47 protein-coding genes and 1 pseudogene (2 of these 48 cut by a window edge) are annotated in these 57,671 nt (G+C 42.1%); 44 read left to right on the forward strand and 4 right to left on the reverse strand.

Annotated elements, in window-relative coordinates; all coding sequences use genetic code 11:
• The 13 genes and pseudogenes from thiI to ACZQK9_RS01380 form a co-directional block, all read left to right on the forward strand.
• Nucleotides 1-1,136, forward strand: partial view of a tRNA uracil 4-sulfurtransferase ThiI gene (thiI, locus tag ACZQK9_RS01320; RefSeq protein ID WP_178016636.1) — the 3' portion only. Its footprint begins 46 nt before the window's first position; the window shows 1,136 of its 1,182 coding nt (coding positions 47-1,182); the start codon falls outside the window, past its left edge; it ends in the stop codon at nucleotides 1,134-1,136.
• A 37-nt stretch (nucleotides 1,137-1,173) separates the two neighbouring features.
• A complete protein-coding gene (locus tag ACZQK9_RS01325; protein ID WP_483269372.1) occupies nucleotides 1,174-2,067 on the forward strand; it encodes a DMT family transporter in 894 nt (297 codons plus the stop codon).
• Between the two features lie 28 nt (nucleotides 2,068-2,095).
• Nucleotides 2,096-3,001 (forward strand): radical SAM protein, encoded by a 906-nt coding sequence (locus ACZQK9_RS01330; RefSeq protein ID WP_483269373.1) that lies wholly within the window; start codon nucleotides 2,096-2,098, stop codon nucleotides 2,999-3,001.
• Nucleotides 3,002-3,014: 13 nt separating this feature from the next.
• Nucleotides 3,015-5,156 carry a Tex family protein gene (locus tag ACZQK9_RS01335; RefSeq protein WP_216506856.1) on the forward strand — a complete coding sequence of 714 codons (2,142 nt, stop codon included), beginning with the start codon at nucleotides 3,015-3,017 and terminating at the stop codon, nucleotides 5,154-5,156.
• A 148-nt stretch (nucleotides 5,157-5,304) separates the two neighbouring features.
• Entirely contained in the window at nucleotides 5,305-5,490 is a 186-nt protein-coding gene (rpmB, locus tag ACZQK9_RS01340) for a 50S ribosomal protein L28 (RefSeq protein ID WP_117780688.1), read from the forward strand.
• A 248-nt stretch (nucleotides 5,491-5,738) separates the two neighbouring features.
• Nucleotides 5,739-6,098: an Asp23/Gls24 family envelope stress response protein gene (locus ACZQK9_RS01345; protein ID WP_177970527.1), complete on the forward strand. Its 360-nt coding sequence runs from the start codon at nucleotides 5,739-5,741 to the stop codon at nucleotides 6,096-6,098.
• A 37-nt stretch (nucleotides 6,099-6,135) separates the two neighbouring features.
• The gene (locus ACZQK9_RS01350; RefSeq protein WP_483269374.1) at nucleotides 6,136-7,815 is read left to right on the forward strand and encodes a DAK2 domain-containing protein; all 1,680 of its coding nucleotides are present in this window, start codon (nucleotides 6,136-6,138) and stop codon (nucleotides 7,813-7,815) included.
• 164 nt (nucleotides 7,816-7,979) lie between these two features.
• Nucleotides 7,980-9,992, forward strand: coding sequence for an ATP-dependent DNA helicase RecG (gene recG, locus ACZQK9_RS01355; RefSeq protein ID WP_483269375.1), 2,013 nt, complete (start codon nucleotides 7,980-7,982; stop codon nucleotides 9,990-9,992).
• A 144-nt stretch (nucleotides 9,993-10,136) separates the two neighbouring features.
• Nucleotides 10,137-10,616 (forward strand): hypothetical protein, encoded by a 480-nt coding sequence (locus ACZQK9_RS01360; RefSeq protein ID WP_483269376.1) that lies wholly within the window; start codon nucleotides 10,137-10,139, stop codon nucleotides 10,614-10,616.
• 29 nt (nucleotides 10,617-10,645) lie between these two features.
• Nucleotides 10,646-12,211: a cellulase family glycosylhydrolase gene (locus tag ACZQK9_RS01365; protein ID WP_483269377.1), complete on the forward strand. Its 1,566-nt coding sequence runs from the start codon at nucleotides 10,646-10,648 to the stop codon at nucleotides 12,209-12,211.
• A 41-nt stretch (nucleotides 12,212-12,252) separates the two neighbouring features.
• Nucleotides 12,253-12,828: pseudogene (rsmD, locus tag ACZQK9_RS01370) on the forward strand (16S rRNA (guanine(966)-N(2))-methyltransferase RsmD); the annotation flags it as partial.
• Entirely contained in the window at nucleotides 12,825-13,322 is a 498-nt protein-coding gene (gene coaD, locus ACZQK9_RS01375; protein ID WP_483269378.1) for a pantetheine-phosphate adenylyltransferase, read from the forward strand. The pseudogene rsmD and the gene coaD, both read left to right, overlap by 4 nt.
• 13 nt (nucleotides 13,323-13,335) lie before the next feature.
• A complete protein-coding gene (locus tag ACZQK9_RS01380; RefSeq protein WP_483269379.1) occupies nucleotides 13,336-14,109 on the forward strand; it encodes a F0F1 ATP synthase subunit B family protein in 774 nt (257 codons plus the stop codon).
• Here the strand turns inward: ACZQK9_RS01380 and ACZQK9_RS01385 are convergent.
• Nucleotides 14,098-15,066, reverse strand: coding sequence for a hypothetical protein (locus ACZQK9_RS01385; protein ID WP_483269380.1), 969 nt, complete (start codon nucleotides 15,064-15,066; stop codon nucleotides 14,098-14,100). The genes ACZQK9_RS01380 and ACZQK9_RS01385 overlap by 12 nt on opposite strands.
• A 99-nt stretch (nucleotides 15,067-15,165) precedes the next feature.
• Nucleotides 15,166-16,401: a tRNA(Met) cytidine acetate ligase gene (locus ACZQK9_RS01390; RefSeq protein ID WP_483269381.1), complete on the reverse strand. Its 1,236-nt coding sequence runs from the start codon at nucleotides 16,399-16,401 to the stop codon at nucleotides 15,166-15,168.
• A 158-nt stretch (nucleotides 16,402-16,559) separates the two neighbouring features.
• Here ACZQK9_RS01390 and ACZQK9_RS01395 point away from each other — a divergent pair, with 158 nt between their 5' ends.
• The 4 genes from ACZQK9_RS01395 (at nucleotide 16,560) to ACZQK9_RS01410 (ending at nucleotide 20,230) form a co-directional block, all read left to right on the forward strand.
• Entirely contained in the window at nucleotides 16,560-17,498 is a 939-nt protein-coding gene (locus ACZQK9_RS01395; protein WP_483269382.1) for a DMT family transporter, read from the forward strand.
• A 75-nt stretch (nucleotides 17,499-17,573) separates the two neighbouring features.
• On the forward strand, nucleotides 17,574-18,446 hold the full coding sequence (locus tag ACZQK9_RS01400; protein ID WP_483269383.1) for a DUF3737 family protein: 873 nt from the start codon (nucleotides 17,574-17,576) through the stop codon (nucleotides 18,444-18,446).
• A gap of 96 nt (nucleotides 18,447-18,542) precedes the next feature.
• On the forward strand, nucleotides 18,543-19,694 hold the full coding sequence (locus ACZQK9_RS01405) for a MalY/PatB family protein (protein WP_483269517.1): 1,152 nt from the start codon (nucleotides 18,543-18,545) through the stop codon (nucleotides 19,692-19,694).
• A gap of 74 nt (nucleotides 19,695-19,768) precedes the next feature.
• Nucleotides 19,769-20,230, forward strand: coding sequence for an NUDIX hydrolase (locus ACZQK9_RS01410; RefSeq protein WP_483269384.1), 462 nt, complete (start codon nucleotides 19,769-19,771; stop codon nucleotides 20,228-20,230).
• A 73-nt stretch (nucleotides 20,231-20,303) separates the two neighbouring features.
• Here ACZQK9_RS01410 and ACZQK9_RS01415 read toward each other — a convergent pair whose 3' ends face one another.
• Complete coding sequence (locus ACZQK9_RS01415) at nucleotides 20,304-21,632, reverse strand: MATE family efflux transporter (protein WP_483269385.1); 1,329 nt, start codon at nucleotides 21,630-21,632, stop codon at nucleotides 20,304-20,306.
• 380 nt (nucleotides 21,633-22,012) lie between these two features.
• Here ACZQK9_RS01415 and ACZQK9_RS01420 point away from each other — a divergent pair, with 380 nt between their 5' ends.
• The 24 genes from ACZQK9_RS01420 to ACZQK9_RS01535 all read left to right on the forward strand — a co-directional run bounded on the left by ACZQK9_RS01420 (nucleotide 22,013) and on the right by ACZQK9_RS01535 (nucleotide 53,652).
• On the forward strand, nucleotides 22,013-23,053 hold the full coding sequence (locus ACZQK9_RS01420; protein WP_483269386.1) for a helix-turn-helix transcriptional regulator: 1,041 nt from the start codon (nucleotides 22,013-22,015) through the stop codon (nucleotides 23,051-23,053).
• Between the two features lie 53 nt (nucleotides 23,054-23,106).
• Entirely contained in the window at nucleotides 23,107-23,517 is a 411-nt protein-coding gene (locus ACZQK9_RS01425) for a peptide deformylase (protein WP_117780679.1), read from the forward strand.
• 142 nt (nucleotides 23,518-23,659) lie between these two features.
• Nucleotides 23,660-24,163 (forward strand): hypothetical protein, encoded by a 504-nt coding sequence (locus tag ACZQK9_RS01430; protein ID WP_483269387.1) that lies wholly within the window; start codon nucleotides 23,660-23,662, stop codon nucleotides 24,161-24,163.
• A gap of 77 nt (nucleotides 24,164-24,240) precedes the next feature.
• Complete coding sequence (locus ACZQK9_RS01435) at nucleotides 24,241-24,762, forward strand: SprT-like domain-containing protein (RefSeq protein WP_195540769.1); 522 nt, start codon at nucleotides 24,241-24,243, stop codon at nucleotides 24,760-24,762.
• Nucleotides 24,763-24,906: 144 nt separating this feature from the next.
• A complete protein-coding gene (locus ACZQK9_RS01440; RefSeq protein ID WP_216506836.1) occupies nucleotides 24,907-25,500 on the forward strand; it encodes a class I SAM-dependent methyltransferase in 594 nt (197 codons plus the stop codon).
• A gap of 414 nt (nucleotides 25,501-25,914) precedes the next feature.
• Entirely contained in the window at nucleotides 25,915-26,790 is an 876-nt protein-coding gene (locus ACZQK9_RS01445; protein ID WP_216506834.1) for a DUF4007 family protein, read from the forward strand.
• 10 nt (nucleotides 26,791-26,800) lie between these two features.
• Nucleotides 26,801-30,358, forward strand: a complete 3,558-nt coding sequence (locus ACZQK9_RS01450; RefSeq protein ID WP_216506831.1) for a DUF6079 family protein — start codon at nucleotides 26,801-26,803, stop codon at nucleotides 30,356-30,358.
• Nucleotides 30,359-30,370: 12 nt separating this feature from the next.
• Complete coding sequence (locus ACZQK9_RS01455; protein WP_216506830.1) at nucleotides 30,371-31,972, forward strand: phosphoadenosine phosphosulfate reductase domain-containing protein; 1,602 nt, start codon at nucleotides 30,371-30,373, stop codon at nucleotides 31,970-31,972.
• Nucleotides 31,969-33,096 carry an aminotransferase class V-fold PLP-dependent enzyme gene (locus ACZQK9_RS01460; protein WP_483269388.1) on the forward strand — a complete coding sequence of 376 codons (1,128 nt, stop codon included), beginning with the start codon at nucleotides 31,969-31,971 and terminating at the stop codon, nucleotides 33,094-33,096. Before ACZQK9_RS01455 ends, ACZQK9_RS01460 begins: the two co-directional genes overlap by 4 nt.
• A complete protein-coding gene (locus tag ACZQK9_RS01465) occupies nucleotides 33,097-33,285 on the forward strand; it encodes a putative Se/S carrier protein (RefSeq protein ID WP_216506828.1) in 189 nt (62 codons plus the stop codon).
• Between the two features lie 28 nt (nucleotides 33,286-33,313).
• Nucleotides 33,314-35,473, forward strand: coding sequence for a DEAD/DEAH box helicase family protein (locus ACZQK9_RS01470; protein ID WP_483269389.1), 2,160 nt, complete (start codon nucleotides 33,314-33,316; stop codon nucleotides 35,471-35,473).
• Entirely contained in the window at nucleotides 35,451-35,618 is a 168-nt protein-coding gene (locus ACZQK9_RS01475; protein WP_216506826.1) for a hypothetical protein, read from the forward strand. The genes ACZQK9_RS01470 and ACZQK9_RS01475 overlap by 23 nt, the downstream gene beginning before the upstream one ends.
• Nucleotides 35,615-37,612 (forward strand): AAA family ATPase, encoded by a 1,998-nt coding sequence (locus ACZQK9_RS01480; protein WP_216506824.1) that lies wholly within the window; start codon nucleotides 35,615-35,617, stop codon nucleotides 37,610-37,612. The genes ACZQK9_RS01475 and ACZQK9_RS01480 overlap by 4 nt, the downstream gene beginning before the upstream one ends.
• Before the next feature lie 12 nt (nucleotides 37,613-37,624).
• Entirely contained in the window at nucleotides 37,625-38,179 is a 555-nt protein-coding gene (locus tag ACZQK9_RS01485) for a hypothetical protein (RefSeq protein ID WP_216506822.1), read from the forward strand.
• 12 nt (nucleotides 38,180-38,191) lie between these two features.
• Nucleotides 38,192-39,211 (forward strand): hypothetical protein, encoded by a 1,020-nt coding sequence (locus ACZQK9_RS01490; RefSeq protein ID WP_216506820.1) that lies wholly within the window; start codon nucleotides 38,192-38,194, stop codon nucleotides 39,209-39,211.
• Nucleotides 39,212-40,216 carry an HNH endonuclease signature motif containing protein gene (locus ACZQK9_RS01495; RefSeq protein ID WP_216506818.1) on the forward strand — a complete coding sequence of 335 codons (1,005 nt, stop codon included), beginning with the start codon at nucleotides 39,212-39,214 and terminating at the stop codon, nucleotides 40,214-40,216.
• Nucleotides 40,217-40,668: 452 nt separating this feature from the next.
• Nucleotides 40,669-42,411: an ATP-binding protein gene (locus tag ACZQK9_RS01500; protein WP_216506815.1), complete on the forward strand. Its 1,743-nt coding sequence runs from the start codon at nucleotides 40,669-40,671 to the stop codon at nucleotides 42,409-42,411.
• Between the two features lie 3 nt (nucleotides 42,412-42,414).
• Nucleotides 42,415-42,861: a GIY-YIG nuclease family protein gene (locus ACZQK9_RS01505; RefSeq protein WP_483269390.1), complete on the forward strand. Its 447-nt coding sequence runs from the start codon at nucleotides 42,415-42,417 to the stop codon at nucleotides 42,859-42,861.
• A 185-nt stretch (nucleotides 42,862-43,046) separates the two neighbouring features.
• Nucleotides 43,047-43,796, forward strand: coding sequence for a CpXC domain-containing protein (locus ACZQK9_RS01510; RefSeq protein WP_216506812.1), 750 nt, complete (start codon nucleotides 43,047-43,049; stop codon nucleotides 43,794-43,796).
• Nucleotides 43,732-44,124, forward strand: a complete 393-nt coding sequence (locus ACZQK9_RS01515; protein WP_118545055.1) for a pyridoxamine 5'-phosphate oxidase family protein — start codon at nucleotides 43,732-43,734, stop codon at nucleotides 44,122-44,124. The genes ACZQK9_RS01510 and ACZQK9_RS01515 overlap by 65 nt, the downstream gene beginning before the upstream one ends.
• A gap of 17 nt (nucleotides 44,125-44,141) precedes the next feature.
• Entirely contained in the window at nucleotides 44,142-44,555 is a 414-nt protein-coding gene (locus ACZQK9_RS01520) for a hypothetical protein (RefSeq protein ID WP_483269391.1), read from the forward strand.
• A 62-nt stretch (nucleotides 44,556-44,617) separates the two neighbouring features.
• Nucleotides 44,618-50,053: a DUF4132 domain-containing protein gene (locus ACZQK9_RS01525; protein WP_483269392.1), complete on the forward strand. Its 5,436-nt coding sequence runs from the start codon at nucleotides 44,618-44,620 to the stop codon at nucleotides 50,051-50,053.
• Between the two features lie 253 nt (nucleotides 50,054-50,306).
• Complete coding sequence (locus tag ACZQK9_RS01530) at nucleotides 50,307-50,765, forward strand: Hsp20/alpha crystallin family protein (protein ID WP_195540754.1); 459 nt, start codon at nucleotides 50,307-50,309, stop codon at nucleotides 50,763-50,765.
• Nucleotides 50,766-51,231: 466 nt separating this feature from the next.
• Entirely contained in the window at nucleotides 51,232-53,652 is a 2,421-nt protein-coding gene (locus ACZQK9_RS01535; RefSeq protein ID WP_483269393.1) for a glycoside hydrolase family 94 protein, read from the forward strand.
• Nucleotides 53,653-53,655: 3 nt separating this feature from the next.
• Here the strand turns inward: ACZQK9_RS01535 and ACZQK9_RS01540 are convergent, their stop codons facing one another.
• On the reverse strand, nucleotides 53,656-54,402 hold the full coding sequence (locus ACZQK9_RS01540) for a helix-turn-helix domain-containing protein (RefSeq protein WP_483269394.1): 747 nt from the start codon (nucleotides 54,400-54,402) through the stop codon (nucleotides 53,656-53,658).
• A gap of 311 nt (nucleotides 54,403-54,713) precedes the next feature.
• Here ACZQK9_RS01540 and recA point away from each other — a divergent pair, with 311 nt between their 5' ends.
• The 3 genes from recA to rny all read left to right on the forward strand — a co-directional run.
• Entirely contained in the window at nucleotides 54,714-55,742 is a 1,029-nt protein-coding gene (gene recA, locus ACZQK9_RS01545; RefSeq protein WP_483269395.1) for a recombinase RecA, read from the forward strand.
• A complete protein-coding gene (locus tag ACZQK9_RS01550) occupies nucleotides 55,711-56,205 on the forward strand; it encodes a regulatory protein RecX (RefSeq protein WP_483269396.1) in 495 nt (164 codons plus the stop codon). The genes recA and ACZQK9_RS01550 overlap by 32 nt, the downstream gene beginning before the upstream one ends.
• Nucleotides 56,206-56,334: 129 nt before the next feature.
• Nucleotides 56,335-57,671, forward strand: the 5' portion of a protein-coding gene (rny, locus tag ACZQK9_RS01555) for a ribonuclease Y (protein ID WP_021986050.1). The gene runs 226 nt beyond the window's last position; 1,337 of the gene's 1,563 nt are visible here — the first part of the coding sequence; its start codon is at nucleotides 56,335-56,337; its stop codon lies off the right edge, out of view.

Here is a 57,671-nt window from a genome sequence, read left to right on the forward strand (position 1 = left end):
AGGGAAAGAACCGGTACGTCTTCGAGGAAATCATGTGCAAGCGTATGCGTGCACGTTTAAAACCGCTTGGAAAGTTTGAAGTGCGCCGGGAATATGGACGTATTTTTGTGGAAGCATTTTCGGACTATGATTACGAGGATGTCATGAAGGTGCTCACAACGATCTTTGGTATTGTCGGCGTCTGCCCGGTCAAGGTCGTGGAGGAGTTAAGCTATGAGGCAATCTCTGCGGCAGTGGTTGCACATGTGGCAGAGGAGTATCATGACAAGCATTTTACATTCAAGGTAAATGCAAGAAGAAATAATAAGACATTTCCAAAGACTTCGATGGAGTTAAACTGCGATCTTGGAGCCGATCTGTTAGATGCTTATCCAGATATGACGGTCGACATTCATAAGCCGGATGTATTTATCAATGTGGAAGTGAGAAATGTCACATATATTTATTCCCAGATCATTCCGGGACCGGGCGGACTTCCGGTCGGCACGAATGGAAAGGGCATGACGCTTCTTTCCGGTGGTATCGACAGCCCGGTTGCGGCATATATGATCGCCAAGCGTGGTGTGGAGATTGAAGCGGTGTATTTTCATGCACCACCATTTACAAGCGAGCAGGCGCGGACGAAGGTAATTGATCTTGCGAAGATTGTGTCGAAGTATTCAGGCGTGATCAAACTCCATGTGGTACCGTTTACCGATGTGCAGCTTGCTATCTACGACAATTGTCCACATGATGAACTGACGATCATCATGAAGCGGATTATGTATCAGATTGCGCAGGAGATTGCATTGAAAGAAGACTGCCAGTGTCTGATTACCGGAGAGAGTATCGGACAGGTATCGAGCCAGACGACACAGAGTCTGCTTGTGATTGACAGTGCAATCGACAAGCTTCCGGTATTCCGCCCATGTATTGGTATGGATAAGCAGGAAATCATTGATATCTCAGAAAAGATCGGAACGTATGAGACTTCCATTCTTCCATATGAGGATTGCTGTACAACCTTTGTGGCACAGCATCCAGTGACAAAGCCGAAGATGGAACAGATTTTAGAGTCTGAGAAGGCACTTGTCGGAAAGGTCGAGAGTCTGATTGCAAAGGCAATCGAAGATGTAGAAATTGTATATTGCCGTTAATATTGTAAGTGGATGAATAAGACAGGAAGTGAGCAACGTGGAAAAAAGTAAAAAGGGAATTGTCTGCATTGTGTTATCTGCATTTTGCTTTTCTCTTATGAGCTTATTTATCCGGTTAGCCGGAGATGTGCCGACGATGCAGAAATGCTTCTTCCGGAATCTGGTGGCGATGCTTATAGCAATCACTGCGTTAGTAAAGGCACATCAGCCGTTTCGGATTGGAAAGGGTAATCTGAAGTATCTGCTGTGCCGTGCCATCGGTGGCACGTGTGGATTGATCTGTAATTTTTATGCGATTGACCACATTTCGATATCAGATGCTTCGATGCTTAATAAATTATCCCCGTTTTTTGCAATTATCTGTTCGTTCTTCGTGCTGAAGGAGGTAGCAAGTAAGCTGGACTGGGTGACGGTGGCAGCTGCATTTGTCGGAATGCTGCTTGTGGTAAAACCGACGATGAGTATGGAAGTTGTTCCGGCGCTGATCGGTGCACTCGGAGGATTTGGTGCGGGTTTTGCGTATACGTTTGTGAGAAAGCTTGGACAACGTGGAGAAAATAGTATGATTATCGTATTGTTTTTCTCCGCCTTTTCCTGTGTTGTGACACTGCCGTTTTTTGTATTTCATTATCAGCCCATGAGTGGACTTCAGTGGCTGTTTCTGATTTGTACAGGAGTTTCGGCAGCGGGAGGCCAGATTTTTATCACAAAGGCATATTCCTATGCGCCGGCAAAAGAGATTTCGGTCTATGATTTCTCTATCGTGCTTTTTACCGCGCTATGGGGATTTTTATTCTTAGACCAGATTCCTGATTATCTGAGCGTGATTGGGTATGTGGTGATCATTGGAACGTCTGTGGTGAAGTGGTATATTACGATTGAACGGCCACACAGACAGGAAATGCACAGAGAACATGAGAGAAACGGTTAATAGTATAGATAACAGTCAGAGGAAGAATATGAACGAAGCAACGGAGCTGTCAGCCTGCACACTTTGCCCGCGGAATTGTAAGAAAAACCGTGCAGACGGCGAGATTGGTGTCTGTGGAGAGTCTGCAGCCATGCGGATCGGACGGGCGGCACTGCATATGTGGGAGGAACCGTGTATTTCCGGAGAGAAAGGCTCCGGTGCGGTATTTTTTACCGGATGCCCGCTTCACTGCGTGTATTGTCAGAATTATGCAATCTCGGATGGTGGCACAGGAAAACCGATTACGGTGGAGATGCTTGTGCAGATATTTTATGATTTAGAAGCACAGGGCGCAGCGAATATCAATCTTGTGACTGCCGATCATTTTATCCCGCAGGTGGCGCAAGCGATCCGGCAGGCAAAGGAGCAGGGCTTTTCCTTGCCATTTATCTATAATACAAGCAGTTATGTGCAGGTGGAAGCCCTGCGCATGTTAGATGGGCTGGTGGATGTCTATCTGCCGGACATGAAATATATGGATGCGGATACGGCAGCGAGGTATTCCCATGCACCGGATTATCCGGAGGTAGCGAAGGCTGCGATTGCAGAGATGGTGCGCCAGTGTGGCAAAGTCGTCTTTGGTACTGAGGATGCGTATATCCTGCGGGGCGTAATCGTACGCCATATGTTACTGCCAAAGCATCTGTTAGAAGCAGAGAAGATTGTACGATATCTTTATGAGACATATGGAAATCATATCTACATCAGTATGATGAGTCAATATACGCCGGTTGGTGATATCGGAGCAAGGTTTCCGGAGCTTGCTGATAAAGTCCGTCGGAAATCGTATCGCAAGCTGCTCGATTATGCAGTGAACTTAGGTGTGGAGCAGGCGTTTTATCAAGAGGGAGAAGTGGCAAAGGAAAGCTTCATCCCCGAATTTTATAAGGAATAACAGGAGAGACAACATGGATATATTACAGGTAATCGCAGATGAATTGCAGATTAAGAAAGGGCAGGTAGAAAAGTCGGTTGAACTGATTGACGAGGGTGCAACGATTCCGTTTATCGCCAGATACCGGAAGGAAGTGACAGGCTCCTTAAATGATGAGCAGTTACGTGCGTTGTCCGAGCGGCTTGTGTATCTGCGTAACTTAGAGGAGAAGAAAGCGTCTGTGCTTGCAACAATCGAAGAGCAGGGTAAGCTGACGGAGGAATTGAAAAAGCAGATCGAGGCAGCCATGACAATGGTGGCATTAGAGGATCTGTATCGACCATATCGTCCGAAGCGCCGGACAAGAGCGACAATCGCCAAGGAGAAGGGCTTAGAGCCACTTGCAGAGATTTTACGTGCACAGGAGACGAAAAAAACGATTGAGGAAGAGGCATCAGCCTTTGTCGATGCAGAAAAGGGCGTGGAAAGCGTGCAGGATGCCATCGACGGAGCCAAGGATATTCTTGCAGAGGTCTATGCAGATGATGCCGATTACCGGACGAAGCTTCGTGTGATGACGAAGGAGAGCGGAAGTCTTATAGCAAAGGCAAAGGATGAGGAAGCAGATTCGGTCTATGAAATGTATTATGATTTCTCAGAGCCAATCAAAAAGCTGGTTGGACACCGGATTTTAGCAATCAACCGCGGGGAGGCAGAGAAGTTTTTGACGGTGAAGATAGAGGCACCGAGACAGGATATTCTGCTCTGGCTTGTAAAGCGGATTATTAAGAATATGAAACATGACAGTGCAAGCTATCTCTATGAAGCAATCACAGACAGCTATGATCGTCTGATTGCGCCATCCATCGAACGTGAGATACGAAATGAACTGACTGAGAAGGCAGAGGAGGGCGCAATCGGTGTATTCGGCAAGAACCTCCATCAGCTTCTGATGCAGCCACCGATCTCCGGGCAGGTTGTGCTTGGCTGGGATCCAGGATTTGCACATGGAAGCAAGCTTGCTGTCGTCGACGAGACCGGCAAGGTACTTGATACGGTCATCATCTATCCGACGAAGGGACAGAAAAACTATGATGCGGCAAAGCAGGTATTGAAGAAGCTGATTGCAAAATATCATGTAACACTCATTTCCCTGGGAAATGGTACTGCCAGCCGGGAATCTGAGGCGATGATCGTCGAGCTGATGAAAGAACTGAATGTGGACTTAAAATATGTCATCACAGATGAGGCAGGTGCATCCATCTATTCAGCCAGCAAGGAAGCAACGGAGGAATTTCCGGATTTTGATGAGTGGCAGAGAAGTGCGGCAAGTATCGCAAGAAGAATCCAGGATCCGTTAGCAGAGCTTGTAAAGATTGATCCGAAATCCATTGGTGTCGGACAGTATCAGCATGATATGAACCAGAAGAATCTTGGCAATGCGCTCAACATTGTAGTCGAGGATTGTGTAAACTCGGTTGGAATTGATCTGAATACAGCCAGTCCGGCGTTGCTTTCGTATGTGTCCGGTATCAATAAGACACTGGCAAAATCTATCGTGTCATACCGGGAAGAAAACGGTAGCTTCAAGAACCGGAAGGAGCTTCTCAAAGTGCCGAAGCTTGGACCAAAGGCATACGAACAGTGTGCAGGCTTCCTGCGTATCCATGGCGGAAGCGAGGCGTTAGATGCGACGAGCGTTCATCCGGAAAGCTATGAGGCAACCAAGGCTTTGATGGAGAAAATCGGTGTATCGGAGGATGATATCAAGCATGGTGGCATGAAGGGTATCAGCAAGAAGACAAAGGATACGAAGAGGCTTGCAGAAGAACTTGGAATCGGGGAACCGACACTTGTGGACATTGTAAAAGAGCTTGAAAAGCCGGGCAGAGATCCACGAGAGGAGATGCCAAAGCCGATTCTTCGAAGTGATGTGCTTGAGATGAAGGATTTAAAGCCGGGTATGGAGTTAAAAGGAACGGTACGAAATGTCATCGACTTTGGTGCATTCGTCGATATCGGTGTACATCAGGACGGACTTGTGCATATTTCCCGGATGTCAGACAAGTACATCAAGCATCCGCTGGAGGTCGTGTCGGTCGGAGATATCGTGGATGTGACGGTGATGAGTGTGGATCTTGACAAGCACCGGATCCAGTTATCTATGATAAAATAGGGCAAAAAGAAACTTTTTCAAAAAAAATCAAAAAATATGAAAATTTTTCTTGCATATTGAAAAGTTATTTGGTAAAATAGCCTATGTTGTGAGCCCGCAAAGAGAATTATGCAGGCAGGGCTTAATATTTGTCAAGGAGGTGCTAACGGTGGCAAAGTGTAGTATTTGTGAAAAAGGAGCTCATTTCGGTAACAATGTGAGCCATTCTCATAGAAGATCAAACAGAATGTGGAAATCAAACATCAAGTCTGTGAAGGCAGTAGTTAACGGTACTCCTAAGAAGATTTATGTTTGCACACAGTGCTTGAAGTCTGGTAAGGTTGAGAGAGCCTAAGCAGATGGTAAAAAAACAGCATATTGATATGCTGTTTTTTTTTATGTTATGGCGACGAGGAAAATGCACGCATTTATGCGGTGCATTTGACGACCGCTAATCAGAGACAAGATGCGCAGATATGACAAATTTATGGAATTGCATAGCAGGTAAAAGTTGCTAAATCCTTTTAAAAAGGGTATAATAGCGCTATATGACTTTAAACAGCCGGAATCAGTCCGGCTTATCACGGAAACGGAGGTAAACGCATGAAGGGTTATTTATCGAATGAAAACGGTGAAATCATTATAGAAAATGAAGTAATTGCCCAGTATGCCGGACATGCCGCGTTGGAGTGCTTCGGTATCGTTGGTATGGCAACCATCAGTATGAAGGATGGAATTGCAAAGCTTTTGAAGGGTGACAGTATCAGCAAGGGTGTCAATGTAGTGATTGGTGAAAACAACGAGCTGTCTATTGATTTTCATATTATCGTGGCATATGGTGTCAGCATTTCGACGGTATGCGATAATCTGATCAGTACCGTTCAGTATTCTATTGAGGAAATGACAGGCATGAAGGTGAAGGCAATCAACATCTATGTTGAAGGCGTTCGTGTGATAGATTAATGATTAATAACACATATAGATCAGGAGGACAGACAAAGTGGCTACAAAGGTAATTGATGCCCAGTTGTTACAGAAAGCATTTATTGCTGGAGCATACAACTTAGAGAAAAATAAAGACTATATCAATGAATTGAATGTATTCCCGGTACCGGATGGCGATACAGGCTCCAATATGTCGCTTACGATCATGGCGGCTGCCAGAGAGGTAAGTGCACTTGAGAATCCGTCTATGGATGAGCTATCCAAGACAATTTCAAGCGGATCCCTGCGTGGCGCAAGAGGAAATTCCGGCGTTATCTTATCGCAGCTTCTGCGAGGTTTCTGCAAGGAAATCAAGGGAAAGAAGCAGATTACAGTATCGGTACTTGCAGATGGTTTCGTACGTGCCGTAGAGACGGCATATAAGGCAGTTATGAAGCCGAAGGAAGGTACAATCCTGACTGTGGCAAAGGGCGTTGCAGAGAAGGCTGTGGAGCTTTCTGAGATGGATATGGATTTCGAGACACTGGGACAGGAGATTCTCGATCATGGTAATGAGGTATTAAAGCAGACGCCAGAGCTGCTTCCGGTTCTGAAAGAAGCAGGTGTCGTTGATTCCGGTGGACAGGGACTGATGGAGTTTCTGACTGGCGCTTACAATGGTCTGACAGGAAAAGCAGAGATTAGCAAGCCGGCAACATCCGGCGGTGTGGCAAAGGCGCAGACGATGTCTTCCGAAGAGATTGATACATCCCATATCAAATATGGTTACTGCACAGAGTTTATCATTATGCTTGAGAAGGAATACAATGCAGAGACGGAAGCGAAGTTCAAGGAGTTCTTAACCTCGATCGGTGATTCGCTTGTTGTTGTATCCGATGATGAGATCGTGAAGGTACACGTGCATACGAACCATCCGGGACTTGCCTTTGAAAAAGGTCTGGAGTATGGTTCCCTTACAAGCATGAAGGTCGACAATATGCGTGAGGAGCATAAAGAAAAGGTCATCCACGAGCAGGATCGCAAGAAGGCTGCCGAGCAGGAAGCTGCGAAGGAAGCAAAGAAGGATGAGCCGAAGAAGCCGTTTGGTTTTGTTGCAGTGTCTGTTGGAGAAGGCTTAAATGATATCTTCCGGGATCTCGGCGTGGATCATATCATCGAAGGTGGACAGACAATGAATCCAAGTACGGAGGATGTCTTAGATGCAATCTCTAAGGTAAATGCAGAAACCGTATTTGTATTCCCAAACAATAAGAATATTATCTTAGCAGCCAATCAGGCAGCAGAGATTGAAGAAGAGAAGAAGGTTATTGTCATTCCGACGAAGACGATTCCGCAGGGAATCAGTGCGCTTATCTCCTTTGATGAGTCAGCAAACGCAGAGGCAAATCAGGCTGGCATGGAGGATGCAATTACCGCAGTGAAGAGTGGACAGGTTACCTATGCAGTGCGTGATACGTCGATCGATGGCAAGGAGATCAAAACCGGCGATTATATGGGTATTGATGATGTTGGTATCCAGGCGGTCGGACAGAACATCACAGAGGTTGTGAAGGATCTGATCGGTGCGATGGCAGATGAGGATTCTGAGCTTCTGAGCATCTATTACGGAAGTGATGTCGAGGAGGAAAAAGCAGATGCACTGGTAGAAGCTGTACAGGCTGCATATCCGGACTTTGAAGTAGAAACCCATGCAGGCGGACAGCCAATCTATTATTATATTTTGTCATTGGAATAAACGAATAAAGGGAATTGCCGGATTGCAATTCCGGGGATAAATCCTGACAGAACGAGCGTGTTTTGTCAGGATTTTTCTATGGGAAGAGTAGAAATATATTTGCAGTTTCGTTATAATGAATATAGTTATTTGAGCAAAAACAAATAGAAGATTGAAAGAAAAGTATGAGAAAAGAAGACAGTATAAAGACAATTAAAGGCATTGGAGAGAAAACGACGGAAAGCTTTGCACGGCTTGGAATCTTCACAATCGATGATCTGCTTCATACGTATCCGCGTAATTATCTAAGCTACGAGGAGCCGGTATACATTCGGGATGCGGCGGTTGGAGAACGACACGCGATCCGGGCGATGATCACCTCCTATGTGACGGTTAAACAGGTGCGGAGCTTAAAGCTTACGATCCTGACGGTCAGTGACGGCGATATGACGATGCATATGACATGGTTCAACCAGCCATTTTTAAGAAATGTGTTCCACAAGGGTGATTCATATATTTTCGTTGGAACAGTCAAAGTAAAAAATGGCATGCGTGTTATGGAGCAGGCAGAATATTATAAGCTTCCGGTGTATACCGGAATGCAGCAGGAGATGCAGCCGGTCTATCCGCTTACGAGTGGGCTTTCGAATAAAACCTTTCAGAAAGCCATCATGGCAACACGCGAGCTGATCTGCCAGATGGAAGATTATGTGCCGGAGAAAGTGCGGACAGAGCATAGTCTGATGGAACTATCAGAAGCGTATGAGAACATTCATTTCCCGATGAATCAGGAAGTCTTGAAAAATGCGATCCGCAGGCTTGCCTTTGATGAGTTTTATCAGTTCCTCTATGACATGGCATCCATGAAGAAGACGACGCAGCTGCAGGAGAATCTGCATAAGATCGTGCAGGGAAAGGCAGTCGCGGATTACATATCAGAGCTTCCATTTTCGCTTACGAAAGGACAGCAGCAGGCAATCGAGGATATCCTCGCTGATATGGGAGGAGATGGTGTGATGAACCGGCTGATCCAGGGGGATGTCGGTTCGGGAAAGACGGTCGTTGCTGCGGCATCGCTGCTTGCCTGTGCAAAGGCAGGGTATCAGGGGGCGCTCATGGCACCGACCGAGGTGCTTGCGAGACAACATTACGAGGAACTGTCAGAGCAGTTTGCGAAGTATGATATCTGTACGGCGTGTCTCGTCGGTTCGACACCATTAAAGGAGAAACGAAGAATCTATGAAGCGATAAAGCAGGGTGGAGTTGATATTGTGATCGGTACACACGCGCTGCTGGAAGATAAGGTGGAATTCAAAGATCTGGCATTGGTTGTGACGGATGAACAGCATCGCTTCGGTGTGAACCAGCGAAAGAAATTATCGGACAAGGGCTATGGCGTGCATACACTTGTCATGTCTGCAACACCGATTCCACGAACGTTAGCTATCATTTTATATGCAGATATGGATATCTCGATTATCAAAGAGCTTCCGAAGGGCAGAAAGCCAATTAAAAACTGTGTGGTTGGCACGAATTACCGGCAGACAGCGTATCAGTTTATCGCCGGGCAGATCGCCGAGCACAGTCAGGTCTATGTTGTCTGTCCGATGGTGGAAGAAAGCGAGACGCTTGATGTGACGAATGTCACGGAATATGTGGATACGATGCGGGCGAACCTGCCTGCCGGCACGCGGATTGAGATGCTGCACGGGCAGATGCGGGCAGAAGAGAAAAATGAGATTATGAAACGGTTTTCCGATGGGGAGATTGACGTGCTTGTATCGACAACGGTTATCGAGGTCGGTGTCAATAACCCGAACGCAACCGTCATGATGGTGGAAAATGCAGAGCGGTTCGGTCTGGCACAGCTGCACCAGCTGCGGGGCAGAGTCGGACGAGGAAAGAAGCAGTCATATTGTATCTTTATCAATGGAAAGGAATCGGAGGAGTCGATGGAACGTCTGCGCGTATTGGAGAATTCCAATGATGGATTCTTTATCGCGAGCGAAGATCTGAAGTTACGCGGCCCGGGTGATTTCTTCGGAATCCGGCAGAGTGGCGATGCATTGTTTGAGCTTGCGGATATCTATAATCATGCGGATATGTTGCAGCTTGCACAGGATATACTGAAAGAATATGGTAAGACGATACAGCCGGTCCGCAGAAACCGTGGTGGAATCTCTGAGACTGTGCTGTAGAAATCCGGATGTAGATGCTGTTATGAATGCAAAATTATGCAAAAACACGCAAAAACGCTGATATTGCTTAGAAAACGGTTGCCGAACAGGGCAAAAAAGCATATAATAGGCACGTGTTTGATTAAATAAGATAAGAGGAATGACATGAAAGTAAAAGTAGGGTATATTACACGTTGGAGAAGAGCCATCTTCTTCACTTTGGTAGGATGTATTGTAGTATTTGGACTGGTATCTACCATATGTTCGAAGCTTATCGAAGCAGCGCTTGTCTCGAATATGGTAAGCGTTGCGGCATTGCTTCTGTGTATTATTGTATTTGTGCTCGTATTAAGCGACAAATGGGAGCGGTTCGAAGGCGAAGGGATTGCGGCAATTGAGGATGGAACACTGACGTATCATGATAAGAAACGTCATATCGAGATTGCAATGGATGATATCAAAAGTGTGGATATCAAACCAATCACGCTTGGACAGACAAGCAAGACGAATCTCGCGTATCTGCTTGTGATCAAGACAAATAAGAAGAAATATCAGATTGAGTCGGAGCGTGCCAGAGGTCAGGCATACGATGAGGTTGACCTGCACCGGTTATATATCTGGATACAGGAAAAACGTACAAAATAAGAGGGTTGCAGGGGAAGGAAACAGGTAAAATGAAGAAAAACAATAACAAGGTATGGATTGCAGTGATTGCTGTGCTGGTAGCAGTGATTGCCGTATTGATTGTTGTATTGGTGCGCAGAAAGCCGAAGGATGATGTCGAGAAGGTAACCTCCGGGGAGACAATACAGACGGAGACAGAGGCAGTACCGGAAACGGCATCGGATGCGACGGAAGCGCTGATGACAGAAGCGGCAACGACGGAGAAAGAGGTAGTACAGGATTGTTTCGTCAGGGTGACAAACAGCAATTCATGGGAAGGTGCGAATGGATACAGCGGACAGCTGGATTCGACAATCACGAATAAGACAGGAAATGCACTCAAAAATTGGGAGATCAAGATGACAGTACCGGATAAGACGACGGTGGACAGCTCCTGGAATGGAACATTCAAGCTGGATGGAACGACATTGTCTGTGACAAGCGTGGACTACAATGCAGAGGTTCCGGCAAAAGGAAGTCTTAAAGATATCGGTGCGATTGTGACAGTGCCATCGCAGGCGGATTTGAAGGCAATCTGTGATAGTGCAGTGCTCTATGTAGATGGAAAAGAATATAAAGGAAACAGCGATACATCGACGACAGAAGTAACTGAGGCAAAGGAAGAGACGAAGCCCAAGAAAAAGACAGAGCCGGAGAGTGGAACACCAGTTGAAAATCACGGCAAGCTTACGCTGAAGGGCACGGATATTGTAGATAAAAATGGAGACAAATATCAGTTAAAGGGTGTCAGCACACATGGTATCGCCTGGTTCCCGGATTATGTGAATCAGGATGCGTTCGAAAGCCTGCGTGACGATATGGGTGCCAATCTGATCCGTATTGCGATGTATTCCGGCGAAAATAACGGATATTGTACCGGTGGTGATAAACAGCAGTTAAAGGAACTGGTGAAAACCGGTGTGGATGCGGCGACGAACCTTGGCATGTATGTCATTATTGACTGGCATGTATTAGGAGACCAGAATCCGCAGACCTATAAGGAAGAGGCAAAGGCATTCTTTGAGGAAATGTCTGCCCTGTACAAAAATTATGATAATGTAATCTATGAGATCTGTAATGAGCCAAACGGTGGAACAACCTGGGCAGATGTAAAGTCCTATGCGGAAGAGGTGATTCCAATCATTCGCAAGAATTCCAAGGATGCACTGATTATCGTGGGAACACCGACATGGTCGCAGGATGTGGACATTGCGGCAGAAGATCCAATTACCGGATATGACAATATCATGTATGCAGTTCACTTCTATGCGGCAACGCATACGGATAACATCCGGAACAAAGTGACAACGGCACTTTCCAAAGGTTTGCCGATCTTTGTCAGTGAGTTTTCCATCTGCGATGCATCCGGAAATGGAGCAATTGATTATGATCAGGCGGCAAAATGGTTCGATCTGATTGATGCTGATAATCTGTCCTATGCAGCATGGAATTTATCGAACAAGGCGGAGACGTCTTCGTTGATTGATTCTTCCTGTACGAAAACGTCCGGCTGGACGGATGATGACTATTCTGAGACAGGAAAATGGCTCAAGAAGCAGATGCATGGAGAAAACTGATCAGGATGAACATGGCATATAGTCCAGGTATTCTAAAATAATTTGTAAAAGGAAAGAAAAATATGCGTGTAATAGCTGGTACGGCGCGAAGTCTGCCGTTAAAAACAGTAGAAGGTCTGGAGACGCGGCCGACGACAGACCGAATCAAAGAGACATTATTTAATATGCTGACCGGATATGTTCCGCAGGCAAAATTCTTAGATTTATTTGCCGGAAGCGGTGGGATTGGTATTGAGGCATTATCCCGTGGTGCAGAGAGCTGTACCTTTGTGGAACAGGCAAAAAATGCAGCCGCATGTATCGAGGATAATCTGAAATTCACAAAGCTCGCAGACAAAGCACAGGTGCGGAAATTCGATGCGGTAAGCTTTGTATCATCTTTGCCGGAGATTGATTATGATGTGATCTTTATGGATCCTCCATACAGCAAAGGATTAGAGCGCAGAGTATTGGAGGTGCTTTCCCAAAAGAAGTTTACGGTGGACACACTGATTGTGGTAGAAGCTGCATTGGATGAGGATTTCTCTTATGTAGATGCACTTGGATTTGAAATAACAAAGGATAAGCATTATAAGACGAATAAGCATGTCTTTTTAATGCAGAAGGAGAATGTATGAGTATAGCAGTTTATCCGGGCAGCTTTGATCCGGTTACGCTTGGACATTTGGATATCATTCGCAGATCTGCGGCGATATTCGATCATGTAATTGTCGGAGTTTTGAATAATACATCGAAAAAACCATTGTTTTCTTTGAAAGAACGTGTTAATATGTTGAAAGATGTAGTTTCCGAGATTGATAACGTGACAGTAGAATCGTTTGACGGCTTGCTGGTGGATTTTGTCCGTCAGAAGCATACGAATGTGATCATCCGGGGACTTCGTGCCCTGACAGATTTTGATTTGGAGATGCAGATGGCACAGAGCAACCGTATGGTTGCCAAGGATGTCGATACTGTGTTTTTATCGACAAGCACGCAGTACTCTTACCTGAGTTCGAGCGTGGTAAAGGAATATGCAAGGTATGGTGTTGACCTGACTGAATTTGTTCCCGCGTGCATTATTCCCAAATTAATCGAGCGAATGAATGAATTGGATATAAAGAGGTCATAGGAGGATTCTTAAGATGGGTAAAAAAGGCGTTGAAAGTATGATCGAGGAGATCAAAGTATATATTGAAAACTGTAAGCCAATGCCATTGTCACAGACAAAGATTTCAGTACAGAAGCCAGAGCTTCTCTCTATGCTGGACGAATTAGAGTTAAAGCTTCCGGGAGAGATTGAGCGTTGTAAGAAGATTATGCGTAACAAGGAGATGATCCTTGCCGATGCAAGAACACGTTCCGATGCAATTATTACAGAGTCAGTCAATGAAGCAAATCGTATGATCGAGCAAAATGAGATTACACGACTTGCCAATATTCGTGCAGAGGAGATTCTGGAGAATGCCAGAAATCAGGCTCAGCAGATCGTAGATCAGGCTTCTGAGGAAGCAAATGAAATCCGTCTGGGTGCAATGTATTATACAAAGGATAAGCTTACAGAGATGCGTGATATCTTCCAGAAGATTCATGATATGGAGAAAGAGAATTACCGTGTACTGATCGAGTCCCTGGAGAACGATACCTATGTGATCGAGACAAATATGACAGAGATGGATACAAACATCAATATGTTTACAGCTTCTTCGAACATGTCTTATGAAGAGACGGATGATCTTGACAGTGCATTCTCAAATGAGCCGGCTCCAGCTCCGGCACCACAGCCAGCTCCAAGCTATCAGGAAGAAGTTGCAGAAGATGAGGAAGAGCCAGATGAGGACGAGGATGATGTTGACGTATATGGCGAGCGTGACGCGGACGACGATGACGATGATTTCGATGATTTCTTAGATGAATAAGAGATACATGGCAAAATCAGTCATACATCCACAGATACATTTGATAACGAAATAATAAATCATGGACAGCCCGGATTGCTTCGTGACCTGGATTGTTTGGAGAAAGGCAGAGATGCCGCCAAACGAGGTACACGCAAGGATTAGGGCTGTTTTGATTTCGGGTAAAAATGTGCTTGCAGCAAGTACCGTGCTTCCCTGGGTGATTTCGAGTATGCCGCATAAGACGGACGACACATTGGAAGGCAGATGCGGGATGGCACAGACAAGCGCAAACAGGATGGAACAGATCATGATGTATAAACCGACATAGGTAATTTGGATGACGGATTGTAATAACAGATCGTTTGTCTGCGTGGGTATGGCTTGTTGTGATATAGTTTCCTTTGAATATTTGGATGTATGCCTGGACGGGGTTGATGAGTGACCGGTAACAGCAACTTCTTTCGATGCAGTATGATGTAAGGTATGTATATTGGATGATGAACATGTAGGTTTATGTTTCCCAGATGCACGGAAAAGGACGAAAGCGATACATGTGACAAGCACATATGGCACATAGAGAACCGCAAGCAGGAACCAGAATGGAAACTGATCCTTTAATACAATGTGACCGATATAGCCAGACAGAAACATCGGGCTGATATTATTGCACAGTGGGAGCAATATGGTAGCGGTGGATGGCTTGATATAGCCCTCCTTCGTGAAGTCGGAAGCCATCTTCGCACCGAGCGGATAGCCACATAGAAGTCCAAGCAGGAATAAGACAGGAATCGCATAGGCGGCGCCTGTTTTTTTGGTGCGGATTTTGAGGACGAAGAGGTTTGATAAGAGCATAAAAGGAAGAAGCAGGGGTAAAACATCGTGAAACCAGAGCATAAGTCCGGCACGTGCCCCGGTGACTATGACCTGATTTTTCAAAATCAGTGTCAGAAGAAAAATAATCAGACAAAAAAGCATAGAAAAACTCCCTAAACTTCCATAATTAAATGTATGAACACGAAATATCACATAGAACTAAACAGGAAGGAAATATGTGTGAAATGTCATACAGCGGCATTATAGAACGGGGAGTTTTCTTGTATAATCGTTCGGAAGTGAGACACCGTAATGATTATAGTAGATGCAGTTGTAAAGCTCTGTCGCACGCAGATCATACTGCCACATGGTACGTGCGGGTCCGGCGAGAGTGGCAGGGTAGGCAGAAAGCACGGAGTCAAAATCTGCTTTCTTCGTGATGACCGGAATTTCAGATGCCTCGTGTAACTGACGGATAAGCCCGCTGGAATCCTTCTTCAGAGCCAGGATATTGGCATAATATGCATAACCGGATCCGATAAACTTCTGCCGGTCAGACTCAGTATAGCTAAGCAGCAGATGCAGGAGTGCCCGGGCAATGCGGCTCCTTGTGATATCCTTCGTTTTTAATTGTTCAACAAGTGTTTCATAGTCGATTGGATATGGGGCATGCTGTAGTTTATTCGCAAGTGCCGGGGAGATATCACAGATATCTGACAGCTCCGGTACCCGAAGTCTGCAAGCCTGTATGAAAGGTGTCAGCATCGCATCCGACAGATAGGTGTGTGTCGGAGCTTCCATACGCGAATAGGTTGTCGTTGGTACCTGTGCGGCAAGTACCGAAACGTCCGATCCAGTGGCAAGGGCTGACCGGATGGCAGTTGCCGAGCTGATCTGCGCCTGCAGATCGGTATCATGGTAGTCGTTCGCGATTCGTTTGATAAAGATCGGTTTGATATCCGCCTGCAGCTTCCGGATCGCACACAGATAGGAGAGTGCGAGCGTATTGTTCGGTGTCTTAAGAAGATCTGCTGCCGAATCTCCGCAGATCGCAGCGATTGCTGTCTGTCTCGCTTTCGGGTAGGAGACTCCGGTTTTTAAAGCCTGCTTTAAGGCAAGCTGATAGTTCTTCGGTTCTTTCGTCAGAACCTCTGCAACCTGTTCAAACACTTCCGGTTCTGCCTGTTCGACGCCAAACGCCAGATAGTTAATCGCCTGAAGGTTCTTTAAGATTGCGACAGCACCATCCGCAAAATCTCCGGCACTTCCCGTCGCATATACAAACGGAAGCTCTAAGCACAGGTCAAATCCATCCGCAACCGCCATTTCCGCGCGTGTGTATTTGTTCCACAGGGCGATACTGCCACGCTGCAAGAAATTTCCGCTCATCAGCGCGACCGCGTGGTCGGCATGCGAAAGAGACATCGCTTCCTCGAAGAGATAGTGATGTCCGTTGTGGTATGGATGAAATTCTGCGATGACTGCTACGTTACTCATATCGTTATTATACCAATCCGGTCAGGATTCATCAAGGCTTGCCGGCTTGGATTTGGTGGAAACTTATTTTGGTTGGCATTTGTTTAACAATGATATATAATATGGAATCGTTGAAAATATAAGACATTGATAAGCAGGTATAAAATGGAGAATAGACGATGAGGAACGAACAAGAAAAAACAGAATGGATGCAGAAACCGGTTGTAGTATGGCTTGGCGCCATGCTTTGTTGCTTCCTGTGGGGAAGTGCATTTCCGTGTATCAAGATCGGATATAAGCTGTGGGAGATCAATTTTCTGGATACGGCATCGCAGATTTTATTTGCGGGTATGCGTTTTTTGCTTGCGGGCATACTGGCAATCGTGCTCGGAAGTATGCTTGAGCGGCGGTTTCTGAAACCGGAGCAGGGCGCAGCAGGGAAGATTCTGTGGTTGTCGCTTCTGCAGACAGTCGCACAGTATATGTTCTTCTATATCGGACTGGCACATACAAGCGGTGTGAAGGCGTCGATCATAGAGGCAGTCAATGTGTTTGTCGCAATCCTCGTATCGGGATGTCTGTTCCGGCAGGAGACGATCCATGCCAGACAGATGATCGGCTGTCTGATCGGATTTGCGGGTGTAGTGCTGATTAACTTAAATGGCGTAGACTTCCATATGCAGGCAAATGGAGAGGGCTTTATCCTGTTATCGACGATTGCCTATGCATTTTCATCCGTGTTCCTGAAACGGTATTCTGCAAAGCACAATCCGGTGATGCTTTCCGGCTATCAGTTCATCGCAGGTGGCATCATTTTAATGCTGTTTGGTCTGCTGCTTGGCGGACGGATGGGCGCAATATCGGCATCCGCCATCGGAATTCTTGTGTATCTGGCGTTTGTGTCCGCTGTTGCCTATTCCCTGTGGGGACTGCTCTTAAAATACAATCCGGTATCGAAGGTGGCGGTGTTCGGATTCATGAATCCGGTGTTCGGCGTGATCTTATCGGCATGGCTGCTGGATGAGCGGGAGCAGGCGTTTGGGGTGCTGAGCATAATTTCACTTGCGCTTGTCTGTGTGGGAATCTATATTGTCAATAAAAGAAATGAGAATTGTTAATTTGCTCTTGACCTAAAGGTAGGTGTAGGTGGTATAACGTAAGAGAACAATTATTGATACAGGAGATGAAACAAGATGGAAAAGCAGATCAGACAGACATATTTCGAGGGCGAACGCCCATTGTTTGGTGCGGAGCATCTGTCCATTCAAGATACGATTTTCGGGGAAGGAGAATCCCCGCTTAAGGAGAGCCGTGATATTTCGTTGGAAGGGAGCATTTTCCAGTGGAAATATCCGCTCTGGTACAGTAAGAATATTGCGGTGAAAGACGGCACATGGGCGGAAATGGCGCGTGCCGGTGTCTGGTACACCGATGATATGACGGTTGAGCGCGCGCTGATCGAGGCACCGAAGAATTTCCGGCGCTGTCGCAGACTGACGCTCAAAGAGGTTGCCCTTCCAAATGCTTTAGAGACATTGTGGCATTGCACAGATGTGACACTCGATCACGTGATGGCAAAGGGCGATTATTTCGCGATGGACTGCGAGAATATGAAGATTCAGGACTTCCAGCTTGCGGGAAATTATTCGTTCGATGGAGCAAAAAATGTGGAGATCCACAATGCGAAGCTGCTCTCGAAGGATGCATTCTGGAACAGTGAGAATGTGACTGTCTATGATTCGGTGATTTCCGGCGAATATCTGGGCTGGAATTCGAAGAATCTGACACTGATTAACTGTACGATCGAGAGCCTGCAGGGCATGTGTTATATTGAGAATCTTGTGATGAAGAACTGCAAGCTCGTCAATACAACGCTTGCGTTTGAGTATTCGACCGTCGATGTGGAGATACAGGGCGGTATCGACAGCGTGATCAATCCGACGTCCGGTGTGATACGGGCAGATTCCATCGGAACGCTCATCATGGAGCCGGAGCGGGTGAACCCTGCGGATACAGAGATTATCTGTAAAGAGATCAAAGAGAAGAAGAACCATGCTTCGAAGTAAAGTTGCGGTTATAACGAAGCACGTTGATGTGTGCGTAGGTTATCCTTTTATCGCGAGGTGACAAATGATATGAATATTGCAGATGGAGAAGATATTATGGCATATGATTTTGATAAAATAGTTGATCGTTCCAATACGAATTCCATGAAATGGAACGTGGCAGAAGGCGAGCTTCCGATGTGGGTAGCGGATATGGATTTCGAGACAGCGCCTGCAATTATGGAAGCAATCAGCAAGCGTGCGCAGCATGGTTGTTTCGGCTATACAGAGATTCCGGATGCATGGTATCAGGCGTATATCGACTGGTGGAAGATCCGCCATGATTTCACAATGGAGAAGGACTGGCTGATGTTTTGTACCGGTGTTATACCGGCAATTTCGTCGATTGTGCGGAAGCTGACAACACCAGCCGAAAAGGTACTGGTGCAGACACCAGTGTATAATATATTCTTTAACTCGATTCTGAATAATGGCAGACAGGTGTTGGAAAGTCCGCTTGTATTTGACGGAAATGCATATCATATTGATTTTGAAGACTTGGAAAAGAAACTCGCAGATCCGCAGACGACGTTGATGATTTTATGTAATCCACACAATCCGATTGGAAAGATCTGGGACAAAGCAACACTGGAACGAATTGGTGCTTTGTGCGCGAAGCATCATGTAATCGTGCTTTCAGATGAGATTCACTGTGATCTGACCGATCCGGGACGTGGATATATTCCGTTTGCATCGGTGTCCGATGTCTGTCGGGACAACAGTATTACTTGTATTGCTCCGACGAAGACATTCAATCTCGCAGGCTTGCAGACAGCAGCCATCTCTGTACCGAATCCGGTGATTCGTCATAAGGTATGGCGTGGAATCAACACTGATGAAGTCGCAGAGCCGAATGCATTTGCGGTTGACGCGGCAATCGCGGCATTTACCAAGGGCGCAGACTGGCTAGATGCGCTCCGTGCCTATATCTACGAGAACAAGCAATATGCAGTTCAGTATGTGAAGGAACAGATACCGGAATTGGAGATTCTTCCTTCGGAGGCAACCTACCTGTTATGGATCTACTGCAAGGATCTTCCGGGAAGTTCGCGCGAAATCGCACACCGCATCCGCAAGAAGACGGGATTGTTCCTGTCTGCCGGAAGTGGATTCTCCGGGGATGGAGACCGATTCCTGCGACTCAATATCGCCTGCCCAAGAGCGTTGTTAAAAGACGGTATGGAGCGGTTAAAACGCGGGGTGGAGTAGTTCGGAAATTCCGAATTACTGCAGATGAACAAATATAAAGACTGTATATGGCTGAAAGAAATGGTGGAATCACTATGCGAATGACAACGTTATGTTATATCGAGCAGGATGGGAAATACCTCATGCTGCATCGTACGAAGAAAAAGAAAGATATCAACAAAGACAAATGGATCGGTGTCGGCGGACATGCCGAGGAGGGCGAAGGACCGGAAGAATGTCTGCTTCGCGAAGTGAAGGAAGAGACAGGGCTGACACTTACGTCGTACCGGTTCCGTGGGCTGATTACATTTATCAGCAACGAGTGTGAGCCGGAGCTGATGTGCCTGTTCACGGCAGACGTATTTACCGGAGAGCTGATCACCTGCAATGAGGGGGATCTGGTCTGGGTGGACAAAACACAGGTGCCGGAGCTTCCGACCTGGAGCGGAGACGCCATATTCCTGAAGCAGATCCTGTCAGATGATCCAAGATTTTTCACATTGCGGCTTGTGTATGTGGGCGATACACTCGTGGAACACCGGTTACAATTTTATTAGAATGAATACAAAAATGCACCGTAAATGTAAGCAGATTTCACATTTACGGTGCATTTGTTAGTTATGCAAATTTTCAGATACGAGAGTTCTTCCTGTAAATCACATATGCAGCAACCGCGGAGATGGTCTCTGTGACCGGGAATGCCCAGAAGACTCCATTGGCACCGAGGACGCGGCTTAAAACAAAGGCAGCAGGTATCATGACAACGGCATAACGCGACAACGAAATCAGCAGGGACGCCATTCCCTTTTGCAGGGCTTCGAGCGCACCGCAACAGGTGACCGAAACTGCCGAGATGATAAATCCGATGCATATGATCGTGAGTGCCTTGACACCGATCTCAACCGTCGTCTCATTGTCGGTGAAAAGTCCGATCATCTGTCCCGGTATGAGCAGGGAGAGCAGCACACCGACCGCCATCACACCGGCGGTAAGACAGAGTGTAGTCCGGAAGATCTGCCGGACACGTTTCTTCTCGCCGGCACCGTAGTTGAAGCTGATGATCGGGCGGATACCCTGGATAATTCCATTTGCAGACAGGTAAATAAATGTCTGCAGCTTATAATAGGCACCAAGCACGAGGACATATTTCTCCGAAAATGCCGTCAGGATACCGTTCAGACAGGAGATCATGAGTGATGGCAGCGCCATGTTCAGCGAAGCCGGAATGCCGACAGCATACAGATTCCCAAGCAATGCCTTGTTAAACGACAGGTTCTTACGCTTGAAGGACAGCGGCAACGGACGGAAGATGCAGAATAGCACATAGACAAGTAATGTGATCGTCTGTCCGATTCCGGTTGCGTAAGCGGCTCCCGCCATGCCCATCTTCGGAAATGAGCCGATGCCGAAGATCATCAGCGGATCGAGTACGATGTTGGAGATAAAACCGCACATCATACTGAGCATGGAAACCTTCATTCTGCCGACCGACTGGAAGATCTTCTCCAGCGAGATTCCGAGCATAATGATGACTGAGAACACGAATACGCGGTTGGCGTAGGTAAGTCCCATCTCGATGATTGCTTCATCCTTCGTATATAGTCTCAGAAAATGCGGCATACCAGCCATACCGGCAACCATCAGTATGATTCCGTGAATCACACTTAAGAACATGCCTGTGACCGCTGCCTCGTCCGCTTTCTCCTGATCCTTCGCACCAAGGCAAAATGCAATTCTTGCATTCATCGCGATACCGAATCCAACCGCAATCGCAGTCATCAGATTCTGCAGTGGATATACAAGCGAGATTGCAGTCATGGCATCCTCGCTGATCTTCGCCACAAAATAGCTGTCGACGATGTTGTATAGGGAATTGATTGCCATGGAAATAACCATCGGCAGAGACATCGAGATAACCAATGGTAAAATCGGTTTTTCTTTCATAAAATTCTGGTTCATATTTTTCACTCCTGTGTAATCATTGTGTATATCATCCTGTCTGTGGGCAGGGCAAACCCGTCTGTCAGGCAGAACAAGAAGAATTGTCTTGCATAAAAAAGCCACACAGCAAATATACTGTGTGGCGAAAAAAGAATTCTCTTAAAAAATCCACTCCCGTAAAGGGTTTTGGTATGTGATTGCGTGTCCGGGGAAATTCCGGACACTTTCTGTATTCTAGTGGGTGGGAGGATATTTGTCAAGTGGGGAGAGATAGAAGCTGATCTGAATTCCTAGCTATCACTTTTTGCTATTTTAGTGTAAAATAAGATAAACACAAAGCTGATGCAGGTAACGGCTTGGAAGAGTCATAGATTATACTATAAGAAGGGGATAACACGATGGATAACACATCAGAACAGAAAACAGAAAATCAGGAAAAAAAGAAGATTGTCCGGGGACCAAGACTCAACCAGAAACTAAAAATCATGTATCTGATGAAGATTATGCTCGAAGAGACAGACGAAGATCATGACCTGACACTGAACGAAATCGTTGAGAAACTGAAAGCATACAATGTCACAGCAGAGCGGAAGAGCCTGTACAGCGATATCGAGAATCTGCGCACGTTTGGTCTGGATATCATAGGCATGCAATATGGCAAGACCTACCATTATAAGGTTGCAAGCCGGCAATTCCAGCTTGTCGAGCTGAAACTTCTTGTAGATGCGGTGCAGTCCTCCAGATTCATCACAGAGAAGAAATCCGACGAGCTGATCGCGAAGCTTGAGAGCTACGCAAGCAAATACGAGGCGAAGAAGTTGGCACGTCAGGTCAATGTAAATGGACGCGTGAAGACGATGAACGAACGCATCTATTACAGCGTGGATAAGATTCACGAGGCGTTAAATGAGGAGAGCCAGATTAAATTCCAATATTTCACATGGACGGCAGATAAGAAGATGGAATTGAAGCATGGCGGGGCTTACTATAGTGTCAGTCCGTGGGCACTGTGCTGGGATGACGAGAAATACTATCTGGTAGGATATGACAACAGAGAATACAAGATCAAACATTTCCGTGTCGATAAGATGGCAGATGTATCCGTGGTCTATGAAGAGCGGGAAGGAAAAGAGGAATTCTCGAAAATGCAGATGTCGGAGTACACGAACAGGCTTTTCGGCATGTTCGATGGCAATCTGGAAACAGTAACGCTTCTGTGTGAGAATCATGCCGCAAATGTGATCATTGACCGTTTCGGAACTGATATTCCGCTCATGAAGACCGACGCAGAGCATTTCACAGTCCGGGTACGGGTCTCCGTCAGTAAATTGTTCCTTAGCTGGATCATGGCAATTCCGGGAGTGAAGATCGTGGCTCCCGAGCGCACGGTAGATATGATGAAATCAGAGATTAAGCGGCTGCAGGAAATGTATCTGTAAGAGAGGGATGGGACTAATAATTTTGTATGTGTAATAGAACTGAAAGGATAAATATGGTAAAAAAAATTATGCGGGATCCACTGTTCCTGGCACAGAAGTCGGTGGATGCAACGGAAGCAGATAAACAAGTTATAACAGATTTGCTTGATACACTCCGGGCGAATCTGGATCATTGCGTCGGCATGGCGGCCAATATGATCGGCGTAAAGAAGAATATCATCGTCGTGGCAAGCGGACCGTTCCAATTCGCGATGGTGAATCCGGTTATCACAAAGAAAACAGGCGCGTATCAGGTGGAAGAGGGATGTCTGTCGCTCGACGGGACACGCCCATGTACGAGATATCAGGAGATAGAAGTCGATTACCTCGACCAGCATTTCAAGAAGCAGCATGGGAAATATTCCGGCTGGGTGGCGCAGATTATCCAGCATGAAGTGGATCATTGCAACGGGGTTGTGATATAACTTTATGTTACAAAAAGAGAAGATAATATTTGAATGTTCATAATGCAAGTACTTATTTATGACAGTTGCTTTGCGTAAGATGGAGATACAAAGAAACGGAAATAAGAAGCATGGAGTCGTAAGATTCTCGGAGGTTATCATTATGGGCGGAAATAATAATCAGAAATCAGTAGGTTATGCAATACTTGGAGTTATCATAGTGTTCGCAATAATCGGATTCTTCGTATCTTTGACCGAAAAAGAAGATCCGAAATGTGCATTTGCAGGATGCGATAACACGGTATCGACGGAGGGCGGTTACTGCTATCAGCACAACACACCCGGAAAGCGCAGAAAGGCTGCATATGGAACAAGCAGCTCGCACAGTCATTCTACAACAAGCAGTACGACAGGAAGCGGTTCCACATCAAATAGTTCGGGCAGCAGTTCGAATTCCGGTTCATCGTCTGGCAGTTACAAGCCAAGCAGTTCGAACAGCAAGTATAACAGTAGCCATTCGCATGATTCTTACGATAGCGGCTACGATGATGTCTACATGGATGGCGATTATGATCAGGACCAGTATGACCGGGATGATGATTATGCAACCGGCGTGGATGATGCCATCGAGGAAGATATCGAGGATGGAGACGAAGGGGACTGGTAAGGGAAATATCCGGGAATTTCTTATATCAGGAACGGAAACGCAAAAGATGGTGTAACGACGAAATAAAGGATGTATATATGAAGAATTTTGAGATGCTGCAGAAAGTATGTATAGATGAAGTTCTTGGCGCAGGTATCGAGCCTGGAAATATTGTCTCATGGGTTATAAACCGTCGTGCAAAAACAAGATGGGGAATGTGCACGAAAAATCCGGATGGAACATGCATTATACAGATTGCGGCCAGGCTGATCGAGGATGAACGTATATCCGAACAAGCATGCAAGGAAACTATGATCCACGAGATCCTACATACCTGCAAGGGCTGTAAGGGGCATACCGGATTGTGGCTCGTATATGCGAATATCATGAATAAGAAATATGGATATCACATAAAGCGAACCACCTCCGGCGAGGAGAAGGGCGTGGAAAATTACACCGCCTCTAAAAGACTTGATTATAAATATTGTTTTGTATGCGAGAATTGTGGACAGATTATAAAAAGAAAAAAACAGTGCGAATTCACGAAGTATTACCGCAATTATACATGCGGGATATGCGGAAGGAAGCGGGCATTTCATAAAGTGAAATATATGCAATAAATTTTGCCCGGTTGGCTTAAGAGGAGAAGTTGGATTGGATGGCGATGAAGGGGATTGGTGAGGAAATACCGTTGCACCTACAAGGAAAATCAACTATAATAAATACATTAAGTATCGGTAAAAAAGGAAGAGAAATATAGGTAAATGAACAGCTCAACAACACTTGATTATTACAATCAAAATGCACAAAGCTTCGCGTCGGGAACCGTATCTGTAGATTTCCACGAAACGCAGGACAGATTCCTGAAGTTACTGGACAAAGGAAGCCTTGTACTTGACTTTGGTTGTGGGTCTGGAAGAGATACAAAATATTTTCTGGAACACGGTATGCATGTAGAGGCAACCGATGGTTCCGAAGAGCTATGTAGGATTGCGAGTGATTATGCTGGAATACCTGTAAAGTGGATGATGTTCCAAGAGCTTAAGGAAACAGAAAAATACGATGGCATATGGGCGTGTTCATCGATTCTGCATCTTCCGAAACAGGAATTGAAAGCTGTCTTGATGAAGATGGCAGATGCGTTAAAAGAACAGGGTGTTATCTATACTTCCTTTAAGTATGGGGATTTCGAAGGGGAACGAAATGGACGGTATTTCACGGACTTTACGGAAGATACATTCCGCGATTTCGTTGCAGATATTACAGAGATACAGATAGAAGAAGTTTGGATTACAGGGGACGTCAGACAAGGGAGAAATGAAGAGAAATGGCTGAATTTAATTATGCGGAAGAATTAAATAACAATGTAGACTATGATTATATAACGGACGTTATGACTTGTGATAGAGATGCAAGGATGCATCTCTATTTTCAGTTGCTATTTATAAGTAAGGAACGATTAACTTAGTTCATTGCAATGCTAAAGGTAATAAGAAAACAAAATGGTGAAAAATTATTTCATATGCATAATTAGACAATTGCATCTGAAATCTTGAAAAATATAAGGTAAGATGCTAGGATTGTGTACAGTGATAGGTCTATGCTGTAACCTGATTTTTAATTGATGGCAAAGCGGATAATATAATAAAATTAGTTGTTTTATAATTGATAATATTTTAGAACATGATATATGTATTAATAGATGTTGCAAATATATGCTATCAATAATTATGGATTGAATTTGACAATGGGGAAGAAAGGTAGCTAGAAGAATGGTTGTTAATAAACATGGAAGTTTCTATTTAAGAAGAGGCTGGGGAACAAAAATAATTCAGGCGGTCAATTTTGATCAAATGATTTTCACGCCTGCAAACGAAATGAAAGCAATAGATAACATTGGACTTGGTAAGATAATGGTAAAAGCTCTTAGGTATTGGGCTGATGCTACCGGGTTAACTTGTGAAAAAAAAGTTCAAACAGGAGTTTGTGAAGAAAAAACATATATATATAGATTGATTGATAAGAATGACCATTATTTCCAGAAAAAAGGATCTTTATTATTGCTTCATAGAAATCTAGCTAGAAATGAAAAAAATGCAACAGCTTGGTATTGGGCGTTCAATGAATTTGGAAAACAGTCATTTACTAAAGAAGAATTTGTTAATGGATTACATTCATATTTTGCAGTAAATGGAATGGCAATTAAGAAGGCAGCGGTAGATAAAGAGTTCAATTGTTTTAAAAACACATATATTAGTGAAAAAAAAATTGATATAAAAACTGTAGCTGATGAAGATGCATATCCAATGCTTGCACCATTGCATTTACTTCGGGTTAATAATGAGAAAAAATATGAAATGTGCTCTTTGGCTAAAGCAGATATTCCTTTGTTAATTTTGATTTATGCTATTGCCATGGATAATTTGGAAGAAAGTTCAACATGTGGTCAGATTAGCATTGATAAGTTGATGGAAGATAAAAAGCAGGTGGGTAAGTACTTTGGTATCAGATATTCAAAATTGATTGAAATGCTTATGGAGGCCGAGAATAAACAGTTGCTCACTTTGAATAATAATTTCGGCAATAGACACATAGAATTTGCAGATATTCATTATGAACAACTATTGGATGAATATTATGAGGAATAGAGGCTAATAAATGAATTACACAAAGTTAATTATAAAGAAAAAACAATATAAGTATTCTGTTAATATTTGTCTTGATTTGCGTGCAGAAGAGCGTTTAGCAGATTTTGTACCAAATCTTACAACGACAGAGATTATTAGAGAATACTTAGGCGGTATTATTAGAGGAAATTCTGATACACATTCACGAATTTTATATGGTTCCTATGGTACTGGAAAATCACATTTACTTACGGTAATGAGCGCTGTGCTCAGTCATATAAATGTAGGAAGTAAAGGATTTAAGTCTTTCACACAACTGATTTCTAACTATGATATGGAATTAGCGTCAGATATTCGTAAATTTACTAAGGAAGAGAAACCTTATCTTATTGTTCCTGTATATGCGGATTATGATGATTTTGGAAAGTGCATTACTTTTTCGTTAAAGAAAGAACTGGAGAAAAATGGTATTTCTGTATGTTTTAAAGGATATTATGATGAAGCACTTTTGCTTTTGAAAAAATGGATGGACGGAGAGGAGTCCTCGGTAAGACTAGAAGAGGAATGTATCAAGCAAAATATTAAGGTTAAAGAACTGAAAAATGGGTTATCAACGTATAATGAACTATATGAGAACGTTTTTAATGCTATTTATACAGGTATGACGTATGGCGCGATGTTTAATAGCACTGCAGGTAATCTAATTGATAATTTGAATGCTGCAAATGAGGCAATTAAGGATAAATTCAGAGGAATTGTCATTATTTTTGATGAGTTTGGAAGATATGTTGAAGACTATGGTGAGACATTAAAGGTTAAAACTGTACAGGATTTAGCAGAGTATTGTGATCATTCAAACTATGATAATCATGTGATTTTAGTATCACATAAAATACTATCATTATATACATCATCAATGAGGAAAAGCATTAGTGATGAATGGAAAAAGGTTGAAGGAAGATTCAAACCGACTTCTGTAAATGTGAAATATGATCAATGTTTATCATTGATTGGACATATTATTCCAAAAACAACTCGGTGGAATAGCTTTAGGGAAAAGTTTGATAAAGAGTTAAATGATTTATATGATCAGGCATGGGACTTTAAGGGTTTTATGTTGCCACCTGAATCAGAAGGAGAAAATCCTTTTGAAAACGGTTATCCCCTTCATCCAATCACATTATTTGCACTTGATAGGTTATCTAAGAAGGTTGCACAAAATGAGAGAACTTTCTTTACATATTTGGCAGGTGATGAGGATAATTCTTTGTTCTCGCAATTAAAGAAGTATGATTTGAATGAGTTTCACTTTATTGGTCTTGATGCAATATATGATTACTTTGAAATAAATATTAAAGCATTCAAAACAGATGAATCATACGATATATATAAGAAATTACAATATGCATTAAGCAAGCTTGGATTAGATGATGCTGGGTATCAGACAAAAATTTTAAAGGCAATAGCTGCCATAAATATCATATCTGATACCGACTCCCTGATTGCTGATGCAGAAACGCTAGTGAGTGTTGTTGATGGTAATCCTAAGGATGTTCGATTGGCAATAAGCGAACTAGAGAAGAAGAAGATTATTAAATTCATGCGTCAGTATGGTTATTATGATTTCTTTGATAGCAGTATTTTTGATTTAGAAGCAATGATTGAGGAGAAGGTTGCTGGTATCAGTGACGAGATGGTTATTAGTATTCTTAATGAGAAGTTTGCAGACTTTGCATTATATCCATACAGATATAATGAGCGATTTCGTATGAATCGAGTTTTTGTTCCAGCATTTGCACAGAAATCTGATCTTGTTAGAAAATCTTTTCAGAATAAGTTACCTAAGTATTATGATGGTGTGATTATATTTGTGCTTGATTCTCAGGCGGATGAGGAAGAATATAAACAAATTGATGGCGTGCCAGGAAGAACATTACTTATTGTAAATGGAAAATCAAAGATTCTTGAGGCAGAGGTTAAAAGGTATATAGCAGTTCAGTATTATTATTCAAAGAAGGAAGAACTTGCAAAAGATGATCCAACGGTTGTGAAGGAACTTTCTTTATATCTTAACGAACAGGAGGCAATAGTATCAGAGTTAATAAGAAAATGGCGTTTTTTGAAGTTTCAGGGAACGTTTGTAATACTTAATGGCATTGTACAAGATGTTTCTACAGAAAAGGAACTTTCAAATGTTCTTTCTGAAATTATGGAAAATGTTTTTTGCCGTACCCTGATTGTTAATAATGATTTGCTAAATAAAAATGTACTTTCTGGAGCAATTAAACAGGCAAGAAGAAAGGCAATGGAATGCATTATGGGGCAAGAAGATGTATATGCAGGATGCGGTTATCTTTCGCCTGAGTTCAATATTATAAGAGCCACTCTTTCTAAAAATGGTATTATTGAAAATGAAAAAATAGAAAATCAGGAGTATAAAGTTGAAGCTAAAGATCTTAACAGATTTGAGGATGGAATCATTTCTGGCGAGCCAGTAATGGAGGCAATTTACAATAAACTTCATGAAGCAGAAAGTACAAGAATGCCATTGAGAGAGTTATATAAAATGCTTAAGGATGAACCATTTGGCTTAAGAGATGGATATATTCCAGTACTTGTTGCATATGCGCTTAGGAGATATCAGAATGTTTCAATATATTTCCATGGAAATGAACATTCTTATACCGTTGATGAACTTGTCAAAGCATTAGAAGAGCCAGAGAATTATACACTTTTTATATGTAATTGGAATGAGGAAGAAACAGAGTATATTGAATCGTTAGAAAAATTGTTTAGTAAGTATCTTCCGGATGGAGATAGATTAAATAGATTAGAAGAACTGTTCAAGGCAATGAACGCTCATTATGCTTCTATTTCTAAAAGTGCACGTACAACAGAGGTATATGTTTCGGATATTGCTAAAGTATATAGAAAAATAATGAATTTATCTTATAAAGATTACAACAGTTTCTTCTTTGATACATTACCTTCCATGAACGGAAATCTTCAGGAACTGGTAATTCAGATTTCTAATATTAAGAATGAATTGGAGGCTGTACGTGAAAAGCAGTATGTGAGAGCGCTTAGGGTAGTTAAGCAAGTGTTTAGTGTGGATGAAAATGAGGATTTGATTACAGCACTACACATACTATACGTGGAGAGCTGGGAAGAGAAGAGTCAGAGAGCGTTTGATTATACGACAAATGGTGTTCTTGACCTCGTGGCTGAAGTATGTGATTATACAGAAGAAGAGTTTATAAATGAATTGGCAAAAACTGTAACAGGATTTGAACTTAGTTATTGGTCAGATGACAAAATAAATGATTTTGAAGAAATCCTAAAGGATACGGTAAATAGATTGCATGAATATGATCCGACAGAAGGACTACAAGAAGGTGAAATGAAAATCACTATTGAGTCTGCGGATGGCAATCCTGTTATTTCACAGTTTTCACAAGGCGAATTGTCATCAGTAGGTCAGATGATGCTGAACAAGATGAAGAACACTTTGGGAAACTTTGGTGGCTCTATAAGTTATGAGGAAAAAATATCTGTTGTGGCACAAGTTTTAAGGGAAATTATTAACTAGGAGTGACAGTCTATGATTTACTGGTGTAAGAATTGTAAAACACCAATTTTTGATAAATATTTGCATAGTTGCTCTTGTGATGGAAAAATCACAAAGATATCTGAAAGTTCAATATGTAATCCGGTATTTAAACAGGAGAAAAAATTACTGGAAAAGATCATGGACTGTAATTTGGGAGAAGGTGTTATCTGGTATCTGGGAGCAAGCAAATATCTGATAGATGAGAAAATAGTGAGGGTACCCTACAGAGAGTGGTATAAGCAGAAAAAACATTTGGCAATTGCAACAGAATTACGGAGCAATATAGAAGTTGAGCGTGATTATAGTCCGTATATGGCAATTGTTAGGGCAAATGAGAAGTATCTCAATAATATTATTTATGAGGCTGAGCAATATATTGTTCAAACCTTAGAAAAATATAGAATGGATAATTATATACCAACTGTTTCTTTTTCAGGCGGGAAGGATTCGTCTGTCGTAAGTAGACTTGTTATGGACGCATTACAAGATAATACTGTGATTCATATGTTTGGCGATACAACATTGGAGTTTCATGAAACATATATTTATGTTAATGAGAAGTTTAGAAGAGAGAATCCAAGAGTACCTATGATTCCGAGTGAAACAGAAAATGACTTTTTTAAGATGTGTAAGGTGTTTGGACCACCGAGTCAGCATGAGAGGTGGTGTTGCACAATCTTTAAGACAAGTAATTTGAACAAGGAATATGAAAATCTACCAGGAAATAGCTTGACTTTTTTGGGAATCAGACATAGTGAATCCGTTGCAAGAGCAGGATACGATAGGACCCAGGAAATATCGAAGATTTCTTCTCAAGTAAATGCAATGCCAATTATTGAATGGAAAGATTATGATGTTTGGCTGTATATTTTGGCAAAGAATTTGCTTATTAATGACTGTTATCAATATGGGTACAAGCGAGTTGGGTGTTGGTGTTGCCCCAATAACTCAGATTGGTCAATGATGCTTACGGAGATTTATCATCCTGATGATATGAAACGCTGGAAGGACATGGTTTATGAGTTTGCTGAGCGCACAGGAAAAACAGATCCAGATGATTATTACGAAGAAGGCAGATGGAAGACACGGAGGGGCGCAAGTGGATTAAAGGTTAGAAATGTCACCATTGCTGATACAGCGTGTAATCTCTCTGATAGAGCACGAAATGTCATTGTAGAGAAGCGTTTGCAAAAGGATGTCATAGAATTATTTAAGCCGCTTGGAGATTTGAAAATTATTGAAAAAAAGGATGCTACATACATTCATATTTTTGATGTTGATAAATCAGGCGAGTATAGAAAAATTTGTGAATTGATAATTACCTATGGAACAACAGTTATAAAAGTTCTCCCAGAAGATAGGATAGATGTAACTAATTTGGTTAACAGAATAAAATGTCAGATGCGAAAGTATCAGTTTTGTATTAGATGTTCCGCTTGCGATTCAACGTGCCCGTATGGTGCAATTGATACTATTCATGGTAAATATACAATAGATGAGAATAAATGTCAGCATTGTAAACACTGTATAGCGAAGTTTTATAATGGTTGTATTATGTGTGATGTTTTATCCTCAAAGAAAGGTTCTCAATGATATATTTTGATAATGCATCCACAACTAAATATAAGCCAGCATCTGTATATGAAGCTGCAAATTTTTATCTGAGAGAGATAGGAGTCAGTCCTGGGCGTGGTAGCTATGGTTTGGGAATTGAAGCATCCAGAATGCTATATAAGTCACGTTGTTCAGTAGGAAAGTACTTTGGGATGAATAAACCGGATAAGGTTGTTTTTACTAAGAATTCGACAGAGGCAATTAACCTTTTCTTTAATGGATTTTTTCATCAGGGTGATCATGTGATTATTTCATGTTATGAACATAATGCAGTATTGCGACCAATACAAAGATTGAAGGAGAAAGGAATAATTGAATATTCAGTTATTCAGAGAGAGGATTTGTTCTTGCCTGCAGATGTTTTGTATCAGAAATATGCGAATGAAAATACTAGACTATTGGCGTTAACACTTGCCAGCAATCTAACCGGAAGAATAATTTTTAGAGACGATATTTATGAATATTTTCATGAAAAGGGAATTGTTACATTTGTTGATTCATCACAGGGAGCAGGTAAGATCAGATTATCAATGAAAAATCAAAAAATAGATTTTTTGGCTTTTACAGGGCATAAAGATTTAATGGCTATCCCAGGAGTGGGGGGACTTTGTTGTGAATTAGATGAACACATAGAACCATTAATACAAGGTGGGACAGGTATTCATGGCGAGGAATATACAAATCCAGATATATTTCCGGAGGGGTATGAAGCAGGAACCCTAAACATGCCTGCTATTTGGAGTATACATGCAGCTATTGATTATCTGAACGAGCATTTTAATGAAATTAGGCTGACAGAAAAGAGATTGACAACATATTTGCTAGATGGATTGAAGAAAATAGATACTGTTACAGTTTATGATAGGGAATTTTCGAGGGTTTCGACCTGTAGCATAAATGTTAAAGGAATATCTTCTGACAAGTTAGTCGCATTATTAGATAAAAATGGGGTTTGTGTTAGAGGTGGAATTCATTGTGCAATCATAGCGCATGAAGCAATTGATACAGTATCAACAGGCACAGTGCGTATAAGTTTGAACTATATGAATACTGAGCAGGAGATAGATACAGTCTTGGATATTTTAAGAAATGCAGGTGATTAGATGTATATTGTTTTTTTTAGCACAAGTAATGTTTTTAGAGCAGAAGAAATATTGAATAAAGAAAAAATTGAATGTAAGGTAGTTCCAACGCCAGTTACAGACAAGGCATATTGTGGCGTATGCATAGAGACTGAAAAGCAGAATGCAAAAGATTTTATGGAAGATATGGAGTATGAAGTTATAGAGTAATTCAATTTTTGAGGAAGAAGGTGTTGGTTTGTCTTTTAAGGAATTGTCGTTGCGGAAGCATTATAAAACATACAAAAATGACATTATAAAAGAATTTTATACACCAGTGCTTAAACAAGCTGTTTTATATCAAAGAGCTGTAGGATTTTTTTCATCTGCTGCACTTATTGATTTGACAAAAGGTATTTCTGGAATGATAAAAAATGGAGGAAGGATACAGTTTATTGTATCTCCATTGCTGACACAAGAAGACATAGATGCGATTAACAAAGGTTATGAAAAGAAAAAAATAATTAGCATAGCATTAATGCGTGAATTTCGAGAGCCAGAAAATTATTTCCAAGAAGAAAGATTAAATTGGCTCGCGTATTTAATAGAGGAAGGATTTCTGGAAATAAAGGTTGCTTTTACTCCTCTGAATAAAGAGATGGGGATGTACCATGAAAAGGTCGGAATTGTCACAGATAGGTTTGGAAATAAAATTGTATTTACGGGTTCGCTGAATGAGACAATTAATGCGTTTCATAATAACTATGAATCTATTGTAGTATTCAATTCGTGGGAAGAATCAAAAGAATATGCGGATGAAATGCAGAAAGATTTTGATATACTTTGGAATAATGAAGATAGTGATCTGGAAATAATCGAATTCCCTGATGTAGTCAAGGAAAAATTCAAAGTAAGAAGAAAAGAAAAACTAAACCTTGACATTGATGAGGACGAAGTAAATAATTCTCAAATAAAAAAAGGAATACCTCGCATCCCTGATGACGTTATATTAAGAGAATATCAAACAGGTGCAATAGAATCATGGAAAAGTCATGATTATCGAGGGATTTTTGACATGGCTACTGGAACAGGAAAGACTTATACTGGATTAGGAGCTGTTGTGAGACTTTTTGAAGAGAGGAAACGTCTGGCAATAATAATTGTGTGTCCGTATCAGCATTTGGTAGAACAATGGGTTGAAGATATAGAGCGATTTAACATGGCGCCAACTATTGGTTATTCTGCATCAAAGCAGAAAAACTGGAAGAAACGTTTGGAAAATGATGTTTTGGATTTTTCTATGGGAATTATTGATACATTTTGTTTTGTTACCACGAACGCTACATATTCAACGAAGTTTGTTTCTGATTTGATAAGTCAGCTTGGATCGGATACGTTATTGTTGGTAGATGAAGCACACAATTTTGGATCACCAAGTTTGAAAAAGTGTTTGTATCCAAGTATTGCCTATCGACTTGCATTATCTGCTACACTTGATAGATATGGAGATGAGGAAGGCACACAAGCTTTAAAAGATTATTTTGGTGAGAAATGTATTGAATATGATCTTAACAGAGCAATAAGAGAAAAAAAACTGACACCATATTATTATTATCCGAAAGTTGTATATTTGGATGAGGACGAGATGGAGATATATAAGGATATCTCATATCAGGTATCGAAAGAATGTCATAGGAATAAGAGGGGACGATTAAATATTACAGATAAAGGAAAGAGACTTCTTCTGCAAAGAGCCCGAGTTGTGGCTGGAGCAAAATCAAAACTAGATGTATTACGGAAATTAATGGACAAGTATAAAGATGATACACATATGTTAATATATTGCGGAGCAACAAGAGTACAAACTTTTGATGCAGATAGTTCGGAGGAGGATGAGGAAGGAGAACGTCAAATAGTTGCAGTTTCAAAGATACTTGGAAATGAATTTGGAATGAAAGTTACTCATTTTACGGCAAATGAATCTGCAGAGGAAAGAGAAATGATTAAAAGCAGATTTTCAAAAGCAGATCCTTATCAAGCTATTGTTGCTATCAAATGTTTGGATGAAGGCGTAAATATTCCAAGTATTAAAACAGCTTTCATTTTAGCGAGTACAACAAATCCAAAGGAGTATATACAGCGTAGGGGACGTGTATTGCGACTGGCTGAAGATAAGCCATATGCAGTAATATATGATTTTGTCACTTTGACAAGACCTGTAGATGAAGTTAATCCATATAGTCCAGATTATAATTGTGAAAGGGCTCTGGCAAGAAGGGAACTGTTAAGAATAAAGGAGTTTGGTGAGATGGCTCTAAATTCACGAGAATCGGATGAATTAATTAATGATTTGGAATGTGCATATTCCATTAATATTGAAGAATTGGAGGGAAACTATGATGGTGATGAATTTGAATGACGAAAACATCGACGAAAAAAAACTTAATACAATTAAGTTGAGAATCCTTGAGGTGGAAACCGATAACGTAGTTAAAAAGGAATCTAAGGCAGCTATGATTGATAAGATTTATAGATTGATTATGCAGGAGGTAGATAAGAAATGATTATTCACAAACTCGAAATGTACAATTTCAGACAGTATATTGACCTGCAGGAGGTAGCTTTCTCTACAGATTCCAAGAAGAACGTAACTGTATTAATTGGTGTTAATACGTCTGGAAAAACAACAATTATTAGAGCGTTTGAGTGGTGTTTATATGGTAAAAATGGTTTTGAAGATCCGATTCTTCTTAACAGTGAAGTGAGAGACAATATGAATGTTGGTGATTCACAAGATGTGTGGGTTGCTGTAACATTTTCTCATGAGGATTCAAATGGACAGAAGAAGTACACCTTAAAGCGTAAGCTTACATATATGTGCAATGAGAGAACGAAATCGGAAGGAAAGTTAGTTATTGGATTAAATAAAAAACCAGAGGAAGATTTATCTTTGACATATCTCCAGGCAGATGGACAGACGAAGACTGCAATTAGAAGAGAAAATATATCAGAATCCATTGATAGAATTCTTCCGCGGGATTTATCAGATTATTTCTTCTTTGGAGGAGAGCGCATTTCAGGAATTGCAAATAGAACAGATTTATCAAAAGCAGTACGTGGATTGATGAGACTGGATGTTTTGGAAAATGCTCGTGATCATATTAAGGAGGCTTTAAAGAAGTTTTCAAGCAATATTGATACATCAGGTGATTCTAAAGCGCAGGCAGCACAGGCAAGTTTAGAGACAGCAAAGAAGAAACTTCAGCAGTATATTGAAGCACGTGATAATGCTGAGGCAGAAATGGAATATTATCAGCAGAAGGAAAATGAATTTAATATTGAACTATCTAAGAGTAATGTGGAACAGGTAAAGAAGGCTAATGCTGAGCGAGATAGAATAGCTAAGGCTATAACAAAAGAGGAAGCGCGTTTAGAAAATGATATAAGATTATATGTGGATCTGTTTAATAGAAGACCGTATGCATTCTTTGGAATGCCGGCGATTAAAAAATCCTTGGAAATATTGCAGAATATAAATGATCAGGTTGAATGTGTTCCAGGGATGAATCAAGACTCTATTGATTATTTGATAAAAAGAGGAACGTGTATTTGTGGAACACATTTGGATCCAGGAAGTCAACCATATGGGTTTGTAATGCAAGAGCGTAGGAAACTTCCTCCGGAAACAATTGGCGCTGTTGTGATGAATTATAAGAATAAAGCGGAAGGCTATTTATCTGGTAGCGAATCTTTCTTTGATGAGTTAGATGAAAAATATAAGGAAATTCGTAGCATTCAAAGAAGAATAGGTGAGCTCCAAGATGAGGCAGAAGAACAGTCAAAACTTATAATTGATGATACAGACGCTAAGGCAATAGAAGGTAAGAGAAAAGATGCGCGTACTAAGTATCTAGAGGCTAAATCGGATTATGATCAGGCAGTTAGAAATATTGGCGGTTGTGAGAGCGACATAAGAAATTGCGAAGATGCAATTGCAAAATATGCAAAGAGCAGTACAAAGAATCGTCATCTTGTTAGATATATTACATATGCAACACTTGTTCAAGATTGGCTGACAGAGACATATCAGGAAAAAGAGATGAAGGTCAGAACGGAATTACAGCAGAGAGTTAATGAAAATTTTGCAAAGATGTATCACGGGGAGCGGTCTATTTCTATCGATGATAAATATCGCGTAAGATATGCGGATGTAACCACAGAAGAATCGGATGGTTTAAAAGCCGTTAAGAGTTTTGCATTCATAGCCAGTCTTGTTTCAATGGCAAAAGATAGAATCCTAGATGATGAGGAAATGCAATTAGGTCAGGTATATCCTTTAGTGATGGATGCACCGTTCTCAAATGTGGATGAAATTCATATTGATAACATATGTAAGATTCTTCCGAAAACTGCGAATCAGGTTATCATGGCTGTAATGCAAAAAGACTGGGAGTACGCTTCAATTAATCTTGGTCAGTTTGTTGGTCAGAGCTATACAATTACCAAAGACAAAAATGCTGATGGCAAAGAAATTGATACCGCTACACATATCAGATAGGAGGAATGAGAAATGTTTAATACAAATTTTGATATCACAGGAATCCATGCCAACTATCTTAAGGATTTGTGTGAGTTGCGTGGAAATGTTGCAGATAAGGATCAGCATAATAATTTTAAGATTTTTAAGGCGTATATTGATGCATATATATTATGCCCGCTCATTGGGTATCAATACAGCCGTAAAGGTAAAATGGGGAGCGCTACTGATGGTGATGTGGGCATTTTGGCAGAGCAGATAATCAAAAGAGGACAGGAACTGAAATATGTATATCAGATTTTAATGTTGGTTGATGAAGAGTCTGAACCTGATGAGGAAAAACGTATTTATAGAGCCTTCAATTTTTCCGAGAAAACAGATGAAGATAAGGCTATGATCGCAGAAAATATGCGTATTTTCAATGCGTATTTTCTTGGCGGCGTTGAAGTACTGCACGAGCAATTTGTAAATGAATGTATTGATCGAGATCAATATCTTCTTAAGATGTATCAGTTTACAAAGAAGTTTAACGAAGAACAAGATGGTGACGCGTTAAAGGCCGGCATTGATAAGATATTAAATAAATAAGGATGAGAGATTATGGGTTACTATGGTGATGATTATGAGGAGTCATATGATGGCTACGAAGAACGCATAGAACCAGTAAACCTTGTAGCCGAAGGATGCACAGAAAGTGATATTACGGATGCCTTGTTAGCAGCAGGTTTGATTTCTGAAAAAAGTCCCAAGTTATTGTGTAACATGGAAAAGTTGGTTTATGTTCACGGGAATCCTAATGAAGTGTATTCACCAGCCGAGATTCAATTTATAGAAAGTATTGATAAAGTTTGTGTGTATTCAGATTTCTATATGAATCTTAACAAAGGAAGCATGGCTTGCAGGGTTATAGCGGCAAGAATTTGTTGTGATGGTGATAATGCGCTCAAAGCATGTGTTTCCTTTGAAAAGATTATTGATAAGGCACTAGATGGCTTTAATATATTTTTCTTTGTGACAGATGAAAGTGTCTTGTTTGGCTGTAAAGTGTTTGACAAGTCAGGAAAGAGAGATTGCACGTTATCAAGACCAATTATGACTCAAATGGAATTTGAGCAGATTCAAGACGAACTCTCTTTCTTGGGAAACTCGAATGAGTTTATGGATTTCTATAATTATTTTCGTCGAGTTATTATCTGTAGTAATTCTAAAGATGATGATTATGAGATGTTGATAATTAAAAGGAGAGGATTGCAGTTTGCTTATTTAGAAGAAATTGATGATCTTGGCAGAGAACTTGGAATTGATATGATACGAGAAAAAGAGAGATATCGTCAAATGTTTGAGGCGGATCCGGTAGCATCATTTACCACTTTATTAGAAGAAGTAGAGGACAGTTTATCATTTATTAAATCGAATAGAGTAAACACATATGAAATGTTGTTTGAGGCTGACGAAATGATGCGTCGGGCTGAAGAAGCAGAGACTGAAAATGACAGACTTGCCGTTCAAACAGAGTTGGAAAATGCGAGTTTTAATGATGAGATTGATACAGAGGTAGAAGCGTTATTGGATGATCCTGAAGAGATGATTAAATTATTAAAGAAGAGAAAAGGAATATAGATGGCTGGATTTGATTTGAAGGAAGGAATATACGAAACAAGAAATGCCTCAGACGACGAGCTGTGGTCTGCTTTTGCATGCGTTTTCTCTTCGAAATCAAGAAATGATACAAGCTATAAATTTGGATTTCTCAAATCAATCATTGATAACTTATATAATGTTGATGCCGATTTGAAATTATCATTTGATCAGTTGTTTAGTAAGTTTGGTGAAATATACTGGAATCTTATTCTCAAGCATGGGCTGCGTCAAAAAGCTGTAACAAATGATAATAGAGAGACCTATCTGGAGCAAGTACTTCATTCGGCGGTAAAGAAATATAAAATTCTGGAGCCACTACCATACGAGAGTTTAACGGCAGAGATGATGTTAGACATATCGCATCAAGTAAAAGTGAAATGTAAAAAATATGTGGTGGGAGCTCTTTTCGAAGATACAAATAGATTATTTTATTCATTTTCAAAAAAAGAAGAATGGATTCAGATTAATCCTGTTATGTATGAGTTTGTGTGTAAGCACAAGATAGTTATTGAGAAACTCAATTACTATGAATGGGCTCGCTTCTTGGAAAGGGTAAATGAGGAAACAGTTGCCGTTAAGGTATTGGACAAAATAGATGAAAGCTCAAAGAGAAATAATTTGGCAATGTATAGACAGATTCTATATGAAGAATTTGGAATTAAGAATTGTTTTTATTGTGGTAAAACATTAAGTCCTGACAAAATAGATGTGGATCATTTTATACCATGGTCTTTTATTAAGGATGATAATCTTTGGAATCTTGTATTGGCGTGCCCGACGTGCAATAGAAAGAAAAATGATAAGCTTCCTGCGGTTGATTATCTTTCAACTCTTATTCGGAGAAATCAGCACATCTTAATAGAAGAACACAGATCTGAAATGAAAAACTATCAGGGGCGAATGGTAAGCTATATTTATAATTGGGCTAAAATAAATGGCTATGATAAAATATGGCAGCCGAAAAGTAGGAAGACATTAGTTTAAGTATGACAGAAAGTAGTAAGTAGTGAAAGTTGGTTAGGAAAGAAGTTGTAATTCTTGTAGTAGAGTATACGTGGTTTTTGAAAAGCAGAGAAGAAATCTTACCCCCCAAAAATCTATATTGGACGTATTAGAAACTATGAAGGTATCCGTATGAAGTCAGACTGGATAAGATGTTTAAAACAGGAAACGTCATATTTGGATATGTAGATTGTAAAGCTTCAAAAATATAATTGTTTAGGAGTTTTTTGAAAATCTTGATAAGCTAAAAAAGGCTGAAGAAATATATGAAAATATCAATGATGTTTTTAATATAACTTATCTCAATTAGTATGATAAGTTTTAATTGCTTATGTATGTGGAAAATGTGATTCTGACGATATATAATAAGAATATAGTTAGAAGGTTATGATGTTTTACAAATATAATAGAGATGTATACAGAAAGGAAACGTAATGGTAGAAAGAAAAACGAAACCAAGAAAAATGAATGCTGCAAGAGTACTGTTTGGCATAAGCCGTATAGGATATACACCCGCTAGCGCGATATGCGATATAATTGATAATGCTGTTACAGCCGAAGCAAATAATGTGACAATTTTAATAAAAAAGAAAAATCAAAGCTTTAATTTAAATAAGAAGGATAATGTAGAGGAATATATAATTATTGATGATGGAAAAGGTATGTCAGAATCAGAAATAGAAAACGCATTAGATTTAGGATCATGTAATGATTATTATACAAAAGACTCGCTATCAAAATTTGGATTAGGACTAAAATCTGCATCTTTTGCTCAGGGAGAGCGTTTGGAGGTTATTTCTGGAAATGGTTCAGAAATACACAAGGAATATGTTGATCTTCAAGAAATAAAAGAAGAGTATTTTAGTGTTGAAGATGAATTAACGGATGAAGATAAGAAATTGGCAGATAAGTATTTTAGAAATAAAACAAGGGGAACGATAGTAAGAATTTCAAAAATACGAAACAATAATCACCCAAGTATTAAATCAACAATAGATGAATTAAAAGAAAAAATAGGTGTAATCTATTATTATTTTTTAACTAAAAACTTACATATCTCTATTGGAGATGATGAAATAACCGCATTTGACCCATTATTTGTTGATGAAGCGGGTAATACCAATTTAGATGAGTATATATGGGATGGAAAGTCGGTTCAATGGCTTTTGAAACCAACAAAAATTCAATTGGATGATAATGTTGAAGGGGATATTGAAATTACAATGTTGCCTCACCCAAAAGTAAGAAAAAATGAAGGTATTTCAGACGCATCTATACGAAATAAATATCATATTACGGCTAATAATTATGGTTTCTATGTATATCGAAATGGGCGTTTGATTAACTGGGCTAATAGATTAGATATTATCCCACCAGATCAGGATTTTTACGCATTTAGAGGACGTATTAATATTCATTCGGATGCTGATGATGCTTTTAATATTGATGTTGCAAAGGCACATATTAATTTGTCTGAAGATGCAAGAGATTCACTAGATGATTATATAGCAGATTATAAACGTAAATGCAAGACCGCATGGCAGAATGCATGGAAGAAGTACTTGGCACTTACTTCGCAAGACTCCAATGATATTTCAAATGAAATAACAATTGAAATTGGAGATTCGGTGGATACAAGCTCAATAGAAGACGATTCTCCACAATTTGAGATAGAAAAGAACAGAAGAGAGGCTGCAATAGTTCAAGAAAGTCATAAGAGAGCAATAGAAGACACCCTTTCAAGAATGAGTGATGAGGGAAAAGTGGAAACAAAGGAGGAAGATCTCACACTAGAAGATATTGCGGAAACGATGAAAGGGAGTTCATCAGTTGATGCATTAAATAAAATATTTAAGGTTTCTACAATTACTGATAATAAATTATGGGAACCTTATGTGGATGCGGAAAAAAAAGAGTGTGTTCGTATTTCAAAAAATCATCGTTATGCAAAATTGATATATGAGAATAATAGTGCAAATAAAGATTTGCAGATTCTGTTTGAAATATTATTATATATTGAAGCAAAAGCAGAACTTCAAGTGAGAAAAGAATATCATGGAGCTGAATTAGAAATAGTGTCACAAATTATGGATGAATATAGGATTGCTGTATCAGAAAAGCTTGCAAAGGTATGTAGAAAAGAAGAGGGTAAGCTACCTCCAAATACAGAGGGATAATATATGAGGAAAAGTATGTATATAGGCTATAAGGGCAGATTGGAAGCTTATATTTACATATGGTTTTCAAAATCAACGAAACTTGTATATGTAGGTGAAACTAATAATATACATGGAGTTCTAGGGAGAGCAAACCAGCATGTTGGTCATAGCACTGGAACGTTATATCACAGGGTATATGATAAGGGATATAATCTAGATCAAATAGATGATTTCATTTTGCTGTCTTATCCTCTGCCAAGAGAAAAAAGATATATGTCGGAGGAAACATCATATCGTATATCTGTAGAATACTTGGTTCAAAAAAAGCTTATTGAAAATAGGATAAATTCACCACTAAAATATACGTTAGTTTCTAAGGTTGAAACGGGACCACATACAAATCTAGCTTGTATCCAGAAAATTGCTGATCAAATAGCATTAGATTTTTATGAAGCGTACAATGAATAATATGTTTTAAAAAATGCTGCTGTAGCTGTTAAAGTAAAATAAGAGAAAGTGTCCTTTGGGCACTTACTTTTATTTATGAGGGGATGCACCTGTTAAGTATACAAAGACCTATTAATAAAAATATTCATGTATGGTATCGTTTATCCAAACACACATAACAAAAATAAAAACCAAAGGAGAACCCCATGTCCCTAAAAAACACACAGATAATCAAATGCCCGGATTGCGGCACAGAAGGCGAATTTACAATATGGCAGAGTATCAATACGAAATTAAATCCACAGGCGAAGGAGGATCTTTTGTCTGGCAAATTATTCGCGTATACCTGCCCGAAATGCAAGAAAGTCCATTATATTAATTACGGACTTTTGTATCACCAGATGGAGAAGCAGCTGATGGTTTATTATGCAATCTCGAAGGAAGATGAGAAGGAGATTTTAGATACATTTGCCAAGATGGAGAATGGTGACATGCTTCCGGGCATGGAGAGTACGGACTATACATTACGAGTGGTTCATTCTCAGAATCAGCTCCGGGAGAAAGCGTATATCTTCGACATGGGACTCGATGACCGCATCGTTGAGATCATGAAGGTTATGACTGTGGCGCATTTGTCGCAGACGAATCCGGATCTGGAGGTTGGAGATATATTCTTAGAGATCACCAAGGGAAAGCCGGAACGATTTGTGATCCGGTTGAAGAATGGCGTATTGGGCAACAGCCCATTTTCCCAGAAGGTGTATGATGCAGTCAAGACCGAGTACATTGATTTCAAGGGCGATGGCAAGCGGGATTATATCGTTGATATGAATTGGGCAGTTGAATGCCTGAAGAATAAATCAAATGACATAATTACAGGAGGACAACCACATGGAACAGGTAGCAAAATTTTTGAAGGAAGCAGATACATATTATCTGGCAACGGTCGAGGGTGACCAGCCGAGAGTACGACCATTTGGCACGGCTCATATTTTTGAAGGAAAGCTCTATATCCAGACAGGCAAGTCGAAGGCAGTTTCGAAGCAGATTCATGCGAATCCGAAGGTAGAGATCTGCGCATTTAAGGATGGCGAGTGGCTGCGTGTCGCAGGCGAACTTGTTGAGGATGACCGCAGAGAGGCGAGACAGTCGATGCTCGACGCATATCCATCCCTGCAGAAGATGTACTCTGCGGATGATGGCAACACAGAAGTATTTTATTTCAAGAATGCGACAGCTACATTTTCTTCATTTACACAGGAACCGAAGGTTGTGAAGTTTTAGTAGAGTAGGGGTAGTACATGGTTTTATACATGAATATGAAACAGCTTGGCAAGCGCAGGAATACGGTGAATCAGGTGCCATTTACCTATGCGGCGGCACCGGGCAGCCTGCGGGAGCTGATTGCAGAGACGGTGAAACTTTGTGTGAGCAGATATATCGAGGCGATGAACCGGGGCGAAGCAGTGCTTTCCAATGCGCAGATCGACGATATGGCGCAGATTGGGAAGATTGCTTTCGGCATCGTGTATGGTGAGAAGGCGCCGGATGTTGGGAAGTCCATAGAGACGGCGATGTTTGGGTTTCAGGATGGCTTGTTCCGGGTATTCTTAGGGGACACGGAACTTACGGAATTAGATGAGAAGCTGGAGTTACAAGAGGGCGATACGGTTACATTTATCCGTCTGACGATGTTGGCGGGCAGGATGTGGTAGGGAATTACAGGATTGGGTGAACAGAGTCTTACCACAAGCGTATATGTTGAAAGGGGTTACATATGGCAGAAGACAAGAAGACGAAGCAGGAGTTGGAAGTGCAGGCGAAAATCGCGAATGACTTTAAGCTTGCGCGCAATGAGGCAGACATGGCTTTGAAAGCGTCTTACAGCGCGGAGATTCAGGCGCTGCTTGCAGAATGCAGCAAATATAACGGCGTGACGCAGCTGACGGAAGTCGGAAAGCGGCTGGATAAGCATTTGGCGAAATCGGGCAGCTTGCCATCGGAATTCTTCCGGAAGGAATTAAAGCAGATGCCGGGATGGATACCGGAGCATCTGGTCGAGGATTTCTGCTGTACGATCGATAGCATTACGAAATGGCAGGCGAGCGAGTCTTATTACAGAAGAACGGTGCGAATCAAGCACTACCGGGCATTTATGGGGCGTTATTTCTACATCATGAACACGTACCATGACATGGGAATTTACGGAACCGATCTCGTGTCGGTTTATACGGAGCAGCTGCCGCAGGATGTGCTGTGCTATTATCGGGATCAGAGTACAAATGGACGTCAGTCTGTGTCGGAATACTGGATTCAGGCGGAGTTAGATCGCGGAAATGAGAAGTTAGAAGCAATCATCATGGATATCTTATTTGGCGAGAGTGTGCAGACGAAGCTGTCCGTGGAGATCATCCGTGGCATCTGCATGAGCGGAAATACCCGGCTGCACGAGGCACTGGGCAAGCTGCTTTTGGCTGCGCGTCTGCAGGAAGGATTGCGTCAGGCAATCTGCGAGAATATGGATTACGGAACCGCGGAAGCTTTTCAGACGTTATTCCGCGTTGTGAAGGACAATGATATGCTCCGGTATGCGTCCGTGCTTAGGGCGGTTGCCACATGGACCGGACTCATTGCAAATGAGGAGAGCAAGATCGACCGGATTCAGGAGAAGCAGCTATATATCATCGATACCTATTTGCAGGATGAGAATGTCAGAGCACAGGCACTTAGAAGCGAAGATGCGATGGAAATCTATCTGGCACTCTGGTGCTATGGATTTTATGATGTGGACGATGCATGTGAGCGCATGGGTGAGATTGCGTTATCCGGGACGCGACACCAGCGCATGGTGTTCGGCATGTATATGGAGGCGATGCACCTAGGCAGGGTGTATGTACATGGCATTGCAAAGGAATTCGTGAAGCAGTTTTCGGATGAGCTTGACACGATCGCGGTGATCATGCCATGTCTCATGCCGGATCTCCAGTCGTATATACTTAATCTTGTCTATGAGAAAGGCAGACGTTATAACGGAACACTGCAGAAGATGAATTATGCGGATGTTGGGAAATATTTTGACAACCGGGAAGAGTGTCTGGCGGTTTATGATTGCTTAATGGAGATTCTGCGTCAGATACCTGGCAAGCGGCTGGAAATCAACCCGTGCGTATTCCCTTGGAATGTTGCATATCTGGACAGATCCGACTTGATTTTTCGACTTGCTGTGTGTGCCAGCGCACTTCGGGATGAGGCTAAGATTACAGAGATTGCGGAGATGCTGGGCGATATCGATGTATCGCGGTACGGCAGGGATACGCTGATGCTATTTTTGATCCGGGAGCCTGCAAATGCCCGCCAGCGTGAGATTCTCGTGGATGCGGTAGCAGACAAGGAGACATGCACGAGACAGGAAGCAGCGAAGCTTGTGAAGAAGATGAAGCTGGCGCCGGAGAACTATACGCAGCTTGAGAACATGCTCAAATATAAGAAATCCGACATCCGAGAGACGGTGCTTTCTATACTCTATCAGATGGATGAGGAGAAGCTGGATGGTCTGATCGGCAGACTGCTTACGGATGCGAAGGAAGAGAAGCGCACGGCAGGTTTGGATCTGCTGCTCCAGTTGAAGAAGGACGAGAACAGACAGCGAACATTTGAAAAATGTGTGGCACAGATTGACTATATGGCGCAGACAGTAGCGAATATATCGACGAAGGAGCAGATCCTGATCCGGGAGATCCGGAATACACATGCGGAACAGGCGGATGCGGAAGAAGGATACGGGCTTTATGATGTAAATGCGGAGTATGAACCGGTATTCGATTCTTCGTATCTGGAAGTATGCAAGGCTGTATACCGGCGTTATTTCCCGGAGAGCGGGATTGCGACAGGAAATGCCGGGAAGAGTGCCGGTGTATTTGCGAAGCTCAAGGCAAAATTTACTTCCGGGAAGAAGATAGAACCGGATACGTTCGACATCCATCATGTGCTTCGGGAACTGGACGTACTGTTTGATGCACATAAGAACGATGAATATGAGAGTGAAAACGGCGAAGTACGTATGCTTGGAGAACGGTTCGGATATTGGAGTGGGGACATACCATTTCCAGAGCTCTGGGAGGATTTCTACAGGAAAGAGATACAGACGCCGGAAGCGTGCATGCAGATCTATATTTATGTGAATGGCTATAATTCCGATAAAGCGTATTTTAAGCAATATTGCGAGAGCTTTGTGGATGATCTGTATGGAAGCCGGTATAACGAGGAGCTTCCGACCTATGGCTATATGTCACAGATGCAGACGATTCTGCGCGATCTCTATAACAAACACGTACCGGAAAGTGACAGAAGGAAGCTGGCTGTCGTCGCTGCGGATTATCTGCTCTCGCGCAAGGATGCGCTTGTGCAGGAGAAGAAGACGGTAAATCCAGCGTCTAAGAAGGAAATCATCTGTTATAGAAGTGTGCTTACGCAGGAACAGATCATGGTTATCACAGCGTATATTGCACCGGGCTACGCGGAATATGGAAGTGCAAATGATGTGGAGGCAGATTCGGCACAGGCGACAGAAAATGATACGGAGTTTCTGCATCTCTTCCCATATAATTATGCACTTGCGAAGTGCTTTAATTTCAAGATCCCGCATGATGTTGCGAACGATGGAAATGGCTATTACTGGGTAAATGTCGGTAAGATCATGCACGTGCCGGAGCTTTCGACGTACATTGCGGCATATACGAAGGGGCTGATCAGCCGGGACTGCCTGTATAAGATGGCGTTTGAGGGCAGCCGGATGGATGTAAACCTGAAGTGTTTGTCTGACATTGTGCGGTATATGACCGAGCGGGACAGACAGGTGCAGACAAGAGGCTATGAGTGGAGCTGGACAGCAGGTAATCGGCTGGAGTATGTGCGGAAAATGCTGCTGCATAACCCGGCGAAGGTGTTATCTGAGGCGGATCAGGCGAGCGTGGATACTGCGAAAGAACTGTATCAGGCGATGGCTGGGCTTGTCATGGAGGCGGAGCTTACACGTGGCGATACCGAGACCGCATTTTCCCAGTATGTATATGGGCTGACGAGAATCTATGGCGCGGCGTATTTTGTGCGGATTCTGTCGGCGCTCGGCAAGGAGACGCTGGAACGGTCGACGTATTTTAACAGCAGTTACAGCTCCAGTGTCAGACGAAGTGTGAGCAAGAAGAACAGCCTGTCGCATCTGTTGCAGGCGTGTCTGCCGGATGTCAATGACAGTGCGCAGACGCTTGGCGCACATCTGAAAGGGACGGATATCAGTGAGGCACGTTTAGTTGAGGCGGCAATGTATTCACCGGAGTGGATTGATATTGTGGGTGATTATCTTGGCTGGGATGGATTTACAGCCGGATGTTATTATTTTATGGCACATATGAATGAGTCGTTTGACAACAAGCGGACGGCGATGATCGCGCGCTATACGCCGCTTTCGGTTGAGGAATTAAATGATGGTGCATTTGACCGGGCGTGGTTTACGGAGGTCTACGAGAAGCTTGGAGAGAAGCATTTTACGCTCATATACAAGGCGGCGAAGTATATTTCTGATGGTGCCAAACATGCAAGAGCGAGAAAATACGCGGATGCGGCACTCGGCAAATATAATGAGACAGAGCTGATGCGTGAGATCGAGGCAAAGCGGAATAAAGACCTGCTGATGGCAGTCGGAATTCTGCCGATTGCAGATGAGACGCAGATCAAAGAACGGTATATGTTCCTGCAGAAGTTCAAGAAGGAGAGCAAACAGTTTGGTGCCCAGCGGAGAGCCAGCGAGGCGGCTGCGGTGCAGATTGCATTACAGAATATGGCAATCAATGCAGGCTATCAGGATGTGACGAGACTGATCCTACGGATGGAGAGTCTGGTGGCACAGGGCATGGCAGACTATTTCAAGCCGCATGAAGTCGGAGAAGTATCCGTATGGCTTGAGATGGAAGATGGCGGCAAATGTGCCCTGCTTGTGGAGAAAAATGGCAAGCAGCTGAAGTCTGTTCCGGCGAAGCTTAAGAAGGATGAATATATTGTGGCGATCACTGAGGCAAAAAAGCAGATGGCAGAGCAGGCAAGCCGCACGAAGGCGATGTTAGAAGATGCGATGGAGAGTCAGGAGACATACACGTATGCGGAGATTCAGGGCATGCTTGAAAATCCTGTGATTCACGATCTGGTGGCGGCACTTGTGTTCCGTGTGATGGATGGTGGCGGTGTGTCAGATCATACGCAGGAGGAACAGGCTGTATTTGGATTTGTCACAGCGAAAGGCATAGATGTATTTGCAAATCATGCAGCATATACAGATGAATCCGTGGAGACATTGGCAGATTCAGGAGATGAACCGTGTAACAGTTTGCATCATATTGAGCCATCCGACGATACATTACTGACTGTGGCGCATCCATTCCAGATGTACACACAGGGCATGTGGCATACGATTCAGAAATATGTGTTTGACAACCAGATCATCCAGCCGTTTAAGCAGGTGTTCCGCGAGCTGTATGTGAAGACGGAAGAAGAGCTTAACATGGAGCGTTCCTTGCGTTATGCGGGCAATCAGATCCAGCCGAAGAAGACGGTTGCGTGCCTGAGAACAAGACACTGGGTTGCCGACATCGAGGAAGGCTTGCAGAAGGTATATTACAAGGAAAATATCGTAGCGAGAATCTATGCACTGGCGGACTGGTTCTCGCCGGCAGATATCGAATCCCCAACACTGGAATGGGTTGTGTTCACTGATCGAAAGACAGGAAAGGATCTAAAGATTCGTGAGATTCCGGATATCATATTCTCGGAAGTTATGCGCGACGTGGATCTGGCAGTGAGCGTGGCACATGCAGGAGGCGTAGATCTGGAGACATCGCATTCGACCGTGGAGATGCGGAAGGCAATCGCGGAATTCACGATGCCGCTCTTCAAGCTGACGAATGTGACATTTACAAAGAATCATGCGGTGATTCACGGCGCACGTGCGAACTATACCGTGCATCTTGGCAGTGGCGTAGTCCATCAGGAGGCGGGACCTATGATCAATGTACTTCCGGTGCATTCGCAGCGGCGCGGACGGATATTCCTGCCATTTGTGGACGATGATCCGAAGACATCGGAAGTGCTGACAAAGATATTATTCTTTGCCGAAGATAAGAAGATCAAGGATCCATTTATACTCGAACAGATCCGGCAATAATGGTAAAAAATATTGGGTACACACTTCACAAAAGGTTCACAGTAAAATTAGCACTCGCCACTTGACAGTGCTAATAACCGGGTGTATAGTATAGTCACAATCAAGAAAGGGAAAAGAAAAGGAAAGAAGAAATAGAGAAAATCCCTTAGAGATTGCAAAGTTGTGATATTCAAACGACACCTCAGATTTCTCTGATAGTGCTTAAAGAATACCGTAGGCATTGGTTGTTTAAGTATGAAAGGAGATATGACTTATGTTTACACCTAGTATTTTTGGAGAAAATTTGTTTGACGATTGGATGGACGATTTTGAGAAGGAGTTTGACAAGGAGCTCCGGCCAGCGAAGAATCCGCTTTATGGTAAGCATGCGAAGAACATGATGAAGACAGATGTCCGTGAGACAGATGATTCCTATGAAGTTGACATTGACTTACCTGGATTCAAGAAAGACGAAGTGAATGCACAGCTGCATGATGGATACATTACGATATCCGCTGCGAAGGGTCTGGATAAGGACGAGAAGGATAAGAAGACCGGCAAGTATATCCGCCGTGAGCGTTATGCAGGCAGCATGATGCGAAGCTTCTATGTTGGCGATGAGATTAAGCAGGAAGATATCCATGCAAAGTTTGAGAATGGTATCCTGCAGTTGTCAATTCCGAAGAAGGAAGCAAAAGCCATTGCGCAGAATAACTACATTGCCATTGAATAATCTATGAGAATGTAGCTGCGGTGCATATAAATCTACACCATATACACAATCGACTTTGAAACTTAACGTAAAGTAAGGGAAGGAAGTGTGAGATATGGACAAGAATCCAAAACATCCATTGAAGAAAAAGAAAGTTATGCCGAAGGTTTGTGCAACAGCAAATCATAACGCAGATCAGCCGGAGATGGTCGCTTCTTCAAAGAAGAAACATTAGTGAGATATAAGAAATGCCCTGCATGTTGAAAGAACATGTGGGGCATTTCTTTTGCTGGTTTCTTACAAAATTTTTGAAAGATATATGTATTTCTGCACACGTAAAAATTACCATAATAATATTAAGATAACAATATAAATGCATGTAAGAATCTGATATAATATATTTACAGGTTATTTGATACGGTACCAAAGTAAAAGTATATGGTCATTGACTATATCATGGAAAACGAAAAAGAAAAGGAGATTCGGTATGCAGTTTGGTTATTTTGACAATGAGAATCGGGAGTATGTAATTACAAATCCCAAGACACCGGCACCTTGGGCGAACTACTTAGGCTCCCCGGAATATGGTGCTTTGATTTCAAACAATGCAGGTGGTTACAGTTTTGCAAAGTCTGGTGCGAATGGCAGAATCCTGCGCTATGTATTCAATAATTTCGATCAGCCGGGACGTTACATTTACATTCGTGACAATGACAGCAAAGATTACTGGTCTGCATCCTGGCAGCCGGTAGGAAAGAGCCTGGATACGTATAAGAGTGAGTGCCATCATGGTATTTCGTATACGAAGATTATGGCAGATTACAGTGATATTCACACAGAGGCACTCTATTATGTGCCATTGAATAAGACATATGAAGTATGGAATCTGAAAGTAACAAACAATGGTTCTGAAAAGAGAAATCTCACCCTGACCGGATATGCAGAATTTACAAACAACAGCAATTATGAGCAGGATCAGGTGAATCTGCAGTATTCATTATTTATTTCCAGGACAAGCTTTGTAGAAAACCGGATTCGCCAGACGGTGCATGGGAATCTGGATGTACTCGGAGCTGGTGAGACAGTCGATGATAAGCGTCCGACAGACCGGATCTTCGGACTTGCCGGAGCAGATGTTTCTTCCTATTGTGGAGATAAGGAAGTATTTATTGGAAGATGTAATGGCTATGGCAATCCGGATGGCGTGGTAAACGGAGATCTTGGAAATGCTTTAAGCTATAATGAAAATTCTTGTGGCGCGCTTTCTACTGTTGTTGAGCTTATGCCGGGTGAGACAAAGAATATTGCGTTTATCCTTGGATTAAAGGAAAATGATGAGGCAGAAGCTATCATGAACAGCTATACGGATCCAGCGGATGTCTGTGAGAAGGAACTGGCTGAGTTAAAGACTTACTGGGGTGAGAAATTCTCCCATTTCCAGGTACAGACACCAAGCAAGGAATTTGATTCGATGATTAATACCTGGCATGCCTATAACTGCTTCATGACATTTATCTGGTCAAGAGCAGCATCATTCATCTATTGTGGACTTCGGAACGGATACGGATATCGTGATACGGTGCAGGATATTCAGGGAATTATTCATCTGGCACCGGAGATGGCAGCAGATAAGATTCGATTTATGCTTTCGGCACAGGTTGCCAATGGTGGTGGACTTCCACTTGTGAAGTTCACACACAATGCCGGACATGAGGATACACCGGACGATGCTTCTTATGTGAAGGAGACAGGACATCCGGCATATCGTGCGGACGATGCATTGTGGCTGTTTCCAACAATTTATAAATATGTAACAGAAACCGGAAATCTGGCATTTATGGATGAAGTGATTCCTTATGCAAATAAAGATGAAGGTACGGTGTATGATCATCTGAAACGTGCGATTGATTTCTCTATGAAACATCTTGGCCGACATGGCATGCCGGCAGGACTTTATGCAGACTGGAATGACTGCCTGCGGCTTGGAAAAGATGGGGAGTCATCCTTTGTTGCATTGCAGTTTTATTATGCAATGACAATTCTTCGTAAATTCGCTGAGTATAAAAATGATTCTGCGTACATTTCTTATCTGGATAAGAGCCAGAAAGATCTCTGGAATGTGATTCAGAATCTCTGCTGGAATGAAGACCGATTTATCAGGGGCTTTACAGAAAAAGGAGAAGTAATCGGTCAAAGGACAGATCCGGAGGCAAATATGTGGCTGAATCCACAGAGTTGGGCGGTTATCAGCGGATTTGCCTCTAAGGCACAGGCGGAAGCTGCAATGGAGAATGTGTATGCGCAGTTAAATACAGCGTTTGGTGCCGTACTTATGGATCCACCGTACCATGCGCATGCATTTGATGGCGCTCTGGCGGTTATCTATAATCAGGGGGTAAAGGAAAATGCGGGAATATTCTCCCAGTCACAGGGCTGGCTGATCCTGGCAGAAGCATTACTTGGACATGGAAACCGTGCGTTTGAGTATTATATGGAGAATTCACCGGCAGCTCAGAATGATAAAGCAGAAGTGAGAAAGCTTGAACCTTATTGCTATGGTCAATTTACAGAGGGTAAGGCAAGTCCTCATTTTGGACGATCCCATGTGCACTGGCTGACGGGTACGGCATCAACAGTTATGGTAGGCAGTGTCGAAGGTATTCTGGGCATGCGCCCGGATTTCTATGGATTGCGGATAGCACCATCCATCCCGGCAGAATGGGACGGATTTACAGTGGAGAAGGATTTCCGCGGAAAGCATCTCCATATTGAGGTGAAAAATCCGGGACATGCAGAGTCTGGATTTAAGAGCATGGAAATCAATGGTCAGACTATCTTCAATAATTATGTGAAAGACGAGTGGCTTATGTCAAACGGGGATAATATAATCACATTATATATGTCATAGATTTTACCGGTCAGGGAGTCCGGAGGCATTCAGATACAGGGACTGATATCGCTTTGGTGTCAGTCCTGTCTGTTTTTTGAATACTTCTGTGAAGTAACTTTGATCTGAAAATGCAAGAATCGAAGCAATTTCAGCCGCGGAATAGGAAGAGTGAAGCAGCATATTTTTGGCAGTTTCAATCTTTGTCTGCTGGATATAGTCGCTGACTGTCATACCGGTTTCCTTGTGGAAAAGGCGGGAAAGATAGGATGAATTTAATCCTGTCAGCTCTGCAAGCCGGGAAAGCGTAATTTTCGTATGTAGATGATCGTAAATATAATCGAGGCATTTTGAAATTGGCTTTGAGGTGATCTTTTTCTTGCGCAGATTCTTCATGCGTCTGGCATAATCCAGGCAGGCTGTTGTATGAAGGGTATTTAATTCATCCATCGTAGAGACACGATCGGCTTCTTGAATATAGAAATCACTAAGGGCATATGAGGTAGACAAATCCAGACCGCCTTCAATGCAATAGCGCGCAAGCATCGCCATCGTGATTGCAAAATGATACTTCAAGCTTTGCAGTGGCGAATCAGATAATTCTCCAAGACCTTTTTTTTCACTGATCTTTGCTAGACATAGTTCTTTTGCTTTCTCAACATCGCCGGATTTTATAGTTGTATAAAATTCAAGTTCCGGGTCGTATTGCGCACGCAGAATCTCTTTATCTTTATAGACGTAATCGCGATATATTTTCCTGCTGATTTTCATACTTTGGCTCCATTAATTATATAAGATATAATTTATCGTGTTAAAACTTATCTGTATTTAGAATTGATATAATTATAGCAGATAATCTGTGTGAGAACAATCGAACAAAATGCAACAAATAATTGCTTTACTTTGTATTATGTATAGGGTACAATTTTCACAGCGCATTGTTTCAAATATCTTAGAAAATAAAAATGAACAAATGTTCGGATTTCTTATTGACTTTTCGAACAGAAGTGTAGTATAGTAGAACAAACAGAAACGAACATATGTTTTGATAACATGGATGGAAGATAACGGAGGTTTATGGTATGGCAAGCGAAGAAAAGATGAAAGCATTGGATGCGGCACTGGCGCAGATCGAGAAGCAGTATGGTAAGGGTTCAGTGATGAAGCTTGGAGATCAGTCTGCAAATATGGGAATTGATGTAGTTCCGACCGGTTCTCTGAGTCTGGATCTGGCACTTGGACTTGGAGGTATGCCAAGAGGACGTATTATTGAGATTTATGGTCCGGAGTCAAGTGGTAAGACAACCGTTGCACTGCATGTGGTTGCTGAAGTACAGAAGATGGGGGGGATCGCTGGTTTTATCGATGCAGAGCATGCACTCGATCCAACCTATGCATCCCATATTGGTGTCGATATTGATAACCTGTATATTTCACAGCCGGATAATGGCGAGCAGGCACTGGAGATTACAGAGACGATGGTTCGTTCCGGTGCGGTAGATGTAATTATTGTGGACTCTGTTGCAGCTCTTGTACCGAAGGCAGAGATTGACGGCGAGATGGGTGATTCCCATGTAGGTCTGCATGCGAGACTGATGTCTCAGGCACTCCGAAAGCTGACAGGTATTATCAGCAAGTCTAATTGTGTGGTTATCTTTATCAACCAGCTTCGTGAGAAAGTAGGTGTGATGTTTGGTAACCCAGAGACGACAACCGGTGGTCGTGCATTGAAGTTTTACGCATCTGTCCGTCTGGATGTGCGCCGGATTGAGACATTGAAGGTTGGTGGCGAAGTTGTTGGTAACCGTACAAGAGTCAAGGTTGTAAAAAATAAGGTTGCACCTCCATTCAAGGAAGCAGAGTTTGATATTATGTTTGGCAAGGGTATCTCCAAGGAAGGCGATATTTTGGATCTGGCTGTTTTGCATGATATCATCAACAAAGCAGGCGCATGGTACTCTTACAATGGGGAGAAAATCGGACAGGGACGTGAGAATACGAAGCTGTATCTGGCGAATAATCCGGATGTTATGGAAGAGATTGAGCAGCAGGTACGGAATAAGTGTGGGATTGGCGTAGATGCAGAGCAGACAGAAGACGAAGAGTCATAAGCAACAAACTACATACAGTGCATTTGATACGGCAATTTATTATCTTACCTTCCGGGATCGTTCCCGGAAGGAGCTTTGTGACAAGCTCGCAGAAAAAGGATATGAGGAAGCAGAGATTACAGATGCAATTGAGAAGCTGATGTCCTATGGTTATATTGATGACGAACGTTATGCCGCATCGTATATTCGGAATCAGATGCGTGCAAAAGGCAGACGCAGGATCACAATGGAGCTTTCCGGAAAAGGCGTAGATTCTGAGATGACGCGTGAATTGTGTATGGAACTGGTGCCCGATGAAGCGGATACGGTCTATGATTTACTGGAAAGACGTTATGGTAACTTGGATTTTTCAGATGAAGGACAGATGCGGCGTATGTATTCCTTTTTTGCACGACGGGGATTTAGGTATGAGGATATTCGCAGAGCGGTGTCAGAATATAGAAAAAATATTGAAAAAATATAGAAAAGTAATCTATTTTTTCTTACAATTTGCATAAAAAAAGTAAAGTATTCCTTGACACTAGTATAAAAAAAGTATAATATTTAAGTGTTGTAGTTATGCAATAAAACTAAATAAGGAGGTGCTCCTGAGTTGTCAGACGAAGCAATCAAATATGTGATTTTCGCTGTAATACTCGTGGTTGCAATTCTCGTTACCTGGTTTTTAGCGATTGCGTATCGTAAGAACGTGGCAGAGGCAAAGCTTGGTAAGGCAGAGGATAAGGCTAGAGAGATTATAGATGAAGCACTGAAAGCTGCGGAGGCAAAGAAACGTGAGACACTTCTTGAGGCGAAGGAAGAAGCCATGAAGACGAAGAATGAGATTGACAAAGAAGTCAAGGATCGTCGGAATGAGCTTCAGCGCATGGAAAAGCGTGTTCTTTCCAGAGAGGAAAATCTCGACCGGAAGACCGAAGCTGTAGAGAAGAAAGAAGCTTCATTATCACGTAAAGAGGCAGAACTCACGAAGCTGAAGCAGGAAGTTTCAGATTTGGAAGCAAAAAGAACTCAGGAACTGGAAAGAATTTCCGGATTAACCTCTGAACAAGCAAAGGAATACTTATTAAAGACTGTTGAAGACGAAGTAAAGCATGAAACAGCAGTCATGATCAAAGAATTAGAAACACGAGCAAAAGAAGAAGCAGATAAGAAGGCAAAGGATTACGTTGTGACAGCTATTCAGAAGTGTGCTGTTGATCATGTATCAGAGACAACGATTTCCTTAGTACAGTTGCCTAACGATGAGATGAAGGGAAGAATCATTGGTCGTGAAGGACGAAACATTCGTACTTTAGAGACTATGACAGGTGTTGATTTAATTATTGATGATACACCGGAAGCAGTTTTGCTTTCAAGTTTTGATCCGGTTCGTAGAGAAGTAGCCAGAATCGCACTTGAAAAGCTGATTGTGGATGGAAGAATCCATCCGGCACGTATTGAAGAGATGGTCGAGAAGGCTCAGAAAGAGGTCGAGACTATGATGCGTGAAGAGGGAGAGGCTGCAACCCTGGAAGTCGGTGTACATGGTTTACATCCTGAACTGATACGTCTTCTTGGTAAGATGAAGTTCAGAACAAGTTATGGACAGAATGCATTGAAGCATTCTATTGAGGTAGCTCATTTGTCCGGTTTGCTTGCCGGAGAGCTTGGGCTTGATGTTCGTGTAGCAAAGCGTGCAGGTTTGTTACATGATATCGGAAAATCTATTGATCATGATGCAGGTATGGAAGGTTCTCACGTATCCATTGGTGTTGATCTTTGTAGAAAGTACAAGGAGTCGGCAACGATTATCAACGCTGTTGAGGCACACCATGGTGATGTAGAACCACAGAGTTTGATCGCATGTATTGTACAGGCTGCAGATGCTATATCTGCTGCACGTCCAGGTGCAAGACGCGAGACGTTGGAGACATATACAACACGTCTGAA

The sequence above is a fragment of the Wujia sp. genome, from assembly GCF_056872695.1.

Coding starts and splice junctions, on each gene's coding strand:
- ACZQK9_RS01330 (WP_483269373.1), top strand. CDS start 2,096: ATGAACGAAGCAACGGAGCTGTCAGCCTGCACACTTTGCCCGCGGAAT.
- ACZQK9_RS01335 (WP_216506856.1), top strand. CDS start 3,015: ATGGATATATTACAGGTAATCGCAGATGAATTGCAGATTAAGAAAGGG.
- ACZQK9_RS01345 (WP_177970527.1), top strand. CDS start 5,739: ATGAAGGGTTATTTATCGAATGAAAACGGTGAAATCATTATAGAAAAT.
- recG (WP_483269375.1), top strand. CDS start 7,980: ATGAGAAAAGAAGACAGTATAAAGACAATTAAAGGCATTGGAGAGAAA.
- ACZQK9_RS01360 (WP_483269376.1), top strand. CDS start 10,137: ATGAAAGTAAAAGTAGGGTATATTACACGTTGGAGAAGAGCCATCTTC.
- ACZQK9_RS01365 (WP_483269377.1), top strand. CDS start 10,646: ATGAAGAAAAACAATAACAAGGTATGGATTGCAGTGATTGCTGTGCTG.
- coaD (WP_483269378.1), top strand. CDS start 12,825: ATGAGTATAGCAGTTTATCCGGGCAGCTTTGATCCGGTTACGCTTGGA.
- ACZQK9_RS01380 (WP_483269379.1), top strand. CDS start 13,336: ATGGGTAAAAAAGGCGTTGAAAGTATGATCGAGGAGATCAAAGTATAT.
- ACZQK9_RS01385 (WP_483269380.1), bottom strand. CDS start 15,066: ATGCTTTTTTGTCTGATTATTTTTCTTCTGACACTGATTTTGAAAAAT.
- ACZQK9_RS01390 (WP_483269381.1), bottom strand. CDS start 16,401: ATGAGTAACGTAGCAGTCATCGCAGAATTTCATCCATACCACAACGGA.
- ACZQK9_RS01395 (WP_483269382.1), top strand. CDS start 16,560: ATGAGGAACGAACAAGAAAAAACAGAATGGATGCAGAAACCGGTTGTA.
- ACZQK9_RS01400 (WP_483269383.1), top strand. CDS start 17,574: ATGGAAAAGCAGATCAGACAGACATATTTCGAGGGCGAACGCCCATTG.
- ACZQK9_RS01405 (WP_483269517.1), top strand. CDS start 18,543: ATGGCATATGATTTTGATAAAATAGTTGATCGTTCCAATACGAATTCC.
- ACZQK9_RS01410 (WP_483269384.1), top strand. CDS start 19,769: ATGCGAATGACAACGTTATGTTATATCGAGCAGGATGGGAAATACCTC.
- ACZQK9_RS01415 (WP_483269385.1), bottom strand. CDS start 21,632: ATGAACCAGAATTTTATGAAAGAAAAACCGATTTTACCATTGGTTATC.
- ACZQK9_RS01420 (WP_483269386.1), top strand. CDS start 22,013: ATGGATAACACATCAGAACAGAAAACAGAAAATCAGGAAAAAAAGAAG.
- ACZQK9_RS01425 (WP_117780679.1), top strand. CDS start 23,107: ATGGTAAAAAAAATTATGCGGGATCCACTGTTCCTGGCACAGAAGTCG.
- ACZQK9_RS01430 (WP_483269387.1), top strand. CDS start 23,660: ATGGGCGGAAATAATAATCAGAAATCAGTAGGTTATGCAATACTTGGA.
- ACZQK9_RS01435 (WP_195540769.1), top strand. CDS start 24,241: ATGAAGAATTTTGAGATGCTGCAGAAAGTATGTATAGATGAAGTTCTT.
- ACZQK9_RS01440 (WP_216506836.1), top strand. CDS start 24,907: ATGAACAGCTCAACAACACTTGATTATTACAATCAAAATGCACAAAGC.
- ACZQK9_RS01445 (WP_216506834.1), top strand. CDS start 25,915: ATGGTTGTTAATAAACATGGAAGTTTCTATTTAAGAAGAGGCTGGGGA.
- ACZQK9_RS01450 (WP_216506831.1), top strand. CDS start 26,801: ATGAATTACACAAAGTTAATTATAAAGAAAAAACAATATAAGTATTCT.
- ACZQK9_RS01455 (WP_216506830.1), top strand. CDS start 30,371: ATGATTTACTGGTGTAAGAATTGTAAAACACCAATTTTTGATAAATAT.
- ACZQK9_RS01460 (WP_483269388.1), top strand. CDS start 31,969: ATGATATATTTTGATAATGCATCCACAACTAAATATAAGCCAGCATCT.
- ACZQK9_RS01465 (WP_216506828.1), top strand. CDS start 33,097: ATGTATATTGTTTTTTTTAGCACAAGTAATGTTTTTAGAGCAGAAGAA.
- ACZQK9_RS01475 (WP_216506826.1), top strand. CDS start 35,451: ATGATGGTGATGAATTTGAATGACGAAAACATCGACGAAAAAAAACTT.
- ACZQK9_RS01480 (WP_216506824.1), top strand. CDS start 35,615: ATGATTATTCACAAACTCGAAATGTACAATTTCAGACAGTATATTGAC.
- ACZQK9_RS01485 (WP_216506822.1), top strand. CDS start 37,625: ATGTTTAATACAAATTTTGATATCACAGGAATCCATGCCAACTATCTT.
- ACZQK9_RS01490 (WP_216506820.1), top strand. CDS start 38,192: ATGGGTTACTATGGTGATGATTATGAGGAGTCATATGATGGCTACGAA.
- ACZQK9_RS01495 (WP_216506818.1), top strand. CDS start 39,212: ATGGCTGGATTTGATTTGAAGGAAGGAATATACGAAACAAGAAATGCC.
- ACZQK9_RS01500 (WP_216506815.1), top strand. CDS start 40,669: ATGGTAGAAAGAAAAACGAAACCAAGAAAAATGAATGCTGCAAGAGTA.
- ACZQK9_RS01505 (WP_483269390.1), top strand. CDS start 42,415: ATGAGGAAAAGTATGTATATAGGCTATAAGGGCAGATTGGAAGCTTAT.
- ACZQK9_RS01510 (WP_216506812.1), top strand. CDS start 43,047: ATGTCCCTAAAAAACACACAGATAATCAAATGCCCGGATTGCGGCACA.
- ACZQK9_RS01515 (WP_118545055.1), top strand. CDS start 43,732: ATGGAACAGGTAGCAAAATTTTTGAAGGAAGCAGATACATATTATCTG.
- ACZQK9_RS01520 (WP_483269391.1), top strand. CDS start 44,142: ATGGTTTTATACATGAATATGAAACAGCTTGGCAAGCGCAGGAATACG.
- ACZQK9_RS01525 (WP_483269392.1), top strand. CDS start 44,618: ATGGCAGAAGACAAGAAGACGAAGCAGGAGTTGGAAGTGCAGGCGAAA.
- ACZQK9_RS01530 (WP_195540754.1), top strand. CDS start 50,307: ATGTTTACACCTAGTATTTTTGGAGAAAATTTGTTTGACGATTGGATG.
- ACZQK9_RS01535 (WP_483269393.1), top strand. CDS start 51,232: ATGCAGTTTGGTTATTTTGACAATGAGAATCGGGAGTATGTAATTACA.
- ACZQK9_RS01540 (WP_483269394.1), bottom strand. CDS start 54,402: ATGAAAATCAGCAGGAAAATATATCGCGATTACGTCTATAAAGATAAA.
- recA (WP_483269395.1), top strand. CDS start 54,714: ATGGCAAGCGAAGAAAAGATGAAAGCATTGGATGCGGCACTGGCGCAG.
- ACZQK9_RS01550 (WP_483269396.1), top strand. CDS start 55,711: ATGCAGAGCAGACAGAAGACGAAGAGTCATAAGCAACAAACTACATAC.